Genomic DNA, 57,509 nt, shown 5'->3' with positions numbered 1-57,509 from the left:
CTGACAGCAATCCTTTTTCTTCATAATACTTAACTGCACGCTTTGTCATTCCAACCTCATTTATAATTTCATTCAATAACATCAGATGCACCTCCTTATGATTTATGTTGATAGTATAAGCGTATACGCTGCGTGCAGGTCAAGAGTTTTTCGTCTTTTTTCTAAAAATGGGCAATCCCGATTTCAGGGCTGCCCATTCATTCTGCTAATTATGCAATTTTTTCTTGCTTGCACCGATTTCTGCATCAATTGATGTAAGTTTGATGTAAATCGCTGTTTTTTTAGTTTTTTATCAAATGAAGTATGTCCCGTCTATTTGGTAAAACGGTATATCTTTACTCTTGGACGTTTTTTGGACTTTTGTGCGTCCAAAAGATGTCATTCGCCTTCAACACATTTTTATATTGTACCTTGAAAATTTAACACTTAGATTTGACCCACCTCTCATGAATTAATAAAATACCTTTTTGGTCACTTTCCGAAGCTGACGGTTGAATCTTTCAATGGCATTTGTGGTATAAATCAAACGTCTTACAGCTTCTGGATACTTGAAATAAGTGGACAGTGTTGCCCAGTTATCATTCCAGGATTTATAGATTTTCGGGTACTTGGAATCCCATTTATCTTTGAACAATTCTAACTCATTTAAAGCTGTTTCTTCTGTTGGAGCTGCATATACAAGCTTCAGATCAGCCATCAGTTTTTTGATATCTTTGTAGGAGACAAACTTCGTTGAATTGCGGATCTGATGGATGATACACTGCTGAATCTCTGTTTTGGGATAAACAGCCTCGATTGCCTGTGGAAATCCATTCAAGCCATCAACACATGCAATCAGGATATCCTCGACTCCCCAGTTTTTTAATCCATTCATGATAGAAAGCCAAAACTTCGCACTTTCGTTTTCACCAACATACATGCCAAGGACGTTCTTTTTTCCATTCATGTCAATACCAAGAGCGATGTAGACTGCACGTTTTACAATACGTCCTTCGCTGCGGACATGATAGTGGATTGCATCCATAAATACTACAGCATACACTTCTTCCAGAGGGCGTTCCTGCCATTCTTTTACAATCGGCATGATTTTATCTGTGATCCTGCTGATTGTGCTGTCAGAAATATCAATATCGTATAATTCACGCATGTGAGATTCAATGTCTCCGGTGGTCATTCCTTTGGCATACATGGAAAGTATTTTTTCTTCCATGTCCTGAGTTACGGTATTTTGATATTTTTTAATCAGCTGTGGTTCGTAATCACCGTTACGATCCCTTGGGATCGCCACATCCATATCTCCATAACTGATGTGCATGGTTTTGCTGGAATGACCGTTTCTACTATTGTCTGTTTCTTTGTTACGATAATCATACTTGGAATATCCTAATTCCTCATCCAGTTCTTCATCCAAAGCACCTTCCAAAAGGACAGACATCATGTCACGCATGATGCCATTTACATCGGTGCCATCTTTGACGCTGATATCATTATTTTTCAGATAGTCACGCATCAATTCTCTCATTGCTGCTTTTTGTGGGCTGTCTTTTCTTCTTGCCATAAAAATAACCTCCAAACTGAGTAATTTTATCTTACATCAGTTTAGAGGTTTACACAAACTTTGGGATACTCCCTCCATAACCGTTACATCAATTTTATACTTTACTTCGATTTCAACTTTTTCTGGTGGATTGACTAAAAGCCTGTCAATATCATTTTCCTCAACACCAGCCATTTTTGCTATCGTTAGCTTGGATATGCCATAATAGGAAACAAGCACTTCCAACTAATGCATTGATTTGATATTTTTCTTTTATCAAACCCTCTTATGCCTTAATATCAAAACTTGATCTATCAGGTACAGAAATACTCACAGATCCTGCTACAAGACTTTGTGTCATACTTTTTACATCAGTACCAGTTACGGATAAGGTATAATCACCCGTTTCCTTTCTTTCTGCCGATTTTTCTGCACGTTTCTTTGCAGCTTTTTCTTCCTCTGCTTTTTTAGCAGCTCTTTTCTCTTTTACCTTTTCTTCTGTTTCTCTGTTCTCTTTTGCTTTTCGTTCAGCATTCTCTTTCGCTATTTTCCCATCTGGATCATTTGTACCAGATATTGCCACTGAAATATTTCCGTTTTCATCAACCTTATAACTCAGATTTGTCAAAGTGCCCAAACATCCATTAACCGCACTTTTTGCACAATCTGGAATGGCTGCTAAGTTTTCCTCCAGATACTTTGCTTTTTCCGGATCATTCATACACTTCTGTAAAAATGCACTTGAAACGGATACTGTTGTCGGAACCCCTTGCATTGAAGTCGTTCCCGTATTCATATAATGGTATTTTCCTTGCAAGTATTTTGAATAATCATTTACATTGCTATACCCCGTCTTAATCTGCTCTGTTTTTGTCACACCGGGACGTGATGTTTTTAATTCAACTGTACTTGTTGTCACGTTGCCGTCTTTTGTATTTGTACTATCCTTTTCACTATCTGTTTTTTTAACAGTATTCTTGTAATTTGAAGCATAATACGATGTGCAACTGCTGTTATTGATACCTGTAATTGCCATAATCCTACCTCCCTGTTATTGAAACTTAAAATAATTTCTATTATATTGAACGACTTGGATATTTAATTTCCGTTGATGTAAATTCATCTTCCGCCGAAACATTGATATGCCCACTGCTGTCAATAGCATACTCTTTACCATAAACGGAAAACGTATCTCCTTCTTTATATCCGATTTCTATCCAGTTTATATCATTTAACTGTTTTATCTTTGCGTCAACATTTATGGTCTTTCCTGATTCCTGCAATAAATAAGTGTATTTTCCTGCTCCCGCATCTATAGAAAAGAATCCCGGAGAAATCCCGACTTTCTCACAGACTGACAGTACTTCCTCATTACTGTAGAGATAACCCCACACACTCTTTCCCTGTGCCAGATCAGATAAAATATTACTTGCTTTGCACATTTCCCACTTATAATTTGTCCCTTTTTGATTTGTATTCTCTGCAAGCAACGATTCCGAGGCTGCCCAGCCTATCCTTCCATTGTTGACCGTCCATGTATATTTACCGCCACTTGATGTTGTCCATGAATAATAACTATTATTACTTAATACCAAAGAATTATTTGCAGCACAAATGCCTGACATGGTGCTTGTATTCATTTTCGGTACTGCATAATTAGGTACTACCTGTCTGCTCCCATTAAGGTCAAAGGAAATAACCCCGTACTCCTTAAAATCAGATTTATATCCACAGGAAACATGCTCCCCAAAATTGATTGCATCCAAAATAGCACTTGAATTATTATAGTTTGCAAAATAATAAGCCAATTCACTGTTAGAAATATTCGCATTTTTATCTATCAGTGCAGCTATTGATTGCTTTTTGGTGTATTCCTGCCTCTGCTTGCTTTGAATATGTCAATAGCTGGTTTACTGTGTTTACATCTGTTACTGTCTTCATAATTATTCTCCAAACCCTTTTTTAACATTAAATGCCAAACATATGTTGTAATTTACTCAACATATTATTTACTCTGCTTTCAACAGCTTCTGGCTGATTTCTTAATTCATACCTGCTTCCATAGTAATCATTTAAACGGTCTTTCATTTCATTACAAAATAATTTTTGATCTGTTTTGCTTCCAATTCCAACAACCATGTAATCTGGTGTCATTTTCTCCATGATAGAATTACGTGCCGAATCATTAAAATGAACATATTCGTCAATCATGTCTGAAAAACCTGCTTGTAATTGCTCTGGAACATACATTTCATTTACTTTCCTTAGTCCCGCTTCACTTGCACTTAACAAAAATACGGATTCATAGGAAGTTCCTCTATATCCCTCTTTGGCATTTAAAGAGTCCATATCTGCTGTCATTGTATTAATTTTCTCTTTTAAATCTTTCATTTCATCTTCTGTCAAATATTCAGAAGCATTTTCGTCCAGCCATTTTCCAAAAACCTCTGACTGATTTTCCAAACAGCCTTCAAACGCACTTTGTTCTCCAGAAATGGAAGCTGCTTTCAAATCTAATTTGAATAAATTTTCACATTTGTATTCTGCTGGTATTTCTTTTATCTCTCCATTGATTGACGAAAAATGCATTGCCTGAAAATCTGAGACTTTATCACGAGCAGTCTCAACTAACTTTCTTGCTGAATCACTGATTTTCACATCATCCTCCGAAATAATATTCTGAGAAACAGTTGTTTTCTTCTCAACCTTATTTTTTATCATCTCTGGATTATTAATATACCTATTTCCTTGAACTTTCATAGCAACCTCCTTAAGTTAGTCCACACTTTCTATACTTCTTTATCTATCTTGCTTGATGTCAAAGAAAAATCCGTCTTAGAGTATGTACCATTATTTGTATAGGTTGCACTCGCCCGGTTTGCAGCATTCGATATACCAGTTGCTTTCTGCGATATTTTGCTTACAAAAGAATTATATCCTGTAAAGACCGTTTTCAGCGAACTGATATCTGCCTGCTTTAAAGCATCCTCATCTAATTCCAACTTGTTTCCTTTTCCTATGGTAATACCTATTTTGGCAAGCATATTACTGTTTTTGTCTGTCATTCCAGTCATCCATGAAGCATTTCGCAATACATCCTTTGTATTAGATTCTCCGGCTTCCTTAACTACATCATTATAATCTTCAACAAAAGATTTTACTGCCTTGGTGATTTTATCCCAGTCATAATCCTCTACCTCAATCTCTTCCCCCGTTTTTTCATCTTTCTTTTTTATTTTCTTTTTTTCCCAAAGAGAAGAGTCATTCAAAGCATCTGCTGATTTTTTCAGAGAATCTGCACTTGTTTTCATCAAGGTAAGTTTTTGTGAAGTATCACCTTTTCCCGATAATTTTTCAGCATCCTGTTTTGCATAATATGCTTTCATAAGTTTTCCATAGCTTCCATTTTTGATTGCAGCATAATCAGAAAGCATATTTGTATTGCCTACTGATGAACTATCTGACGTTCCACTAAACAACGCTGAAAAATCTACATTGCTGTTATATTTACTTGTATAATCACTAAAACTTTTGATTTCTGACATAACACCAGCCTCCTTTCCGAACTATAAACGTATATCGATCGGTGTATATACTACCGACTGTCCACTTTCTGATGCTGGATTTTTTATTGTTTCTGCTGTTTCTGTTTTAACATCTGCATTCTCTGATGCATCTGTTGCCGTATCTGCATTTTCCTGTGTATTCTCTGCTTTCTGCGTTTGATCCTTCTTTGTTTCTGCTGCATCTGTACGGTTGTCTGCCTTTGCTGCTTCTTCCATAGATTTATTTGCATCTGAAAGTGAAGACATCTGTGATACTGTTGCAGACTGCACTTTTGCCTGCAAATCTGCCAGTTCTTCTTCTTTCTTTTCGGTATTGCCTTTTCCAGCATCCTGCTTGATTTCAGACTCAAGCACACCGGCTCTTCCTTCCATCTGTGTTGCCATACTACCCTGCACTTTTGCCTGCTTCATAGATGAATCTGCGGAAATCATTGCCCGCATACATGCCTGTGACAAGCCTGTTCCTTTTGCTTATGTGTGATAAAGAAGTAATAGAAGTGTAAAAAATTTTGCCTTTCCTATCCGGTACTTGTCTTTGGTATCGGATAGGGCAGGCGGTCATTCGGGCAAGTCCACCTTGCCGACGAAAGAATAGTAAATCTCAATATCCTGTCTGCGTGTGCCATTTTCATCGTAGCTGCACTCATGCACAACGATTTTCTCTACAAACTCACGTAAGAGGGTGTGGGTCAGTTCTTCAAAGTTCATGTGCTTGCGGACAATGTTCATAAACTTTTCTGCGTTTACGGTAGCTTCCTGTGCTTTGGAAAGCTCCGCCTGTATTCTGGCAACACGCTCTTTCAATTCCTGCTGTTCGGCTTCATAGTCTGCCGAAAGCTCCGTGAAACGCTCGTCAGAAATGCGACCGCTTACGCTGTCCTCATACAGCCGCTTGAAAATAGCGGAAAGTTCACCGATACGCTTTTCGGCAGCTTCCAGTTCCTTTTTCTTGGCGGCGTTCCGGCGTTTGCCGCCGTCCTCGTTCTGCTCGATCAGCAGCTTCATAAACCGGGCTTCATACTTTGCCGCATAGCTCGTCACTTTCCGTAGATTGGAGAGAACGCCCGCAGTCAAAAGGTCGGTGCGGATAAAATGTGCGGTGCAGTCATGGGTGCGCTTTTTGTAGTTCCCGCAGATATAGCAGTCCTGTTTCCGCTTATCGGTCTGGTAACGCTGCTGATACATGACGCTGCCGCAGTCCGCGCAAAAGAGCATACCAGAGAACAAGCCCACTTCATCATAGCGGTTCGGACGCTTGCGCTGTTTGCGTAATTCCTGCACACGCTCCCATGTCTGGGTGTCGATGATAGGCTCATGGTGGTTCTCGAAAATTGCCTGTTTCTCAATGGGATTTTCTATGCTGTGCTTGGTCTTGTAGGACGGTTTCTCCGTCTTGAAGTTCACCAAACAGCCCATGTACTCCCGGTTTTCAAGGATATGCACCACGGTATTTGTCGCCCATTTGCACTCATAGCAGGGGTGATAGCGGCGTGTGCTGCCCGTCCTGCGGTATTCCAGCGTTCCCGGCGTTGGGATTTCCTGCTCGGTCAGCATACGGGCTATCTTGGTCGGACCGTTCCCGGCAAGGCACAGACGGTATATCTGCTTGACCACGGGTGCGGCTTCCTCGTCAATGATGAAGTTTTCGTCCTCGTCCATGAGGTAGCCGTACACGGGTTTGCTCGTAACAGGCTTGCCGCTCATGCCTTTTGACCGTTTTACAGCTTTGATTTTCTTACTCGTATCTCTCACCAGCCATTCGTTGAAAATGTTCCGCAGAGGGGCAAAATCATTGTCGCCCTGTGCGCTGTCTACTCCATCGTTGATGGCGATAAAGCGGACTCCTTTTTGTGGGAAAATCATCTCGGTATACATTCCCACCTGCAGGTAGTTTCGCCCTAACCGTGACATATCCTTTACGATAACGGTAGCCACTTTCCCGGCTTCAATGTCCGCAAGCATGGATTGAAAGCCCGGTCTTTGGAATTTCGCACCAGAATAGCCATCGTCCGTGTACCAGCGCAGATTGGAAAAGCCGTTCTGCTTTGCGTAGGTTTCAAGGATACGCTTCTGGTTGGAAATGGAATTACTTTCGCCTTGCAGCTCGTCCTCATGGGATAGTCTTGGATAAAGGGCAGTGATTTTCTGGGTGGTCTGTCTTAACATAAAATCCTCCGTTTCCGACAGCCAGCCCCACTATTCCGTATTTCGATTATACCACATGGGGCGGCTGTCTGTATAGCGGCTTCTGCTTCTTTACCGCCCGGTAAAATGACGATTTTTCTGTGCGGCTTGTAGCGTTAGGGCGAAAGCTGGGCTTTGTGTCCTGCGGCGGCTTCCGCCTCCAGCACTTTCATCATCTTATCGGCTGCTGTGTCGGTGGTATCTTTTTTGAAAAAGCCGGAAACGACAAGGACGGTGTTGCCCATGCGGATCTCTGTCACGCAGTCCGGGCGGCGTTCCGGGGTGGTGTTCTGCTTGTTCTCTGCCATAGGCAACTCCTTTCATTTCATCAATTCTTTTAGTCTGTTCAGCTTGGCTTGCGCCGTTTCACGGCGGAAGTTCTCTCCCGTAAAGAGGATAGGGGCGCACATTTCCAAAAGGCGGTCATAAATCCGGGCATGGGCGGTGTCCAGCGGATTTTGCAGGCTGTCCAATGTCAGATTGGTGGTAACGATTAAGGGCTTGCGGCTGCGGTAGCGGCTGTCAATCACATTGTAGACCTGTTCTAAACCGTACTCTGTGCCGCGCTCCATTCCAAAATCATCAATGATAAGCAGAGGAAAACGGCAAAGACGCTCGATATACTCGTTGCGCCCCTCAAAGCTGGCGGTCAGGTCATTCAAAATCGCAGAGAAGTTCGTCATGCGGACAGCGACTTCCTGCTCCATGAGGGCATTAGCGATACACCCGGCAAAATAGCTTTTTCCTGTGCCGACCTTGCCCCATAGCAGATAGCCGATATTTTCCTCGCGCATGATTTCCCAATGCTCCACATAGAAGTGTGCAATCTCCATTTGCGGGCATTTCCCGTTGTCGTTGGCGAAAGTCCATTCCTGCATGGTAGGATTGGTAAATCCCCGGCGTTTCAAGTCCTCCACGGTGTCAAGGTGCTTTCTGCGCTGTTCGGCGGCTTCACGCTCCAAACGCTGGGCTTTCTGGCAGTCACATTCTGCCGGGTGGCGGTCACGCCCAAACAGGGCGGCTTGCTTTTCCGGGAAGTAGGCTTCTTTCGGAGTGTGACACTTGCCGCAGTAAAGCAGTCCGTCCTCGCCCGTGTAGTCCTCCGGCTGTGGGGTAACAGCCGCCATATTCAAAACTCGTTCTGTAAACAGATTACTCATAAGCTCTCGCCCTCCTTGCAGGCGTATTCGGGTATGCCCTGTTTCGGGGCAGCCTTTGCGGTATCGTCTGCCGCCCATCTGCGGATAGTGGCGGCGTGGTTTTTATATTTCTTGCCCGTGGACGCGATATAGCCGGAAAGCCGCTCAATGTAGTACGCCCATTTTTCGGGCAGCTCCGCTTGCAGTTCGGAAAGCTCCGTATCAGTCAGAAATACATTCTCATATCTGCCATAGCTGCGGGCGATGGCTTGTCCCTTTAACTCTCCCTCTTTTTCTAACTCTATATCTATCTCTTTCTTTATCTCTATCTCTGGTGGACGAATGTCGGACAAATGTCCGCCATTTGTCCGCGGCGGCAAAAGTGCCTTATTTTCAAGCCTTGCGGCGCGTTTCCGTTCCGCTTCGGTAGAGGATTGACCGATCATCAGCTCGATGTCGGTCATATAAAGCAGCCCGCAGTCAAGCTGCTCCACAAGCCCTAACTGCTGGAAGATGGCTAATGCCCGTTCCACCGTCCCGATTTGGTGACGGGTCAGCGTGGCTATCATCTGGGCGGTATAGGGGATATGCTCGTCAAGCTGCAATCTGCCGCCATTTTTCAGCGATTTTAAGTACAGCTTCAAGAGGATATTGGAATACAAAATCCCGTCTTTCATGTCCTCCAACAGCACAATGGAATCGCTGTCGAAGAAGTTTTCTTTCAGTTTGAGGTAGTAATATTTGCGGTTATCTGCCATTGGCGGTGTCCTCCCTGTGTTTCCATCTCTTAGAGAAATACCGGGGGCAGAGGACGATAATCGCCCGGAAGCTCTGCTTGCAGCCGTGTGTGCAGCCCCGGCAAAGGTCATTGTAGGTAATACGGTTTCGGTGGTTGAGGAAAAAGCTCCATTCCAACCGCCGCTTTTTGCTCATGCGTGGCATTTCTCGCTCCTTTCTGCCGTTTCCGCTGGTATAAGCGGATAGGTCGGTAAAAATGTAGTTTCTCGGTGTCATTTTCGGGGATTTCCTGCGCTGTGCACCCCGTTTCAAAGGTGGGCAGTATTGCGGATAGGGTGCAGGGCATATCCCCGTTTTGGTATCGTTTCGGGGCGGTTTTTAACGCTCATGTTCGTGCTTTTTCTCTCTGTCTTTCTCGCCTTGCAGGATTTGAGAAAGATTGCTTTTCACGGTATGCAGCTCCTTGACACGGGCTCTTTTCTCCCGGTATTCGTTGTAATGGGCGTTCTTTTCGGCGGTAAGCCGCTCGATTTCCGCTTGCAGGGCTTTATGGCTTGGCAGCTTGGAAACGCCATGCGCCCGAAAATAACGGGTGGCTGCGTCCGCTATGATAAAATCGCTTTCGTGCCGTTCCCGGTAGGCGCTGCGGGCTTTTTCCGTTTTCTGCGCTTTCAGACCGTCACGGGCAGGCTTGGTCTTGGCATAGGCAAGCACCTGTGTCTGAAGCTCCTTTTTCTCCCGGATAGCAGCGTCCAGGGCTTTCAGCTTGGCGGTGCTGTCCTGTAAATCCGCATTGGCGGATACAAGGGCTGCGTCCAGCTCCTCCGGCGAATAGCCGTACTGCCCGTAGGCGGCAACGGTAGCCGCCATTTGTTTCAGATTGTGGACTGCCGCCCAGCAATCATAGCCCGCGCCCTTTCCCTCCGCTCGCTTCGCTGCCCGGTCAACCATGCGCTGAATACCGTCCTTTTCCGGGGTGGTTTGGACAGCTTTTTTGCCCTGCAAACGCTCCCTTATGTTGCGGGGGTATTCGGGTACGGTTGCGGTCTGCTCGGCGGCTCTGTGGGCGTTCTGTTCCAAAAGGGCAAGAACGGCAGCGCGGTCAAAATCATCTCCCAGCTTGCGGGCGGTAATGGGCTTTGTCCTGTCCGGCGTGAGGTAGGATAGCCGCCCTCGGCTCTCCTTGACAGTCACGCCCTGTTGCAAGAGAACGGCGGCGAACTCGCCATAGCTTGCGGCAGAGGACAGCGCGGTGCGTATGGTCTGCCGCAATTTTTCCTTGTCTGTTTCAAACTTCGTGGGCTTGGCTGGCTGCTCCTCGGCTGGCAAGGCAGCAGCTTCCTTGTCCAGCTTTGCCTGCCCTTTCCGCTGCGCCCAATACTCACGCTCGGTAATGCGGTTTTTGCTGCCATGCAAAAGGTCGATTTGATAGAGATTTTCCCGGTGGCACAGCTCCATGACTTCGGCTTTGAAGTATTCCATCGCCGCGTCTGTGCAGCGGTGTTTGCACCCGGTGCGGGTGTCTGCCGGTCTGTCCATGTAAGGCAGGAACGGAACTTCCTCTATCCGCAGAGAATTGATAACGATATGCACATGGATATTGCCGCTGTGGTTGTGTCCGTCCGGGTGGGTGCAGACAATGGCTTGGTGTCCGGGAAACTGCTTCCGGCAAAATTCCTCGCCCAACGCCTGCGCCCGGTCTACGGTCAAACCGTTGTCCACCGCGTCCCGTGGGTCAAAGCTGATAATGTAGTGGTGGCTTTTTACATCTTCCCGCTTCTGGTTCTTCCCATAGCGGAGATTGGAGCGCATACAGGCAACGGCAAAATCCTCGTCGCCGCAGTTCAGCGTGGCTATTCGATAGTCCTCCCTGAGCATGAGCCGCCCGTTTTCATCAAGGGTGGGCTTCATGGTAAACTCGTCATGTTCAAAGGTGAGGTACTGCTCGGCTGCGCCATAATCCGCATTTTTAGAGCTGATATGTTTGAATGTTGCCAACAGCGTCACCTACCTTTCGCAGGACTTCAAACTTCAAGGCAGCAAGGTCAGAAATGGCGGCGCGGACTTCAACGGACAGGGCGTTGTATGGTGTGCCGTACTCGTTGAGGGCGCGGGCAATCTGATTGAGGTTGCCACCGATTTTTCCGTATTCGGCGGTCAGCCTGCCAACGGCGGACAACAGTTCATCATTGACCGGGGAAACGGTAACGATGGGGCGAATGGTCGCCCGTGTAATGGCTTGCCGGATAAATTCGGCTTGGCTCATGTCATAGTGTTTCAGCCGCTCGGTAAAGTCGGCGTATTCTTCCTCGGTCATGCGGGTTTTGACCACATGGCAGCGGTGGGGTGTGTTGTATTTTTTCTTCAAGCGTTGACCTCCTTTCTCGCCCGACAGGGCGCATGAGCAGGGTTTGGGGAAGGCACTCCCCAACAAGATTTACCAAAGGGGCAAAACCGCAGATATGCGGATTTTGGCACCGTGGTAGAATCTTGCTCTAAAAAACTACCGCTTTCCTCGGCGGCTCTGGTTTGCGGATATACTGGCTTGCTCCACCAATATAGCGATTGCGGCGGCGTGTTCTGCCCGCTGTTCACCACTACAACGGTGAAAAGGGGGCGTTTTGGCAAACGCAGCGAAAATTTTTTTATTTTCCCTGTCTGCTCCCTACAACAATCCGGCGGTGTGGTTTGCCAAAGATTTTTGAAAATGGGCGCAAAAAAAGCAGTAAACCTTTTCAAGATTTACTGCTTATCTGCCGCTGTGATGGGCGGCGGTATTAAATTGTCAGCCGTTTTTCAAATGGAATTTATCTGCAATCGCTTTCTTTCCGCTTTCCAATTCCTTTTCTGTAATCTTCCATAATCCTAACGCAATGATCTGCTATCTTTTGCATTCCGAGTTCTTCAAAAAAGGCAATTTGTATTTTCATCAGTTCTTCACAAACAGTCAACTTCTGCTCATCCATATTGCTAATAGCAAGCCATGGGAACGCTTTATATTTCTTAGTGTCCCCAATGAGAAAATTGTACCCTATCAACTCATTTTCACGGAAAACGAAATAGAATTGTGGGCCTGAACCTGGAACTGACTTTTCCATAATTTGCTGCATTGTTCTCACGCCGCCGTATGCCGGAAAAAAACCTATTCGCTCAAGAGCATTTAATATGTCAATCCTTTTATCTGTGGGTATGTCTCTATAATTGATAATCTGTTCCATTTGCTCTACCCTCATTGAAGTTTAATTTGTCAGGCTCTAATTATACAACTTTTCTGTTTAGCGGTCAAAGCGGAACTTCAACAGGCTTTCTATCAGTTGCCTGACGATATGCTCCTGCATATCCGTGTTAATCTGTCCGTCCATTTTCGCACAAGAGCGGACATATCCCGCATAATGGGATAGGACGGCGGCAACAGCTTCCGGGTCGCCCTCGCTTGCCTTAACGATTGTCTCATAGGGAAGTAGCTGGCTCATAGGACAAACCCTCCAACTCTGCCCGTAGCCGCCGTAAAATCATCTGAATACGCCGCCCGGTTGTGTTGCCAGCCCGTCCATATCTCCGTCCAATCTCCCTATGCGTCAATCGTTGGAAGTAGTACAAGAAAATGATTTCCTGTTCCATCTGTGATAGTGCGGACAGGGCTGCGGCAAGCTCTGGACTTTCCAAAAGCACCATCTGACCACAGACGAAAAGCGGATAGCTGGTCATGCCGGATTGCTCCGCAAAGTATTTATCTGTGGTACTGAATGGATAGTGTTTTTCTTCTATCAGATATTCAAGCGAGATTTCCCGCTTGCGGCGGCTCCGTATGCTCCGGGCTGCGTCTATGGCAGCGTGGCGAATAACAGTCTTGCAAAAGGCATCGTGTGTATGCCGGATATGTTCTTGATACTTTTCGTGTTCGGTCATGGAAAATCCCCCTTTCTGAATAATGGCAGAGGGCGGCAGCATCTTGTGCTGTCGCCCTCTTGATTACCGAACAGCAAAGACGGGCGGGGCTGTCAACGGCGGCGCATTTGCGCCGTTCATCTTGACCGTTGACAGGCTCGGCTGGGTTTGCTATCTGCTCACGGCAATTCACTCTCATTGATAGGAATTGCCTCAAGTTCCGTATTCAAATTGTTCCAATAAGAGCCGATATCCGCACTTGTGAAATACTTAAAACCGCCTGCTGCTGACTTCAATTCGCCGTTTTTAACCCCATAGCAGGCGTAAATCAAATCGTAGCTTGTTCCATCTGAGAGGTTAAATCTAAAGCTGGTCACATCTGCTCCGGCAGTTTCCTCAGTCGTTTTGTCTTTTAGGGATAAGCCCTTGAACTTATCATACAGGGTCTTTATATCATTTTCAGCAACAACTACTTTCTTTTCTGCTGATGCAGGCACTCCGTCATAGTGGTACATTTCAACGTTTTCGACATCTTCAACCTCAAATGGGAAGTCGATTTTGACAGGCTCATAAGCAATGTTTATAGGTAACAGAAAGAGAGCTGTAAAAATTGCAATGATACAAAGAGCGATGGAAACGAGAACAGCAATCGTTATCTTTTTTCTGCCTCTCTGCTTTTCTTTTGCCTCATGGCGCATAATAACGCTTTCGCTTTCTTCGTGAAGAACATCTTCGCTCGTGTGAGAAAGCAATTTCTGATAAATTGCGTTACAGTCAGCACAGGCGTTCAAATGCTCTTTTACCATCTCTGCGCTTGCTTCGCTGCAAGCATCGTCAACATACAGCGGAAGAATATCTCGAACAATATCGCATTGTTTACTCATGCTTTTCATCCATCCTTTCTTGAATTTTTAGCTTTGCACGATGATAAGTAACTCTCGCCCATGATTCTGTTTTTCCAAAAATTGCAGCGATTTGTGAAAAAGATAGTTCCCCGAATACGCGAAGCTGAAAGACTTCTTTGTATGGTTCTTCCAAACGGTGAAGAACGAGGTGTATGCGGAACGCCATGTCAGAATCTGCAACTGAGTTCTCAACATTTTCATTTGATGGCAAGTCATTGATTTCACTCACATCAGCTACTCGCTGACGGCTTCGCATTTCATCATGGTAAAGATTTTTTGCTATGGAGCAGAGCCATGTCAATTCATCTGACTTACCTTTGAATTGTGATGTTGTAGAAACAGCCTTATAGAATGTGTTCTGCGTGATTTCCTCTGCTATCTCACGATTTTTGGCAAGAGAAATAGTATACGAGTATACCTGTAAATAGTAGGCTTTATAGAGTTTTTCATAGTCCATACTTGTCATCACCTCCTTCAGCTTCATAGGTTAGACGGAGAAATCGGAATTTCGTTACAAAGAAGTTTGAAATTTTTATACCTTTACGCTACTCTTGCTTTGTGCGGACTATTGGTAGACGCGCATTAACGGCAAGTAAAGAGATTGCTGTGTCAGCTTGATATGTTCAAATGCTAATTAAGTATAGCATACAGCTATGAATTTTTCTATTGCGTTCCCCTGACTTCGGAATAGTGGCAGGGCTGGCTATCCTTGTTTTGCTTTGTGCTTCTCTACCGTACATGAGCATTCTTTGCCGATGTATTTTTTGTACCAGCCACCATATCATCCATAGATGATTTTTTACTCTGCTGTTCCTTTCTCTGTTCAATCTGGTGCTGTCTTAACTGTTGATTGAGATTTGTAATTTCCTGTTGTATCTCCTGACGTTTCTTCATCTTATCCTCTAATGACAGTTCTTCATTTGATGATAAGTCCTGCAATTTCTGCTGTGCATTTGCAATCTGATTCTGAATATTTTTACTCACAGAATCATTCGCCTGTGCCATTCCCATTGCTCCTGTCTGCGTATTCGTTTCGTTAAATCCATTAATTTTCATCATTTTAATCCTCCTTGTTTTGCGAAGCAAAATGCGACTGTCCATACAGGAGCAGAGGATTTTACCTCCTTGAGCTAATACTCTGAAATCCGTTTCCTGAAAATCTGTATAACATGATTTCTCTTTATTTTTTCTTTCGGCATATCTTTCTTCACAATAAACTGTGATGTTGTGAACCGCCCTTTTTTCGTTGTGAAGCAGTCTGAAAATGCTTTTCAGACTGTCGCAGTGCTCCTCAAATATTGTTGCAAGCAACATATTTTCATCGCTACCTGCACAAAAAAAGCACTACATATTTCTGTAATTTACAAAATACATAGTGCCAATTTATTTCTTTATTCTACCTGCATCATAATGCTAAGGATTACTTCCTCATTTCCCTGCTCCAAAGATATATCTCCCATATACATCCTGGCAACCCGGCGAATGTTATTCAAACCCATTCCATGTTCCATCCCAGATTTGGTTGTTTCTGGCAAATCGCTATCACCAAAATTAAGCTGACCCCCAAAACTGTTTTTTATGGTTATCATAAAGATACTGTTTTTCCGAAAAGAAGAAATGCTGATATACGGATCATCTCCACTTACATTTTCCATGCAGTTATTCAAGGCATTATTCATGATCACACTCAAATCAAATGCATTTAACTTCGTATTCTGCGGATAATGAAAATCCGACAGAAACCGAATCTGCCTTTCTTTTGCTTCTCTCAGCTTTTCCATCAAAATGACATCAATTACCGGACTTCCTGTCTTTATCTCCGGAGATACCTTGTCCCATTCATTTTTCAGATGTTCCAAGTATTCTGTAGCATCATCCATATTATTATGTGCCACCAGATGTTCCAGTGTCTGTATATGATTTCCCATATCATGGCGCATGGAGCGGATATCCCGATACAACTTTTCGACTTCCTCGATATGCTTTTTCATGTCACTGATCTGATTTAATACCAGCTCTTGTCCCCGCTGTTCTTCCTGCATCTCTTTCCAGTTTTGAAACATTACAATCACAACAAGAATAGCAACTATGGAAATCAGATAGTGTAAAAAGCTTAAAGCTCCATAAAATCCATATGTATCAATCAAGTTCTTTCCAGTATCTCTTTCGTATACCATGAGATAATATTGTAAAATGCCATACCCAGTGACGCCTACAAGTGAAGGTATAATAAGCATTACCATCTCTTTGACGCTCATTTCATCTTTTTTGTATATATACGCTTTATTGATCAGTCCTATTGCAACCGCAATAAAAGCAATACAAAGTACAATATCCAAAACTCTGGTTCCAACATATAGTCCGTATTGCAACCACACTTTTTCTGCACTCATATTCCGAAATACAAGTGCTTTTGTAACAAGATCATCAAGTCTGGCTGCCATTGCAACCGTTAACCATCGGATAGAAAAGAACGTAATTGCAAGAAATATTTTCTGATATATATTTCTTCTGTCCTCTACATACATTGCAAGAAACGCTGCTATAACTCCAATCAGATATGCGGAAAAATTATCAATCTGTGGCGGAATCATATATAAAACAAGCATAATCGTAATATAAACAATACTGACTGCCACAGCCCCTTTTTTCTTTTTTATATAGGGACAAACAAATTTTCCAAAATAGATTCCTGTAATCATAAGGAGTGCAATAACAGAAATTTTCGATGTAACCATCCAGCATTTTTCTACCAAACTCATCCGATTTCTTTTCCTTTCCTCTGATTATATTTCAAATATTGTTTTACAAACTCAGAATAATTCTGTTTTGCAATCAATGCAGTTCCATTTTCCATCGTCACACAATTTGCATCATATTTCTGAACATATTTGAAATGTACGAGGTAGGCTCTGTGTGTACGAAAAAAATCTGCTCCCGCAATTTCACTCAGTTCCTGCAATTTTCCATAATATTCAATATTCGTATCCCGTGTATGGATAATGACTTTTCGATTATATACCTCAGCATACACAATATCCTTCAAAAACACTTTCATATGGCTTCCTCCGGACTGCACCATCATGTATTTTTCATCCGATTGATTTTCAGAATATTTTTCAATGCTTCTGACTGCACGTTTCACAACTTCCTCAAATTTTTCATCTGAAAATGGTTTCACCAGATAATGAAATGCTGCAACATCAAATGCCTGAAAAACATACTCCTCCACAGCAGTTACAAATATCAATACCATTCTTTCATTTTTCTGACGCAGAATCCTTGCCGTTTCCATTCCATCCATTCCTGGCATCTGAATATCTAAAAATAGAATATCCGGCTCACAACCACTTGCAATCAATTCATCACCAGATAAATATTTTTCTATTACTACATCCGGTAATAATTTCTTTATTTTTTCTTCTAATATCAATCCTATAGATTTTTCATCATCGCAGATTGCTATTTGCATCTTGTCACTTCCTTACTCACATACAATTATATTTATTATATCGGAAAAAGTCTTTTAATAGCTAGCCACCATGTTGTGAACCGACCTTTTTTTGTTGTGAAATAGAATATCACATATATCGCTTTATCTGCTTCCTGTTAATACGCAAAAGCACTGTATCTCAAACTCATTGAAATACCATGCTTCCCCACATTTTCTATATCGTCCTATTGATATTATTATTAGATAAATGCATGTAAAACTTCTTTTACATAGCTTAATTGCGGTCTATTTAGCTTGTTTCCTGACTACTCAGGAAAAATATTTCTACCCTCGCCCCACCTGTATTTTCAGAATTTGAAAGTTTAATACCTCCACCATATTTTTCAGCCACAGTTTTTGCAAAAAATAGTCCCATCCCATAATGGGCTTCGCCATTTCTACTTGTGTCATCCATAAAAAACTGCTCTGTGCCATGCAATAATGCTTCTTTTGTAAATCCTGATCCGCTATCCTCCACAATGAATGTCAGCCGGCCATCCTGCTCCTTTGCGTCAATATAAATGATTCCATTTTCTTTTGTATGCTCCACTGCATTCTGAATCATATTCATTACGGCCCGGAACATTGGATCATAAGCAATCGTTACCTTTTTATCACTTTGTCCCTCCTTCCAATCTATTTTCTGGTGATAGATTTCTACCAATCCGAGTGCCTGTTCCTTTATATCTGCGAAAAAATCTTCTAACCTCACCGTTGTATAGGTAACATCACTGCAATTCCATGATTTTGTGACATCTATCAACTGTTTTACATAACTTTGTATCTGTGTTGTGCCGTTCAAAACATAAGTGATATTATTCTTCTGTTCTGTGGTCAGTTCAGTCTCTGAAAGTAGTTCTGCATTTCCCCGTACAATCGTAAGAGGTGTTTTAATATCATGTGCCAAAGCAGACATCTGTTGTTTCTTTTCCTGCTCTGTTTTCCACTGCTTTTCTAAAGATTCTCGCAATGCATCTCGCATATCATCGATTGCCGATAAACAGTCATCAAACTCTTTGATACCGGAACAGGATGTCTCATATTCCAGATTTTGATCCTTTATTTGTCTGATTGCGTCTAATACAGGCTGCATCTGCTTTTTGATTCTTTTTCCAAAACGTATGGACGGAATGATGATAATCGCTACCGCTCCAATCACTGACATAATACTCATCACATTCTGTGGTCCTATAAAATGCTCCCTCAAAAAAGCTGAATGATATTGAGGTGTAAGGCGATATTGCAATACAACATATTCATTTTCCCTTACAATTACTTTATAAAAATATTTCCCGGATGCGTTTCCGTACTTTGCAACATTCCATGCTATCTGTTCGTATTGTTCTGACAGATCTCCACCTATTTTCTCTCCATTCTCTGAAAAGATTACATAATCACAAAGTGCAGGAATCATCTCAGCAGTTACTTTATCCGCACGTAAAATCGTATCATATGCTTCATTAATCTTTTGCTCTGCATAATTCGCCGGATAGATACAGCCCACACTAATCAAAAGGTACAGCAGCAGCCAAGCAACAATCACCAAACCTACTAATGATCCAAGCATGACCAGTACATATCTCATAAAAATCCAGCTGAGTGCATTGCTTCTCTTTACTCTTCCCATTTATATCCAATCCCCCAGACTGTTTTTATCGGTGTATAATCATAATCCGCAAATTTTGCTCTTATATTTTTGATATGCGTGATTATAGTACTGTCATTACTCTCATTGTCAAAGCCAAAGACCGCTTCCAATATCTGTTCCTTCGAGAAAACCTGTCCTCTGTTTTTAGCCAGGAATTCACAAATTTCGTACTCCGCTTTCGTAAGAGGAAGTTCCTTATCATCAACCAATAGTTTCTTTTGAGATATTTGAATACAGACCCTCCCCAAAACCATCCGGACAGAATGTTCCCTGTGCTCTCTTCTAAGATGTGCATTGATCCTTGCCCGAAGTTCCATCACTCCAAATGGCTTTGAAATATAATCATCTGCTCCTAAAGAAAGTCCGTTTACCAGACTGTTTTCCTCCGTTTTTGCCGTAAGAAACAAAATCGGACAATCCACAAGTGCCCTGATTCTTTTGCATAATTCGAAGCCATCAATTCCAGGCATCATAATGTCCAGTAAAATCAGGTCATAACGATGTAATTCTTCCATATTAATTTTTAGTGGATTACTTACTTTGGTAACCAGATGTCCATCCTTATTCAAAATGCTTTCTATCATTTCCAAAATTGCCGGTTCATCATCAACTGCCAGTATTTTTGCCATAGTTTCCCTCGATTCTATTCCGATATTCTGTTTCCTTCCCAGTGGTTTACCCACCAAAAATAGTATACCATACTAATCCCTGTAAATATTAAGCAACCTGGTATGAATGACAACCATTCACCTACACTAGTTTCTCCCAATACAGATTGCAGATAAGTATATGGTACTCTACCCGTCCAGCAGACAAATACATATTTCCACACATAATCTCCAAGTCCGGTAAGCATCAATGCACTAATTAGTCCTGATATAATCCCTGCTCCAATGGATACCCCTTTTCCAAACTGAAAAGCCAGAATCAGCTGCCACAGATAAAGTGGAACACTGCTTCCCCACAGCAGCAATGCTGCAAATATACATCCTTTCATGATTTCGATATCGCTTGATGCGATTCTTCCAAATCCAATTCCGAATATGATTGCTGTCAATAGGATAGAGCACAGACACAAAACCAGTAGCATCAACAGTTTCGATAAAAATGCTGTAAGTTTATCTGGTAAAGACAACAGGTTTTGAAAATTACCTGCATTTTGTTCTTGTTCCATCACACTTGCTGTAAAAATTCCAATAAGTACTGGAAGTCCTGCTCCTATTGCCTGATAAAATGCAATCACTTTCATATTTTCATTCCATGGTGAAAAAAAGTAATATATTAAAAATATAACGCTGGTTATAATCGGAATCAGTAAGTGTGCCAGAATCACAGATGTTCCTTTCATCTTTCGCAAGTCTGCATTAAGAGATCTTCCAATCATCTTATTTCACCTCTCTTCTCTCAAACCATTTCAAAAACAGAACCGTTGCAAGAACAAACCAGATGATTGAGAGGCAGATTCCCGGAACAATAACTCCCGTATCCAAAAGAGGATTTCCGGCTTCTGCTGCAAGACCATTCGGTAAAACATGAAGCAACGGGCACATGATTCGCATAGGGATTGCAGAAACAAGTACATACCAGATTCTGGTTTGTGATATTACCACACCGCTGACGGTAATAAATAGGCAGACGAACAGGTTTACAATCATTCCAAATCGTTCACTTAAAAATAAAGCTACCGGAATCTCCCATAACTCAGAAACCGTCAGAAACAATACTGCAATCAACGCTCCTCCAACTGGAACATGTGTCGTTAGAAGAAAGCCTCCAAGCGTTGCTCCTGCAAACACAATCACATTAGAAAACAAAATCATGTACCCAATATAAATAATTTTCCCCAGCAACAATTTTCTTCTGTCTGTGGGAATAGTCATTAAATGATAGTATTTTATCTTTTTCTCCTGTGCCACAGAAAGATAACAAAATAGAGCAATCATCCCCGGCAGCAAAAGTGTATACCACCAGTTCCAAACACTTTCTGCATAAGCATTTGTCATCCCAAGAGTAAATATAAATGCCATGACAAATGTAAGAAGAGGAAATCCCCAGATAAACTTTTTTCGCATGGTTCTTTTGGCTTTTTGATGTTCTGCTTTTATAATATTAACCATGGATTTCACCTGCTTTCTGGTTTTTTCTTACCACATTCATAAACAAATCTTCAAGATTATCTCCCTGCTTTAATGCTCCTTCGTATCCTAAGATTCCACCTGAAATAATCCCGACTTTATCTGCAAGTAACTGTACCTCTGAGAGAATATGACTGGAGAGAATTACAGTGATTCCCTGTTCCGGAAAAGACCGGATCAGCTCTCGTAATTCCTCGATGCCTATTGGATCTAATCCATTCGTAGGTTCATCCAATATCAAAAGTTCCGGTTCTCCAAGCAATGCCATTGCAATGCCTAGTCTTTGCTTCATCCCCAAAGAAAACTGTCCTGCTTTCTTCTTTCCGGTGTTTGTAAGTGATACAATCTGCAAGACCTCATCAATTCTGTTTTCATCTGTACCAAGCAATAATTGTCTTACCTTCAAATTCTCTCTGGCGGAAAGATTTTCATAAATAGGCGGATTTTCAATTAACGCTCCTATTTTTGATAAATCTTTCCTATCTAAAAGTTTTCCATCAAAGTAAATCTTTCCTGCAGTTGGTTTCATCATACCAGTCAACATTTTCAATGTGGTAGATTTTCCCGCACCATTCGGTCCAAGCAGTCCATAAATCTGTTCCTTTTCGATATTAAGTGAAACATTATTTACCGCTTTCTGCTTTCTAAAATATTTACACAAATTTTGTGTCTGCAACATCATTTCCATCTTTACTATCCTTCCTTCCATATTTCATTTCTTACTGAAATATAACCTAACAGAAAAAAATAAAGATTTGATGAAGATTGCTAAATAATTCGTCTACTCTATTTTTATTCTCGTATGGAATAAACCATCAATTGAATATCATTATCAGAACTCAGCTTTCCACTGAAATCAGCAAAGCTGTTACAAATACGAAGTCCTAATTTACCGAATATCTCCGTGATTTCATCCAAACTATATAACCTTATAGGATTTCCTGCTTTCATTTCAGGCTTATAAAGTGCTTCTCCATACATATAGTCTACCTGCCCATATATCAGCGTTTTTCTATCCTTCTCCCATTCAAAAGCAGATAATGTAACTATTGTATTACCGGAAATAAGCTCTGTCACTGACACCGATAATGCATTGGCAATGGATTCTAATAGTGTGATATCCGGATATCCTTTCGCTGTTTCCCATTTGGAAATTGTCTTTGCACTGACTGACAACTTATCTGCCAGTTGCTGTTGTGTCATGTTTTTTTCCTCACGCAGTCTCTTTATAACTGCACCTGTTACATACTGATTCATGTTCGTTACCTCCATGACACCATTCTATTTCAGCGTATGAATATCCTCAACCTACGGAGAGTAGAGTTTGAATTTGCTCATTTATTTTTCCATCCCATCCAGAAGCTTTATAAATCTTTTATCATTCATCTGCTCATTCGTGACATATTCTCCGTTATAAAACAATGCATAGGTTGTAACCGGTGTCGGAGCATTCTGTGCTTCTTCTTTCGTTTCCAGTCTGATTGCCTGAAACGGAACCTCTCTTTCCTTGGCAACTTCAAGAAGCATCGGAACATATTTTGCATTAAACGGACATTGATTGGTATAGTACAATACATAGCCTGCCTGCTCAATGTGTGGATGCTTCGCACACTCCTTAAATTCAGGCTTAGCCGCATCCAAAGAAAAAGGCAGATACCAAAGCTGAATACCATTATCTGCTTCATCACAGACTGTAAAGTCCTTATATTTCAGGAACTCCGGGTCTGCCAGAAAAGGCTTTTTCTTGGCGGCTGACAGGATACAGATTCCCTTTTTCCCCTTTGCTTTGCTGTCTTCTATACAGGCATTCAGTAAATCAGTCGAATAACCATTGCCTTTGAAAGAACCAGCCACCCACAAACAGTCAATATACATATAACCCTCTGCCATGATTGGATTCCATGCATTTTCTGCCGGAATATACTCGATAAAGCATTTTCCACGCTCTATACTCTTGAGAAATACCAATCCATCATCAAATCGCTCTTTCAGCCAGTTTTTCTTTGATATTACCTGTATATCCCTGTTCCTTGAAATCGCACAGCAGATATGCTCTTTTTCAATATTTTCTTTCGTCACTCTTATATATTTCATGAATTTTCTCCTTATTCTTAAAGTTTAAATCGTCTGACGCTGATTCCGATACGGATTCATCATGTAATGTGCTCACAGATGTATCCAATTCGTCTGCTAGTACAATATCTATTTCCCCCTTTTCTGTTTTGATGCTGGTAACTCCGCATACATAGCATCAAACAATCCGGTCAGGAATTTCTTATTATTCACTTCCTCTACCAACAGCATCCTCTTTGCTCCATCATATGGCAATTCATACGGAGCTGCCGGCATATACCGGACAGCTGATTTTACTGGTTTCACGAGTAATCTATCATCATAGATGCCACCTACGATTTTGCCTCGATAATAAAGAATAAATTCTCCCATCATGGTGCGATATATGATTTCTTCCAATTCAGATAACTGTCCTAAAATATACTCTAAGTATTCATTGTTTGAAGCCATAATTTCTCCTTAAACAGGAATTGATCGTGCTCTGTCTTTCGCTAATGCAACTCCATTTTACTGTGCAAACATAAGTTATGCCCGTCTCAAGATTCGCTTTATATCATCCAGATTTTCAACAAAAAAGATTCCCTCCTGTCGCTCGTTAGAAGATAATCCTTTTTCAATCATATGATTTAGAAGTGCTTTCAAATCATCGTAGTAACCGTTCAGGTTGTAGAGAATGCAGGGTGCCTCCAGATGTTTCAAAGACACATTCGACATTACCTCTGCAATTTCCTCCAATGTTCCCGTGCCGCCCGGGAAGGCAATAAAGGCTTCTCCTAACTCAATCATTTTGTTTTTTCTCTCAGACATATCCTTAGTCACAATCAGTTTTGTCAGTCCATCATGTTGAAACTCATTTTCAATAAAAAAATTCGGCTCAACACCCGTAACATCACCGCCTGCCTTCAATACACTGTCTGCCAATGCTCCCATTAAACCACCTTTAGAACCACCGTAAACAAGTGCATTTCCACTGTTTCCAATCCATGCCCCCAATTCCTCAACTGCTTTTCGTAAGCATGGGTCATTTCCTTCGTTTGCCCCAAGATAAACTGTTATATTCATTAAAAATTTCCTCCTACAACTTTCGATTGAGATTTCACCTGTTTTAAGAGATTTAATAACTGTTATATTTTGTTATCAAATTCTCTGGAAGCCATTGAAAACACTGGATTTTTCGCAGGTGAACTTCCCCTTATTGTTTCCCTTGTGTTATATCGTTCCATCAGTGTTTACGGACTCTGGTAAGGGAAAAAGCAAGGGAAACAAAATCATATAACACAGTATAACACAGAATGAAACTGACATGGTGAACTGATTGAAATGCTTCTGAATTTCTTATTTTGATTAATTGATTTGAAGGAGACACGATATGAATATTATTTACGCAGAATACAATATGTACCGGAATAGCATAGATATTTACACCTGTGCCAGATATATGCTCCGTATTGACTACCACAAGGCAGAAGATGGTATTAAAACTACACCATGCTCTCAGTGTGCATTAAATGCTCTTGCTATTGATTAACCTCTTGAATATGCAAAACTATATCTGGATGGAACTATGCAGATATGGGTAGACGCAGAAGACTCTATTGAACTTTAAGTACACTAAGGGACTGCTACTCTAACAATTAAAAAAGTGCAAGAGCAACAGCCCCTTTGTATTTTTACAAGTTTCGACCTAAAAAACAATTATTTCACATTCGCATTATACAAGTCCATAAAATAAGAATCTGTATGTAGTAGTTCTTCAAAAGTACCTTGTCCAACAATCCTCCCTTCTTTAAAGAGAATAATTCTGTCAAAACCTGCAATGGAATTTAATCTATGTGCAATGGCAATGACAGTTTTATCTTTCATTTTTTGCATAACTGATTTCATTACATTTTCTTCTGTTAAATTATCCATTGCAGATGTTGCTTCATCCAAAATGACAAGTTCGGAGTCTTCAAACCACAAGCGAGCTAATGCAAGTCTTTGTTTTTCTCCACCCGATAAACAAGTACCTTTCTCACCAATTTCAGTATTTAAACCTTCCGCAAGATTTTCAACTAAATGAGATAGTTGCACTTCACTCAATGCCTCCAGCATTTGTTCTTCTGACACTTGTTTCTCAAATACCAGATTTTCTTTTATTGTTCCGTCAAAAACAGGGGCATCCTGTGATAGATAACTAACTCTATCATACAGATTATTAAGACAAATTTCTTTTAACTCCATGTCTCCTAAGCGGACTTCTCCCTGATTATATTTTAGCAACCCTAATAAAATCTTAATCAAGGTCGATTTTCCGGAACCACTTTCTCCTACAAAAGCTATTTTTTCTCCCTTTTGTATTGACAGGCTCAAGCCATCAATAATTTTTCGTTCCTCGTATTGGAATGATAAATTTCTTATTGCAATTTTTCCAACATTTGTATTTATTGCGTTACCGTTTCTTAATTGAATATCGTCTTTTAAGCCTAAAAATTCCTCAAATCTCTTATACGACGCCTTGTCCAATTTATATTGGACATAAAGTACATTAAAAATGGCAATTGGCGTATAAGCATTTTCAATCAGTGCAATTAGTGCAACCACAGAACCTACTGTAAGGTTTTTCGTTTTCCATGCATAAAAAAGAATACCAATATCTAACATTGCCACAAGTAGTGCAAATATTGTGAAGAATGCTTCATGAATCATATTCATTTTTACTTTTGATGAAACAATATCCTCTTTTGCATTACAAGTCTTCTTTATTTCACTCGGGAACTGTTTACTCATACGAAATACCAACATTTCCATATAGCCTCTGACCAAATAGTGATTTAATAGTTCTTCACTATTCAAAATCTTTTCTTTTATTTTGTAAAGAAACTTTAATAGAATGTTGGTTATTATAAAAATAAACGTATAGCCTACAAACAGTACATAAGTGACTTTTTCATCTATTTTCCAAATAAAGTATATACTAAAACCAATGGTAGGAAGTAAGTCTCGAATCAAACGCAACCAGAAATTGAATAATACATTTCTTCCTGCTGTTGAACCATTCTCAATCCTTTGAACAAGTTTGCCTGTACCTATTTTCTGGTATTCTGTATAATCAATTGTGCTTATTTTTCTAAGGGACAAAAGCTTAAAATCCAGATAAATACCATGTTCCAATTTCTTTTCAGGATAATTATCCAAATAATTCATACAATAATTTACCAGCAAAATAAAACCATATGTTGCAACTCCTGCAAATGCAAGTGTTCTATCAGCCAATCCATCAATGACCTTTTGGAAATAGTCAGCCTTGTAATTAGCCATAAATGCATTAAATATACCTAGCCCAATGTAGACTAATACCCATATTCTGTTTTTCTTTAATATTTCTTTTATATAACGCATAACTGTACTCCTTTATAGATTGTATTTCAAGCATCATGGCAGTACAGTCAACGACTACTGGCAAGTTTCTTTTAACCTCAGCACAATCTGCCAACAGTTTACATCAACTGTACTGAGTAGTTATCTCGGATAATTTTCATATCGTTCTCACCTCTTCCTAAAAATTTTCTATTATTATATCATGCTAAGTTCCAATATTCTATCGTAAGTGTCTTTAAATTCTCAAGCGGCTGTGTTACTGCGGAAGTACCTGTACCTGCTGCAAAACAAGTAGTGCTCATAAGCATTACTCCCATAAGTGCCCCAGATAATGCCGGAACGAATCTCTTCTTAAAGTGAATGAATCTGTTCTTCATGCCTTTCTCCTCCATCTGATTATTGTTTGTCGTAATAATCTGTTCTTTTCTCATGTCGTTTATCTCCTTTTCGATAAAAAAATAAGCCAGCAGGGATAATCCATAACCGGCTGTTAAAAGTTACTCTATATGATCAGGCAATGCCTGTTGTAATGATTAAATCGGGCTTTTCTCGATGTGATATGCTTCAACCACCTCCTTTCAAGGTGCAAAAAAGCACCTTAACCTTTACTGGCTAAAGTGCTTGTATTAGTTTAATATTAAATTGTTGTGAGTCAGACAAACTTGAATTTATTGGGTTCTTTACATAGATTAAATATCAATTTATAAATCAAACTCGTCTTCTATCTTTTCCTGTTCGTCTATAATATTCCTACTTTGAAAAATAAAATAAGCCGCTAGGGAGCAAAAATTACTCCTTAACGGCTATGTAAAATCATTCAATATTCAATTATTAAAAGCAACATGAAACTGAAAGTTTCACTTTCTCCACATAACTAAAAATCATTTGTCAATTTCCTTATCATACACCTTTTTCGAATATATAACTGCTACAACCGCTGCTAATAATAAATAAATCAACATAAATATTGTCCCAGTCATTCCACTTGTATATATAGATGTAATGATAGTCAATAGACCGGTAACCATAATACATATTGCACCAAAGCGATTACTCTTTCTCCACGTATCGTCATTATGCATACTCCAAACGGTTCGAAGTCCTACTACCGCATTTCGTTTTGCTTTTGTCATAAAATTTCCTAATACAATAAACAGAATGCCACATAAAATACAGGAAACTTTTGCAATATCAATAGTAGCCTGAGAACTACCCGTATTTGCTTGTATCCATGAAGAGTAAAGAATAAAACAGTGCATAATACCGAACATTATAGCCTGCGAAAGTCCTACAACACACAATACTTTTGCAGAAGATTTTGCTTCCATTTGTTCCTTTTCAGTTTTTGCTGTTATTGATTTTTTTTCAAATACATTGATTAGCAAATACCAAAATAGTGTAATAAACAAAATTATTATCGGAAAAATAAGACTTTCTGTTTTACTTCCCCATCTGTCAGTATTTCCCTCCAAATCATGATGCATAGGTATAACATCCGGCATAAACTGTAGTACCACACTTGTGACTACAACTGGAATCATTGCTACTATCCACATTATTTTTTTCATCTCTTTTTTCCTCCAAACTGATTAACCCATATAATTAATTCATCAAAAACTGTAGTATTGATTTCATAATAAACAAAGTTTTTTTCTTTATATTCAGATACTAAATCGGCACTCTTTAATAGTTTCAAATGATAAGAAAGTGCCGCTGGTGTAATTTGCAATTCTTCCGCAATCTCTCCAGCATTTAATCGTCCATTCTTTAGCATAGTAAGAATATCTCTTCTTTGACTGTCTGCTAACACTTTAAAAATATTTGTTTCTCCCATATCTCTTACCTATTTAAAATTTTCTTTAAATAGATATTAACACGCCTTTCTTTAATTTACAAGAAGTATTTAAAAATATTTTTAAATAGAAAAAACACGCTGAAAAACCAACGTGTCCATTCTATCGATATAAAAAGCAAATAATTAACCAGCTGTTAATTTCAAATTTTCTTAACCTTATTTGGCTAAAGTGCTTGTATTAGTTTGATATTAAATTGTCGTGAGTCAGACAAACTGAAATTTGGAACGTGCTTTATAAATTTTTTCCGATCCCCTCAAGTTCGTTCATGGAATCCTTGTTTTTTTCAAGTTCACCTCTGGCTGTTGCGTAATATGATTTTTTGAAAAGCATATCCCATGAAAGATATTTTGCCATACAGTCAAACTGCTTGTCAATCAGCTCATACTGGATACTGTCTACGGGAGAACCGCCTACAACAATCGTGCCAACTTTTTTATTTTTTAACTGCAATCCACGGCAGTAGCACTTATCAATGATAAGTTTCAATTGTGCTGACATTCCCCACCAATAAACTGGTGTAGCAAAAAGAATCATATCTGCGGCAGCAATTTTATCAATTGTAGGATTTGTATCATCCTTATCGACGCATCCCTTAGAGCATTGACAGACACCACATCCCTTGCATGGTGCAATGTTGAGTTTGTCAGGTTCAATGATTTCAATTTCATTCTTTTCTGATGCTCCTTTTATAAATGCATTGATTGCTGTCAGCGTGTTTCCTTTTCTGGCACTTCCATTAATGATTACAATTTTCATGCTTGTATCCTCCAACTTCCAATTGTTTTAATTCTTCTCAGTTCCACCTTCTTGCCCTTCGGACAAGAAGTATCCTCCGCTCAAAGAGCTCGGTCAATTCAAATCTTCTATTGCTTTCAGCCTCTGCTGAAGACTGAAAGTTACCTTCGCTTTACTATTTCTAATAGTTTTCTCACATAATCATCTGCGTGGTTTATTGAAAACTCTCCATGATACATATTAGGAAGAACTTGTATAAAACTATCCTGCAATTTTTCATGAATGATTTTAGCAGATTTTTTCATTGATTGCTTTTCTTTTTCTCCAACATAAATTTGAACGGTTGCTTCACACTCTCCAATGCCATCTTTTAGTGAATATACTGAGTTTTCCTGTAAAAAGGCAATCATATCACTCTTTCTAATAGCACAAGTATCTTTGTAATATTCATCAAACAAATTCGACTTTATTCGTAGTGATTTGAATTGCAATTTTGAAAACCACTTATACTTTATTAAGCCATAGCAACTTCCAAACGCCGGTTTAATCATAGAATATGTAAATTTTGAAGGTATCACAAGTACACTTTCCACTATTGCATACTTACATATATCTTTGCGTTGAGATAAAATTTCAAGCAAAATCTGCCCTCCAAGCGATAGTCCTCCCATCATTAAAACAGAACCGCCCAATTTGCTATTTACAAATTCTATAATATCCAAAGCATTATTCTCTATCGTTGTAAACTGCTTATCACATCCTGCATGACCATCTAATATAGGCAAAACCACATGATAATCTGTTTGAAGTCTTTCAGCAACCTCTTTGTAATTCCACCATGATAAACCGCCTCCGTGTAAGAGGATAATTACATCGCTGTTTTCTTTTCCATATTCTACATAATTCAACCTCTTTCACCTCGCTGTAAACTTCCGATTTATCTTTTTCTTTCTGAAAATGGGCAATTCCGAACCGGAACTGCCCATATATTTTGAAAATTATGCGATTTTTAAGGCTCTGCACCGTTTCAAGCACCATTTGGTGTAAATTTGGTGTATTTGTGTATTTTCAGAGCTTTTTCACAAATGAAATACATCCCGTTTTGTAGGGTAAAACGGTACTTCTTAATAGAGCTTTGCACCTGCCGGTATATGGTCATCAACCATGAGAAGATGAAGTTCTTCATCCTCTGAATCTTTAAGGTTGTTTACTGCTGAAAGTAACATACCACAAGATTCAATTCCCATCATTGCTCTTGGCGGAAGGTTTGTAATAGCAATCAATGTCTTTCCAACAAGTTCTTCCGGCTCATAGAAAGCATGGATTCCGCTAAGAATTGTACGGTCTGTGCCTGTTCCATCATCAAGTGTGAACTGTAACAGCTTCTTAGACTTAGGTACTGCAACACACTCTTTTACCTTAACAGCTCTGAAATCAGATTTTGAGAATGTATCAAAATCAACTGTTTCCTCAAACAATGGCTCAATCTTCACATTGGAGAAATCAATCTTCTCAGCAGCTTTTTCTGCAACTGCAGGAGCTGCTTCGGAAGTCTTATTTGCCTTCTTGTCAGCGTCTAATGACTTCATCGTCGGGAGCTTTTTCGCTCCTGCTGTAAAGAGCTGTAAGATGATTTACATTTCTTTAAATCATTACAATATTTTCTTTAGCAAGCTGTACTAAAATAACCAAATTTGCAGTCTTTTTTGGTCATATATTAGTCATATTAAATTTTTTTGGTCAATTGCCTAGTCCTCAAATCAGAGGACTCTTTTCTATATTATATCGTTGTTTCTAAAATACATCCATGTTCTTGGCAAGTTTCTCCAAAGCCTCTCTAGTAACCTCTGGATTTGCCTCCGCATAAATGTTCATGGTTGTGCTGACATCAGCATGTCCCATTACTTCTTGAATAACTTTTACATTGGTTTCGTTCTCACAAAACCTCGAAGCAAATGTGTGTCTAAAAATGTGACATGAAAACCTGGGCAACATTATAGGTTCTCTCTTCTTTTTCTTTGCCTCTACCTCTTCTTCGGCATTGTGAGTATCAACGATTCTCTTGATTGCACGATTTACTGCCTGCGGATTATGTGGATTTCCAAACCGATTAGTAAATATAAAGTTTGTCATTCCATCAACCTCTGCAACACAAAAACCTTCTTCCTGCTGACGCTGATATTCAGACTTGAGCACTTCATACACCGGTCCCATCATTGGAATTGTCCTTATTCCTGCTTCTGTTTTAGGTTCTGAAACCCGAAACTCACACTTAAATGAATTGTCAGATCTTGTGTAATAAGTAAGACTATGGTTAATATTGATTGTTCGTTTCTTCATATCAACATCGTCCCATCTGATGCCTATTGCCTCACCGATTCTGCATCCAGTTCCAAGCAGAAATACAAAAAACGGATACCAATGGAAGAAAAACGGATTCTTTGCAACATAATCAATAAATTCTCTCTGTTGCTCTACTGTCAGTGCTCTTCGACTCTTTCTAGCACCACCGTTTCTTTTTTTCACCTCGGCATAAGCTCCATTTACAGGATTTCTTCTTATAATATCATCTCGTACTGCCAGCTCAAATGTAGGTCGCAATACAGTATTGATACTCTCCAAAGTATTTACCTGCAATCCCTTGTTCGTAATCAAATCCGTATAGAAAAATAAGACATCAGAATACTTCACATCCTTAATCTTTTTCTTTCCGAACGTATCCCTGATAAAATGATCCCATGTATATAAGTAATTTGCTTTTGTAGTGCTTCGCAACTCCGTCTTGGTAGAAATATATCTATCAAACAAAAAATTTACATCTGCACTTCCAGCAACATATACATTTAACCCGTCCATCTGGTCACGAACAAGTTCGTCTTCTTTCTGCCTAAGTGTTACAAGAGATTTCGCATATATCGTCCTTTTTTTCCCTAATGGATCAGTATAAATATATGAATACCTGCCATCAGTTTTACGATAATGCTCTCCTTTTCGTAATACTCTTCCTTTACCATCTTTTCTACAAGCCATCTTTTCTCCTTTCTCAAAAAGAAAAGAGCCTGCATTACTTCTGGTCAGCCATTAGTTTCTCTAACACTGCCATTTTAACTACTTGCGTCATAGTCATGTTATGATTTTTGGTGTATTCAAGCAGCAATTCATGTTCTTCACCATTCAGTCTGATTGTAATCCTCTTATCAGCAGGATTTTCAGCTTTTGGTCGTCCCATCTTTGCCAATATATCACCTCCATCTGAACATAGTATACTTTATGTCAGACATAAAGTCAAGTATATTAATGCAAACTCTTTCATATTCTTTTCAATTTATTTGTAGAATTCCTCGTCTTCTATATGAAATGTCTCCAGATATTCATTAAGAATATCAACGTTCACAAGCACCAGTCTATTCATCTTATAACATGCTTTCGCATCCTTACAGGAAATAGTTTTCGGAAAAGTTCAATACCAAGAAGCGATGTGAGCTTATCAAAAACATGAAGTACACTTTGATGAGACTTATCCGGCAAAAGAAAAATCAACATGAAATTGGTGTCTCTAAATAGAATAGTCAGAAGTACCTTTCCACTATTTCGGGCACCGATTACGGTATCCATTTCAACAATCGGGAGTTTCGGATTTTGTTCCATGAAGGAAGTGAAATCAGTGTAAGTACGTCCTTTTCGATACTGATAATCGAACTTCATAAGAACCTCATGAGAATGTCGCTGCTTATAACGAACCTTTTTGGGAAGATCAATATTCCTTACCCGGAAAGCACTCTGGTCGATGTAGTTGTAGATAGTCTTTTTGGAAAGCCTGATTTCATCGGAATGAGTGGCAAATATGTGGTTGATGGATTGTCCTTTATTAACCAGCGGCATTAGTAAATCATTTAGTTCCAATAACCGTTCAGGACTGGTACGAATGCCTTTCCTTGATGAACTTAATTCTTTGACGTATTCAGCGTGCGCCCGATGAGCAGTGTAGTAGGCATGGTTTCTTTTGCATGTCTTCTCATTTGGACAACGAGTGCAAACATAAGGCGGTTTATCCAGCAAAGGACAATGTGCAGAAATGTACTGTGAACATAAGCTTTTACAGTCGAATTCCGTACATGTTTTGCAGCGATGGGAACAAGTGTAAATTGATTCCTGATCGCATATGTTTCTGCGTAAGCAAGAACGATAATTAATGCAGTCATTCGATGTATACCGGAAACCGTTAACAAAGCAACGGTGGTTCTTAATCTCGCGAGAGATTGTGGTTGCTGAGCGGTTCAGTCTTTTAGCAATAAAAGAGAAAGACATATCCTGGGCGAGATATTTTTCAATAATTGCCCGGTCAGTTAAAGTGAGATGTTTACTCATAGGTCTGCTCCTTTCTGGTCAGACAGCATATGAGTATTATCCTATAAAAAACAAGATTTGTAAAAGTAAACGCACGATTGTAAGAGTAAAAGTAGGCAATTTCTGGCGTTAAATTTTACAATTAAAGCATTGCCGATAAAATTGCAAGTCCTTTTTATCGGACACATTATTTTGCATAATGACAATAAGAAAATATCTATAGAACTGAAAGAAGGGATTTTTATGGCGGTTACCAATAATATCAGAGAAATCCGGGAGCAGCGTGGCATTTACCAGAACGACCTTGCCGCTGCTATCGGATACAGCACCAAAACTGTCGGCAGGATAGAGCGTGGGGACAGTACCCCATCTGCCGAATTTATGCTGCAGATATCAAAGTACTTTAATATGCTGGTGGAAGATGTATTCCATGTGGAAGATTGAGTCGGAGCAGCAATTTTTTTGATTCTCCTCGTATGCCTTGTAATTCTTTTTGCGTGTTTCTGCTACTCTCATTCTGACACAGATAGAAGATGCCATATCCAAGAAGCCCCGCCACAGAAAAAACAAATATCACCGCTAATAAAAGTTGCAGAGTCAGGCATTTCCATTTCCATTCCCATACACGCCTTCTGCTTTGATTCCGTCTGTGTCTTTTCTTTCGCCTCTTCCGCAGCGTACACTCCCTGTTGTGTTTTCTTTGAAGAAAAGGCGGACATACATGCCCGCCTTCTCCATGGTTATTTTCTCGTTTTATTTTTTAACTATCGTTTCTATGAATTCAAATTTTCTCTGCGTTTCTTTACGGTAATAATCAATCCCGTTCCGGAAAGAATTGATAGTATAAACAGCCATACACTCGGTGTGTTGTCTCCGGTTTTAGGTGCAGTCACATCCTTCTTATCAGTTCCACTCGATGGCTTGTCATCAGAGGAATTGCTATTGTTATTATCATTCTGGTTGTTATTACTGTTATCAGAGATATTTGCTTTGGTGGTAAATGTGGTGCTTGCAGAACCATCCGTCCAAAGGATTTCAACTGTATGGTTTCCTGCCGAAAGTGTATTCAGGTAGGAAGCTTTCAGTGTGATAATGGTAGAGCCTTCCTTTGCAGTGTAGTTGCTCTTGTCTATCAAATTTCCGTCCACCTTAACTCCGGTAAACTTGGAGAAGTCTCCGTTACCCCGGATGGTGATATTATCATCACTGTCATGCGTCCAACTACTGTTTGCTCCATCAATAATCTGATAGGTGTTATTCGGTATGTCAGGATTATCGGAACCGCCCGCATCCTGTACGGTCAATGTTGCAGAATTACTCTCTACGTTTCCTGCGCTGTTTGAAACAACACACTTATACTTAAATCCGTTGCAGCTTATATTGACTGTGGATGTGGTATAGCTCGTTGCCGTTGCACCGTCAATGTTTACCCATCCTTTCCCATCATTTCTGTCTATCTGCCACTGATAGGTAAGATCTGTACCGCTTGCTGCTATGGTAAAGGACGCAGTCTCACCTACCTTCACTGTCGCATTTCCAGGCTGTGTGGTTATGCTTGGTGCAATCACATCCGGCACATCCGGTGTCTGGCTTTCCTGTTTAAAGGTAACTTCTATGGTGTGATCAGTATTCACATCACTAAAGGTGTAGCTTGTGGTTGCTGTCACTTCCGAACCATCCACCTTTACGTCCGCAATATAATATCCTTCGTTCGCCTTGATTGTATATGTAAGCTGACCTGCGGCAGATACCGTTGTCGTGCCACCGGGAGAGATTGTTCCACCGATACCTGCCGTTGCGGTAATCTTGTAGCTTGCTGTACCGCTCGGAGGCGTTATCGGCGCTGTATCCGCCGTAAAACTCCAACTTCCACGGAATACCACGGTTGTGCCGTTTAGGTTGCCGGCATCCCAGCCCGAAAAAGCCCATGTGCCGTTTTTACCATCCTTTTGTGCCTGAATGCGTGTTGTGGAGGTATATTTCTTATCCACAGCCGCCTTCGCCTGTTGCACACTCGAATAGGAGCTGCTATTTAGCGGCAGCGTTGCGCCTGTCGGGAATACAGAGCCCCAATTGTATTGCACCGTATAATTTTTTGTCACCGGCGGCTCGGGGCGTTCCTCAGACCTTTTATAAATATAACGAATCGTCATACCACTGTTCGGGACAGCATTTTCCATCCCCTCCGCTTTAACAAAAGTGTAGCCGTGCAGTTCCTGCGGCGGCTGCCAATCAACCTTTTTGCCTACCGGAACAGTAAAGGTAGTCGGCATGGTGTTTGGAACATCTGTGCCATCCTCCAGCTGATATTGGATGGTGACATTGACATAGTGCTGCTGCTCCGTATCATCATCAGCCAATACCTCGCCTGTCGCATGATCTACAATCTCAAAGCCGATGGTATCGCCGGATTGCAGAATGGCATTCTCCGGAATCGTGTAAACCAGAGAGCAGTTGACAAGGCCGGAATTAAAGTCGCTGCCCTCGTAATCCAACGCACCCTTTGTCCAGAATTTGCTTTTCTCTTTCCAAACAGGGATGTCAAACTCCTGCGTAGTGAAAACCTGCTCCCCATCTGTCGTGACCGCTTTTTCGCCGTTGGAATGTTCCACCCACAGGCGCAGGGTCACAGTCTTCGCTTGGGTATTCGAAAGATTTTGTATAATGGTGCGCAGCTCAACCTGCTGCCCCTTCATGCTGCTATAATCAAAGCTGTTTTTACTGCCGCCGCTTAATAGACGGCTATTCCTGTCATTTTGATAGCTCGCATATGCGGAGGAATTCGCTGCCTCAAAGGCAGAAGGATCTTTTGTGGGATTTCTGTAACCGCCGATATACTTTTTCACCTCAGGAACAGCCACATAAAGCGCAGGGGGATTTGTAATGAGCTGACTCATGACCTTTATGCCCTGTAGCTTGCACACATCGCAAAAATCATTCTGAAAGGTCTCTCGCATCAGACAATCCCTGCTGGAATTATAGGTATAAGGATAGTAGTCAAGATGCGGGCAGGTATAGGTATTACGGAAGCCAAGCAGCTGCTTCCACTTCACTTTCGTGGGATCTTTTGTTGCAGTCATATTCAGTGATGTAGTGTAATTCCACTCATCTACAGGAACAGTGCTATAATTATATTCATCTCCCAGATGGAACAGACCGTGTCCCAGTTCATGCCGCTGGGTAAACGCAGAATATGCGTTTCTCGCTGACGCAACAATATAGTGAATACCATATTGTTTATTATCATGAGAGCCACCGAAATACTCACCGCTATTCGCCAACACAACGAATTGGTTGATATTTTCATACACATAATCATACTGTCTATAATTATGATCCATCGTGTTTTCGTTTGGATGCGTTTCATTAGGAATATGTGCGTCATGAATCTTCTCGATAAACGCAGGGCCTATGATGCGCTCCAAAACATGGTTGCGCCAGTTCCCTTTGTTAGTAGAAATTCCTCCTTTGGCGGTCGCAGCAAAAAATGTGCTGGTACCGCCATAGCCATCCACCGATGCCGTGCAGAGTGCATAGACATTAAAGCGATCCGCCATGCTGCGATATGGCTCTATCTGCAATACCTCCCCCCACAGCTTTTTTACATCCTCGACAAACTGCTTTTGCTGGCTTTTGGTGTAGCCCTCGGCGCAGTACACAATCACCATGTTCTCCTTATCGCTGCGAGGCTTCTGGATTGTATACACCGGTACGGTTACATTTGCATATGCAGGATCCTCAGTGTAGAGGGTACTCATCTCCAGCTGTAGATACTCATCCGTGTTCACATTCCAGTCACCATTCACATCCTCTCGCACAGCGCCGGATATGCCAATGCTGTCATCCGGCGCATCCGGTGCGGAAACAACATAGGGGTCCTGTGCGCTCTGTCCTGTGCCGGATGATACGGTGTAATTTTCCGTATTCAGATAGAAGGCAGGACGAACGCCGTAATATCCCTTATAGGGTGCGTCACGCAAAATATTCCCTTGAGGGGTCACAAATCGCATATCATGGTTACAGGTTGTAATCGGTGTACGCAGCCAATAGTTCCATGCTACACCGCTTCTGTTTTTTGCGATATGGTAGCCGTTCAGGTTATCATTAACCGTTTTGAGCTGCTGAACATCCAGCAGAAAAACTCTATCCCAAATATATTCATAATGGGCACTGTCATACCCATCCGCTACCGTATCAATTGTGGTGTTATAGGGAAGATCAACACCGGCTGCGTCGATATAACCTGCCGTATACTCCGGATGGGAAACGATAGAACGCTGCTTCACCGTTCGAATCGCTCCCAGCTCATCCGAACGAAAGCTGCGAAGGAAGCCCTCCTTTTGGTCATATGCTGCCGTTTTAGGATAGACAGAATCCTCTGTTGGCGGATTTCCGCAAAGCCATTTCACTTTTCCTGCTTCAGCGTTGGAATTGAGCCAAGAACGTATGTTGCTGTCTCTCCAGTGGTTAGAACCAAAATTATCTCTCCAGCTATTGCGCCGGTGCGAGCCTGTTTCGGCATTTTTGTTGGTTTTTGCATCATAGGGCATGTAATCACACAATACTCTATCCGAAAGCATCAATGGCCCATTGCTATCCTTCGCTACACAACGCCACACAATTGGCACTCCCCCATAAGTACCCATCTGAATGTAGTCACCAATTTCGATGGTTGGCTTGTTATCTGCCGCCCTAACCTGCAAAGGGCATAGCACCAAAATTACCGCAAGCAGCAGAGATACCGTTCGTTTGCCATATTTATGTTTGATAATATTCATAAAGTCCTCCTTTTGTCATTCTCTCCTGAGCGTCATTCACGGTCAGTAGGCTTCTACCCCCCCCCATTTTTGACATATGTCAATTTATACAATTGCTGCATCATCGATATTCACCTCATTTCTACTTGAGTTATTGCAAAAAATAGGTCTTTCTGCGATAACCCCTTGTGCCAAATGCTGAAACACCTTCATAAAGATGTAATAGCTTATTTATTTTAGAAAAGTATCCGACAAAAAACTCTACACTTCCGACAAAAAATATATATATTTCTCAAACCATATCATGGCGATGTACATTTGTCAATGATGTGACACCTCAAGATCACCACAGTCCTGATACTTCTTATACATGTCATTGATATAAATCGTAGGCGAAATATTCCTGCCTTCCTCTCGTAAGATGATGCCATCAAGAGTCACATTCACCTTTTCCACGGGTTCTGCCACAAGCTCCATTCCTTTGAACTTCTCAGGCATATAATCCATAAACTTTTCTTTTACTACTTCCTTAAAAATCTCGTAATTCATCATATTACGGTTCCTCCTTAATCTAAATTGTCATACAAAATCCCTTCATCCTCGGGATTTTTGTGTTCTCTGTAACTGTTGTCTTCTTCGATTCCCATATCAAAAGTGGTATGAGATTTTCTTTTCTTTCTGTAATAATTCTTGAGAAACATGCACTTTCTACAGTCCTCACAGAATAATTCTTCCGGCGGAATGCCAAGTGCCTTTGCAATCCTGTTCAACGTTCCCGTCCTTGGAACTCTTGAACCATTTTCGTATTGGGCAATTCTTACATCACCTCTATTTTCAAAACCACTTTTCTCGCCCAGTTCCCTGAGTGTCATTTTTTGTCGTTTTCTGTAATATCTGATTCTTTCTCCTACCACTGTTTGTCCTCCAAATCAAAAAAAGCAGGGAACATAAGTCACTGGCTTACATTCCCCGCAAGGTTAATTGTTACTGTTTATTCTTTTTCTTTCTTCCACGAAGTCCTACTCCAACACCTGTAATAAGTGCAAGTGCACCAATTCCAAGATAAAGAAGCGGATTTGCATTGTCGCCTGTCTGTGGAAGCTTAGGCTCTGTCGGTACATTGATAAGCTTAAGAGTTGTTACAACAACATCCGGTGCATTGTCATCGTATCGAAGAGTTACATCGTGAGCTGTCTCATCGAGGATATATCCGTCAGCTGCTTTTGTCTCAACTACTGTATAATGGATATCTTCCTTGAATGATTCATCCTCGTTGTAAGTACAGATAGGAAGCTCCTTGCTCTCTGCATGACCATTCTTGTCAGTAGTGAGTGTGTCAAGCACCTTTCCGTCCTTATCTCTTACTTCAAATACAACACCATCGATCGGCTTTCCGGTTACTTTGTCAGTTTTCTCAATGACAATCTTTCCGACTGCCTGCTCGTCCTTCATGGATACCTTCTGGATTTCTGCTGTCTCCTTTAGCTATATATTCAGTTTCCTCAACACTAAATCCATATGCATGAGCCACCTCTTCGACCCTTATGTATCTTTTTATTACCTCCCCACCATGAAGATAAGCCCTAATATCCGGCTGTAATTGTGTTACCATCCTTTTCACCTACTTATAAAATTCATCATCAACTATATGGAATGTCTCAATGTACTCATCAAATATTTTTAAATTCACAAGTACTAACTGTCCTAACTTATAGATTGCTTTGGCATCCTTAGCCATTTGCATAAACTTTGATACGCTCATATGATACATTTCTGCTCCTTCGCTATATCTTACAAACTTTGTATTACCATTCTTCTTAAATTCCTGATATGCCTTTGTGTGTTCCATGCTATTCTCCTTTCGGTATTTCAATTGTTCCTATAACGCAAAAAGAGGACATCTTCTAAATTTCTTTAGAAAATGTCCTCTAAGTAATACAATCTTTAATTTTTCAGACTAAGCAATCTGTACTAACATGTATTGTCGTTTATTTGACTATAAATTTTAGAGTCAAAACTTGGTCAAATGACCTTAACCATGACCAATCATATTTATATAAACTTTATTCTCTTAGTACAGCTTTGCACCTGCCGGAATATGGTTATCCACCATAAGAAGATGAAGTTCTTCATCCTCTGAATCTTTAAGGTTGTTTACTGCTGAAAGTAACATACCACAAGATTCAATTCCCATCATCTTTCTTGGTGGAAGGTTTGTGATAGCGATAAGTGTCTTTCCAACAAGTTCTTCTGGCTCATAGAAAGCATGGATTCCGCTAAGGATTGTACGGTCTGTGCCTGTTCCATCATCAAGTGTAAACTGTAACAGCTTCTTAGACTTAGGTACTGCAACACACTCTTTTACCTTAACAGCTCTGAAATCAGACTTGCTGAATGTATCGAAATCAACTTCTTCCTCGAATAATGGCTCAATCTTTACATTTGAAAAATCAATCTTCTCTTGCTCTGCTTTTACCTCTTCTGAAGTCTTAGAACTTACGCCATTTTCAGACTTTACGCCACCGATGCTCTTCATAGTCGGGAAGAGCAATACATCCCTGATAGCAGGCGAATCTGTAAGAAGCATTACAAGTCTGTCAATACCGTAACCGATACCACCTGTAGGAGGCATACCTACAGCAAGTGCATTGAGGAAGTCTTCATCTGTGTGCTGGGCTTCTTCGTCACCGTTTTCGGCATTCTTATCCTGCTGTGCAAAACGCTCTCTCTGGTCGATTGGGTCGTTAAGTTCTGAATATGCGTTACACATTTCCCATGTATTGATGAAAAGCTCGAAACGCTCAACCTTTTCAGGGTCAGATGGCTTTTTCTTTGTAAGAGGTGAAATTGCAAGAGGATGATCCATAATAAATGTAGGCTGGATTAAGTTCTCTTCACAGTATTCCTCGAAGAAAAGATTGATGATATCGCCCTTTGTATGACGCTCCTCGAATTCAATTCCTCTTTCCTTTGCGAGTGCCTTAGCCTCTTCATCTGTCTTAATTGTATCAAAATCAACGCCTGCATATTCCTTGATTGCATCATTCATAGTAAGTCTTCTGAATGGCTTTCCGAGGTCAATCTCTGTTCCGTTGTAAGTAATCTTGGTTGTACCACATACAGTCTGGGCAAGGTGTCTGAACATACTCTCAGTAAGTTCCATCATGCCTTCATAATCTGTATATGCCTGATAGAGTTCCATAAGTGTAAACTCAGGATTGTGTCTTGTATCAACACCTTCGTTACGATATACTCGTCCAATTTCATAAACTCTCTCAAGACCACCAACAATAAGTCTTTTAAGGTACAGCTCCAATGAAATACGAAGCTTAACATCCTCATTAAGTGCATTGTAATGAGTCTCAAATGGTCTTGCAGCAGCACCGCCGGCATTAGACACAAGTGTAGGTGTCTCAACTTCCATAAAGTTTCTGCCGTCAAGGAAATTTCTGATTTCCTTGATAATCTTTGAACGCTTAACAAATGTATCCTTAACTTCAGGATTCATAATCAAATCAACATATCTCTGACGGTATCTCATATCAGTGTCAGTAATACCGTGGAACTTCTCAGGAAGTACCTGAAGGCTCTTTGAAAGAAGCGTAAGTTCTTCAACATGAACAGAAATCTCGCCTGTCTTAGTTCTGAAAATAAATCCCTTAACACCGAAAATATCACCAATATCAGACTTCTTGAAGTCTGCATATGCTTCTTCGCCGATTGCATCCTTTGAAATATAAGCCTGCATTTTACCCTTGAGGTCTGCAATGTTACAGAAAGATGCCTTACCCATTACTCTCTTGAACATCATACGTCCGGCGAAGCTTACTTCTATAGGAGAAGCATCCATAATAGCTCTTCTCTCATTATAATCAGCATTAACTGCTTCTCTTGCCTGCTGCTCGTCTAATCCTTCAGTATTTACCGCTGGTCTGTCACCAAGAAGTTCCTTCTCATGAGCTTCGTAGATAGCTCTGATTTCATCTGTATGGTGTGTTACATCATACTTTGTAATCTGAAATGGATCCTTGCCGGCATCCTGAAGAGCCTTTAATTTATCCATACGAATCTTAATCTGTTCGTTAACATCCGCTGCCTGTGTATTCTTATTATCTGCCAACTTTGTGTCTCTCCTTAAAATAAATTCGATTAATTAGTCATTGTCTACCGAAATAATCTTATATTCAATCTCACCTACAGGTGCTTCAATCTTAACTGTATCTCCAACTTTCTTGCCAATTAAAGCTGCTCCAAGTGGTGACTCGTTAGAAATCTTATTATTTAAGCTGTCTGCTTCTGAAGAACCTACGATTGTATACTCAATATCCTCATCATATTCTACATCATGAAGCTTTACAACACTTTCCATCTTAATCTTGTCTTTGCTCTTATCGTTATCCTGAATAATCTCTGCATTCTTTAAAATGTTTTCAAGTTCAACAATCTGTGCCTCGATATCACGCTGCTCGTCCTTTGCTGCATCATACTCGGCATTCTCTGATAAGTCGCCCTGCTCTCTTGCTTCCTTGAGCTTCTGTGCAACTTCCTTTCTTCTGACTACCTTGAGATTCTCAAGTAATGCTACTCTTTCCTCATAACCTTTTTTTGTAAGAAACTGCTTCTCTGCCATAATTCCTTCACCTTTCCCATTTATATACTAAAATTTTATTTGTTTATTAAAACCAGTCACAATATTATACACTACACTTTTTCTTCTGTCAATAATGTAAAACCAGACGTTCACACAGGCTTTCAAGCTCCTTAAAGTGTTCCACCTGATTCACTTCATTTCTTAATACTGCCGCATGCTTCATTCCTGCCGTATACCATGCAAAATGCTTTCTCATCTCACGGATTCCTGTATATTCGCCCTTTGCCTCTATAAGCATTGAAGCATGTCTTAAAATCATATCATGAATTTCGTTAATTGCCGGTGGCTTTATTGTTGTCCCATTATTAAGATATTCATTTATCTGATTAAATATCCACGGATTTCCTCTTGCTCCGCGGCCAATCATAACCGCATCACAGCCGGTCTCTTTAAACATGCGTATCGCATCTTCACCTGTAAGTATGTCACCATTGCCTATTACGGGAATTGATACAGTATCTTTTACTTTTTTGATTATATTCCAGTCAGCATGCCCAGAATAATACTGCTCTCTCGTTCTGCCATGAACAGCAACCGCCGCACCACCTGATTCTTCAATAACATGTGCAATCTCTGGTGCATTAAGGCTCTTATCATTAAATCCCGCACGAATCTTTACTGTAACAGGCTTTTTTACTGCCTTTGCCATAGCCTCAACAATCTGGCCGACAAGCACAGGATTTTTCATAAGTGCCGAACCTTCTCCGTTATTTACAACCTTTGGAACCGGACATCCCATATTGACATCTATTACATCAAATGGTCTTTCTTCAAGTCTTTTTGCCATATCTGCCATAATCTGCGGGTCTGAACCAAAAAGCTGTACTGCTATCGGATTTTCCGCTTCAGTCACACGAAGAAGTGCGTCTGTATTTTTATTATTGTACAAAATAGCTTTTGCACTAACCATTTCTGTATACAAAAGCCCACAGCCCATCTCGCGGCATAAAAGCCTGAACGGCAAATCTGTAACACCCGCCATAGGTGCAAGAAATACTTTATTTTCTATATTGACATTTCCTATTTTCATTGTCCGTCCTCGCCGAGGAAAAATACTCTGTAAAACATTTCGAGTGATTCAAGCAGCTCTCTTTTTTCGTACTGCATCTTCTTTATAAGCATTCCGCATGCAATATCATCATATAGCAAATCATTTTCATCTGCATCTGTTCTGAATAAAAGATTACCTTCCTCGTCAAATACAAGTTCAAGTATTCCTCCCACTTCTTCTGTAAAAAGAACACACATTATTTTAAGTTCATTTTTTATATCTTCAGGAAGTCTCGAAAATTCTTCGTTCAGATAAAATTTCTTTTCATATGCACTTGAAGCACATAATACAACTTCTTCATCAAACATATCCATATAATCCTCTCACCGATACTTCACCGGCTATTATTTTCTTTTCCTCACCTGTATCATCCACCTTTACAATAAGCCTGCCTTCATTGTCTATTCCATACGCCTCGGCAGTATATGCATCTCCTCTCTCCTCAATACGCACAGTCTTTCCTGCATTAATAAGCATTTTATTATAATCATCAACGAGCAGGCTCAAATCCTGTGTCTTTATAAATCTATTAAAATATTCCGTAAAATCATGTGCAAACTGTGCAACAACATGGCTTCTTTTTATTCTTACACCTGTCTGTACAAATATTGACGATGCCATATCTTTTATCTCGTCGGCAAATTCAGTCGTATTGACATTTATGCCTATGCCTGTAACAACATAATTGACATGCTCGGGTTCGGCACTCATCTCCGTTAAAATACCGCATATTTTCTTTTTATCAAGAACTATATCATTAGGCCATTTTATTTTGCATTGCTCTATCTTGTTATCCGCAAACGAAATGTCCTTCTCATCAGACAAAATTGCTTTGGCATCATATTTTGTAACCTTTGTTATTGCAGACGAAACAGCCATAGCTGCAACTATCGTAAGCATTGATGCCTCATCCGGTCTTATATCCGGGCGTATAAGAAGTGTCATCCAGATTCCGCTTCCCGGTGGAGAAACCCAGTTTCTTCCTCTTCTTCCACGTCCACCTGTCTGACATTCAGTTATAAAGAGAGTTCCCGATTCTTCGCCTTCTTCCGCAGCCTTTTTTGCACGGTTGTTAGTTGAATCTGTCTCATCAAAAAACACTATTTTTTTTATAATATCATTTTTATCCAGCTGGCTTTCTATTTCTGATTTCGTCAAAATATCAGGATAGTTTACAATACGGTATCCTTTATTGGACACCGCATCAAATTCATAACCTTCTTCTTTCAGCTGATTAATAACTTTCCATACAGCAGTTCTTGATACTCCGAGGCTTTCACATATTGCCTGTCCCGAAACAAAACCGTCTGCATTTCTTAATATTTTTAAAATTTTTGTTTTCATGTGAAGCCACCTTACTATTTCAATACTGCTGCAAAACACATTGCTGACAAAACCAATAATACTACCGCTGTAATTGCCAGAATAACACCTGCCACTTTATTTTTTTCCATAAAACGTTTGGCAGATGTCAATGCATTAACAAGACAGCCTGCAAGAAATATCAATGGAAATATTATTCCGCTGCTGCTTCTGAAAAATAATATCAGGATAAACATTACGCCAACACACACTGTCAGAGCTATATTGGCATAATCTATAATCATTTTTGATTTTCTGTATGCACCACTGGTTGTATAATACATATCAATTCTGCCTCCGCATTATTTTTTATAGTATATTTTATTTGTATGCACCAAGCGTAGCTGCCATAACAGCTTTGATTGTATGCATTCTGTTCTCTGCTTCGTCAAATACCACAGACTGTGATGATTCAAATACTTCATCTGTAACTTCCATCTCATCAAGTCCGAATTTATCATGAATCTGAGCACCGATTGTTGTCTTTAAATCATGAAATGCAGGAAGACAATGCATGAAAATGGCATTTTTTGATGCATTTTCCATAACTGCACGATTAACCTGATATGGTAAAAGTGCTTTGATTCTTTCTTCCCATACTTCGTCAGGTTCACCCATTGAAACCCATACATCTGTATATATTACATCTGCATCCTTAGTTGCTTCCTTCACATCTTCACATAATGTAACTGAACCACCACTTGCCTTTGCCCATTCCTTACACTGTGCAACAAGCTCATCATTTGGAAAATATTCTTTTGTTGTGCATGCAGTGAAATGAAGACCAAGCTTTGCACATACTATCATAAGTGAATTACCCATGTTGTAACGTGCATCACCCATGTATACAAACTTAACACCTTTTAAATGTCCAAGTTTCTCACGAATTGTAAGCATATCTGCAAGCATCTGTGTAGGATGATATTCATTAGTAAGACCATTCCAGACAGGTACTTTTGAATGTTTTGCAAGCTCCTCAACAATTTCCTGACCGAATCCACGATATTCTATTCCATCATACATTCCTGCAAGAACTCTTGCTGTATCGGCAATACTCTCTTTCTTGCCAATCTGGGAACCTTTAGGGTCAAGATATGTAGTGCCCATTCCAAGGTCATGTGCTGCCACTTCAAATGAACAACGTGTTCTTGTACTTGTCTTTTCAAATATAAGTGCAACATTCTTGCCGATTAACGGCTGCTCAACTACACCCTTCTTTTTCTTTTCTTTAAGTTCTCCTGCCAGATTAATAAGAAATTCAATCTCATCCGGTGTATAGTCTTTTAAAGTTAAAAAATCGCGTCCTGTCAAATCCATAGCTATCTTTATCTCCATTCCAAATATACATATTTGTGGTATAGTGTATCATAAATCATGTCTGTGTGCAATATAGAAAGAAAATCCGGGACAGCCTAGCAAATACTCAGTCTGTCCCGGATTAAATATATATAATAATTCAATTTTTATCTTACATCAGCCATATTTATTAAGATGCCGTTAATTATCTTAATAAAAAACATGACCTCCTATTATTGTAAAGCTTGAATATGCATCATAGTTTGCAATTGAAACTGATCTGAATGATGTATATGAGCCTATATTGTTCACACCTGACAATGCTTCCATTGCTGCTTCCAGACACTCCTGTGTTCTTGGACCTGCATCGAGTCTTGCCTGAAATGTTGAACTTGCATTGCCATATCCGTCAGATACACCTGAAAACTGGCTTCTTGCATAAATAACACCTGTGATTGTATTGTCATATCTTGAGTTTCTTACTCTGTTTAATACAACATTGGCTACAGCAAGTTTGCCTTCATATGGTTCCCAGCCTGATTCCCAGTCAATGACACATGCAAGAAGCCATACTTCTTCTGCACTTGCTTCCATTGTCGGATTATATGAAACACCTACATCTGTCATAGCTGCTTCAATTCTGGCAGTTCTTTCTTCTTCGGCTTTTCTTGCAGCTTCACGTTCAGCCTCTTCTGCCTGACGTCTCTGCTCCTCTTCCTCAGCCTTTATATTCTCTATCTCTTCGTTGGTATATCCGGTTCCTGCTGCATATTCTATGCTTACCTGGTCAGCATACACATATGCCTTTGACTCACCGTACTCTACCGCAATCATGCTTCCTTTTTTGCCGACTGCCTTGAATTGTGTTCCGTTGGCTGCAAAATCTGCTGCCTGTGACTTGTCAGCTGTTAAATACAATGCCGCACTGTCAGCCACAACTGTAGCACTCACATCTCCTAAGCTGCTTCCAAGTGCCTGTGCTTCCTCATTAAAACATAATTCACTTGTCTTAACAAATCCTGTAAGATTACCGGATACAATCTTTGTCCATTCTCCGACAATCTCTTCTGCAGATGCAATGCTGTTTTGTCCCATCTGACCTACAACCTCTGAATTCTCATCGGCCATTGCATACACCTGAGTATAAGGATCAGCTATGGCTATTGCCATACCTGCATACATCCCCGTTTCTTTTTCCTCCACATAACCTGTCGCAACGATGTCTGACACATTAACAGTGTAAGACGCCTGTCTCAGTTCTGTATCGAATTGTACTGTACTTTCTGGTTGCTCATAGGTAGTTTTTGCGACTGCCACTTCCGGTACAACCGGCATAAGGAACATAACTACGGCTGCCCCCGTGCAAATTGCCGCTTTGCTACTTCTAAGTTTCATAAAGCTTTCCCTTTCCGGCATTTGTTATGCCTAAACAAAATGTTACGGAATTGTTACATTTTGTTACAGATGTATTGTAGCAAAGTTACGCTTCTTTGTCAAATCTGTTAAAAAATGGCATAAAACAAGGGCTTCCACGTGTTTTGGAAGCCCTTATCTTAAAAATTTATTATTTTTTTATATTTCTAAAATATTTACAAATTAATGTCATTAACTCCGTCTCTGACGCATAGCTTCATATGTAAGCACTGTACAGGCTATTGCAGCATTTAACGATTCAACCTTACCTTCCATATGGATTTTTATAAGATTATCTGCAGCCTTAGAAGCCGCATCAGTAAGTCCATTGCCTTCATTTCCAATAAGAAATGCACTTGACTTTGTATAATCAGCCTCCGTATACTCACAACTTCCGTCAAGATGAGCCGCATAAACATTAATTCCGTTCTTTTTCATCAGTTCAATTGCACCTATAAAATCAGCAGCATAAACAAACGGAACTCTGTATATTGACCCCATAGTTGAACGTATCGTCTTTGGATTATATATATCAACGGCATTAGAACTTATCACAATGCCAGTGACACCGGCTCCCTCAGCCATTCTTACTATAGTTCCGAGATTGCCGGGATCCTGAAGATTTTCTATTGCTATTATAAGAGGTTTTCTGTCAGAACCGGCTTTGATAATATCATCAACACTGTATTCTTTCATATTAATAACAGCCATAACGCCTTGCGGAGTCTGTGTATCAGACATATGTGCAAATACGTTATCTGCAACTGTCTCAACTTTGTCATCACTCATTCCAAGTTTCTTGACAAAATCCTCATTGTCAGTTGCAAATCTTTCTGACATATATATTTTTTCAATACGGTCAAATGGTGCTTCACACACCATCTTGACACCCTCGACAACAAACTGCCTGTTTTCTTTTCTTATTTTTGACTTCTTCTGAAGCTGGATTACACGTTTAACCTGTGAACTTCCTGTACTTGTTATCATATATTTTTCCTGTTTACTTTTTATATTAAAGTCTTAAAACCACTGCTGCACATATTATGCATTATTATTTGACAAATCTGCACAATTTTACTTTGAAAGCAGTGCACTTATATTAAATTCGTACTCATTAATATCTTTCTTCATTGCAAGTGCTTCGTCTATATCAAAATCAACGAATTTGCCATTCTTGTATGCAACAAGACGGTTGCTCTTGCCTTCAACAAGCAGATCAACTGCATATGAGCCCATTACAGATGCATACATTCTGTCCTTACATGTCGGAGAACCACCTCTTTGCATGTAACCAAGTATAGTAGCTCTTGTCTCAATGCCTGTTGCTGCCTCAATACGTCTTGCCATACCTGTTGAGTGGCCTATACCTTCAGCATTAATAATAAGATGATGTTTCTTGCCTTTCTTACGTCCTTCAATAATATGATTAATAATAGCCTGCTCGTCATTATCATATCTTTCCGGAAGAAGAATATCTTCTGCACCATTGGCAATACCACACCAGAGTGCTATATAACCTGCATTTCTACCCATTACTTCAATAATACTACATCTTTCATGTGATGTAGATGTATCACGAATTTTATCAATAGCTTCCATGGCAGTATTTACAGCTGTATCAAATCCTATTGTGTAATCAGTACATGCTATATCCAGGTCAATTGTTCCCGGAAGTCCAATCGTGTTGACACCATTCTCAGCAAGCTTCTGTGCACCTCGAAATGAGCCGTCACCGCCAATTACAACTATGCCATCAATGCCGTGTTTTTTGCATACTTCTGCTGCCTTTTTCTGTCCATCTGCAGTCATAAACTCAAGACATCTTGCTGTGTAAAGAATAGTTCCGCCTCTCTGGATAATATCAGAAACGCTCTTCTTATCCATGTCTATAACTTCATCATTAATAAGACCATTATATCCTTTTTGTATGCCTTTAACTTTAAGCCCTTTGTTCAGTGCAGTTCTGACAACAGCTCTTATCGCTGCATTCATTCCCGGTGCATCACCACCGCTTGTTAAAACACCAATTGTTTTTATTTCCTTTGCCATAACTACTCCTTCCTTTCTGCTCTTCCTATGAATATCTTAAAATAATATTACCGCAATCGCGTCCGTATTTCAACTATGTTGTTTCAACATTTTTAATACCGTACTGTGCCCTGAGTGATGCCAGAATATCAGGTGTAATCCTGATGTTTCTGCTCTGCGGAAGTGCAATCCTCTTATTTTCTTTTGTGCAGTAAATTATAATCGAATCTTTTCCGTCTGAATATTTTAATTCTTCCGCTAAATCCGCCGCTTTTTTTAGATATTCTTCCTCGCTTGCAAATCTTATCCATAATTTTCGCGGAACATCTTCAAAAGGGACTACGCTTTCGCATATAAGCTTCGCATTTTCATCTGCATTAGCATTAACTCTGCCTGTTATGAATAATTTATCAGTTCCTTCTATTATATTCCTATATGTCGAAAATGTCCTCGGAAATACAATTACTTCAACAGTTCCCACCAAATCCTCTATTGTAAGATATGCCATAAGCTGCCCTGTTTTCGTAGGTTTCACCGATTTTGCCATAATCATTCCGCCGATTGTTGCCTTTGAATCCACTTTGACTTTCGGCTCACCTGTCTCATCATCAATCTCAAAATCTGTGGACATTGCTGAAATATGTTTTTTCCACATAGCAGCATATTCATCAAGCGGATGTCCGCTTACATAGACTCCCAGCACTTCTTTTTCAAATGCAAGAATATCTTCCTTTGTATACTCACTTACATCCGGCATTTTTATCTCAAATTGTGATTTTTCACTCTCATCAACAAGGTCAAAAAGCGACATCTGTCCCGAAATCGCATCTTTTCCCTGCTTTGCCTCATTATCAAGCATGCGTGCATACACGCTCATCATCTGGCGTCTGTTATTTCCAAATGTGTCAAACGCCCCCGATTTTATAAGATTTTCGAGCGTACGCTTGTTTAAGTCAGTATACAATCTGCTTATAAAATCCTGCATACTTGTAAAACGGCTTTTATTTCTTTCATCAATTATAGCTTTTATCGTCGGTCTTCCAAGCGATTTTACAGCTGAAAGACCAAATCTTATCGCATTGTCTTCAACCGAAAATTCCATATCCGAAGTATTTACGTCAGGAGGAAGCATCTGTATATTCATCTGACGGCATGCATAGATATAACCCGCCACCTTATCAGTATTATCGACAACCGACGTCATAAGAGCCGCCATAAATTCCACGGGGTAATATGTCTTTAAATATGCTGTCTGATACGCAACAACCGCATAACATGCCGCATGTGACTTATTAAATGCGTACTTTGCAAAGTCAATCATATCATCGTAAATCTTATTAGCCGTTTTTTCATCTATTCCATTACTTATACAACCCGGTACATTTTCCTCCGGATTGCCATATATGAAATTCTGCCTTTCTTTTTCCATGACAGACGTCTTTTTCTTAGACATTGCACGACGGACAAGGTCACTTCGTCCAAGCGAATATCCGGCGAGGTCACGCACTATCTGCATTACCTGCTCCTGATATACAATACAGCCGTATGTCGGCTTTAATATCGGTTCAAGCATAGGACAGTCATACGTAATATCTTCTGGATTATTCTTTCCTTTTATATACTGTGGAATGAAATCCATAGGTCCCGGTCTGTAAAGCGATATTCCGGCTATCAGGTCTTCTATGCTCTGCGGCTTTAATTCTTTCATGAAGTTCTTCATTCCCGCACTTTCAAGCTGGAATATACCTTCACATTTACCGGTGCTTATCATGTCATAGACATTTTTATCTTCATAATTAATATTATCTATTGAAAATTCCGGATTTTTCTTTCTCGCCAGCTTTTCGGCATCCTGAATTACTGTAAGTGTTCTAAGCCCCAGAAAATCCATCTTTAAAAGGCCAAGTTCTTCAAGCGTTGTCATAACAAACTGTGCCACTACAGCACCGTCTGCCCCTGTCGCCACAGGAACATACTCATCTACGGCTTTCTGGCTTATAAGCACGCCAGCCGCATGCATTGACGCATGACGAGGTAATCCTTCAAGTCGTTTACTCTTATCAATTAAATCATGGACCTGTGCATCATTTTCATATGCATTACGCAAATCCGGATTTTCCTGTATTGCTTTATCTATTGTTATTCCTATTTCTCTAGGTACCATTTTTGCAATATTATCAACCATTGCATAAGGAAGATCAAGCACTCGTCCAACATCCTTTATTACAGCTCTTGCCGCCATCGTTCCGAATGTTACAATCTGAACAACACAATCCTTTCCATATTTTTCCACTACATAATCTATAACTTCCTGTCTTCTCTCATAGCAGAAATCCACGTCAATATCGGGCATTGATACTCGCTCCGGATTAAGGAAACGTTCAAAAATAAGACTATACTTTATCGGGTCAATGTCTGTTATTCCAAGGCAATATGATACAATGCTTCCCGCTGCTGAACCTCTTCCCGGTCCTACAGCTATCCCATGTGTCTTTGCATAATTAATATAGTCCCATACTATAAGGAAATAATCTACATAACCCATCTTGTGAATAACCGACAATTCGTACTCAAGACGCTTCTTTTTTTCTTCATCTGCATCCGGATATCTTCGTTTCATGCCCTCATTACAAAGATGATTGAGATATGTCCATGAATCAAACCCCTGCGGTACCTCAAAGTGCGGTACTTTTGTTACGCCAAATTCAATCTCAACATTACATCTTTCAGCTATTTTGCATGTATTTTCAAGAGCCTGTGGTGCATACGGAAACAGTTCTGCCATTTCTTCCGGCGATTTAAGATAATACTGTCCACCGTCATATCTCATTCTGTTTTCATCTGTAACTTTTTTACCTGTCTGTATACAAAGAAGAATATCATGTGCATCAGCATCCTGTGCATATGTATAATGCACATCATTGGTACATACTAAATCAATCCCCAATTCCTGCGACATGCGGATTAACTGGGGATTGACATACTTTTGTTCAGGGATTCCATGATCCTGCAGTTCAAGAAAGAAATTACCTTTACCAAAAATACCTTCATACCGCTTTGCTGCCTCACAACCTGCCTCGTACATGCCTCTTGCAAGATATCTTTGTACTTCACCTGCAAGACACGCACTTAATGCGATAATACCCTCATGAAACTGCTCCAGCACTTCATAATCAACACGCGGCTTATAATAAAATCCTTCCGTGAATCCTCTTGAAACAATTTTCATAAGATTTTTGTATCCGGTATTATTTTCAGCAAGGAGGACCAGATGATAATATCTGCTCTCTGATTCTCCCGGCTGCTTATCAAATCTTGAACCCGGGGCAACATATACCTCACATCCAAGAATCGGCTTTATGCCAACTTCTTTTGCTGCTTTGTAGAAATCTATCACACCGTACATTACTCCGTGGTCAGTTATTGCAAGACTCTTCATTCCAAGCTCTTTTGCTCTTGATGTAATCTCTTTTATCTTGCTTGAACCATCAAGAAGCGAATACTCCGTATGGACATGTAAATGTGTAAATTCCATTATTACCCCTTTTTCTGAAACATATTTTAATTATTTGTACTGTTTTTTGTGTTTTCTGTATCTTGAGAATCTTCCTGTTTTCCAGAATTATTCTCGTAGCTGTTCGATTTATTTTTTCCAACATTATCCCAGAAATCATCTACAGGACCGCTTACAGTTGACGAATAACTTCCGTCTTCTGCAAATGTTACGCTCTCTGCAACTTTTTCTGACTTAGACATTGCACTTGTGTCCACCGGTTCCGGAATTCCTTTTACTTCTCTGTAAATCTTCATAAATTCCTTACCTGTAATTGTCTCTTTCTCATAAAGGAACTTGGCAATTTCATCAAGGACATCCCTGTTTTCTGAAAGAAGCTGTTTAGCTTCTTCAAAACATCTCTTCAATAAATCTTTTACTTCTTCATCAATTATGGCTGCTGTCTCATCTGAACAGTTAAGTCTTGCATTACCGTCGAGATACTTGTTTTCAACTGTCTCAAGACTCATAAGACCAAATTTTTCTGACATGCCATACTGTGTAATCATGGCTCTTGCCATCTGTGTAGCCTTTTCAATATCATTTGATGCACCGGTTGTAACAGTATCAAATACAATCTCTTCTGCAGCACGTCCGCCAAGAAGTGTGACAAGCCTTGCCATAAGCTCATCTTTTGTCATAAGATACTTCTCTTCCTCAGGCACCTGCATTACATAACCAAGTGAACCCATTGTTCTTGGAACAATAGTAATCTTCTGGACCGGTTCAGCATCTTTCTTTAATGCTGTAATAAGTGCATGACCCACTTCATGGTATGCGACAGTTCTCTTTTCCTCACGGCTAAGAATCCTGTCTTTCTTCTCTTTACCTGCAATTACAACTTCGACAGCCTCAAAAAGGTCTTTCTGTGAAACTACATTTCTGCCATCCTTGACAGCTGCAATAGCCGCCTCATTAATCATATTTGCAAGGTCTGAACCAACAGCACCACTTGTCGCAAGTCCGATTGCTTCCAAATCAACAGTATCATCCATAAGAACATCTTTTGAATGAACCTTAAGTGTATCTATTCTTCCCTTTAAATCCGGTTTATCTACAATAATTCTTCTGTCAAGACGCCCCGGTCTTAAAAGTGCCTTATCAAGTACTTCCGGTCTGTTAGTCGCAGCAAGAATAAAAAGTCCCTTAGATGAATCAAAACCATCCATCTCAGCAAGGAGCTGGTTCAATGTCTGTTCACGCTCGTCATTTCCACTGCCATATCTCGAATCACGACTCTTACCGATTGCATCAATCTCATCAATGAAAATAATACATGGTGCAAGCTTCTGTGCTTCTTTAAATAAATCTCTTACTCTTGACGCACCCACACCGACAAACATCTCTACGAAATCTGAACCTGCAAGAGAGAAAAACGGCACATTAGCTTCACCAGCTACCGCTTTTGCAAGGAGTGTCTTACCTGTACCCGGAGGTCCTACAAGAAGTGCACCCTTTGGAAGCTTAGCACCTATTCTTGCATATTTATCAGGATTATGAAGGAAATCAACAATCTCTGTAAGTGATTCTTTTGCCTCATCCTGACCGGCAACATCTTTAAATGTAACACCTGTCTTCTTCTGTACATATACCTTTGCAGTATTTTTGCCGACACCCATGCCGCCCATCATACCGCTTCCTTTTGCAATCTTTCTGTATATGAATGAGAAAAGGAATATCATAAGCAGCAATGGAAGTACATATACAAGAAGGAAATCTATAACAGATGAACTTGAGTCAGGAATATAACCTGTTATTGTAATATCTGAATGTTCCTTCAATGTCTGCACAAGTTCATCATCATTAATATATGCTGTGTAATATGTGTACTTAATCTTTCCCATTGCGGTATCTTCAATCGTATCATCTGAAGGAGTTATTATAATTCTATCCTGTTCAAACTTAACTTTTGAAATCTTGTTCTCATCAATCATATTAAGAAATTCAGAATATGAAATCTCTTTATATGTTGCATTCTTTAACATTCCATTAAGAAATGTGATACCGATAAATGTAACAACACATGCTATCGTAAGCAGTATTATTGTATTCCAGTTCTTTGGCTTCTTCTCGTTATTATTATTTCTTCCGCCGCCTCTGTTGCCATTATTATTGCGGTTATTGCCCGGTCCATTATTGTAATTATTATAGTTGTTATAATTACCCGGTCCATACCCATTAGGTCCTCCCTGCGGTCCGTTAGGCATTCCGTTGTAACCTCTGTTACCGCTGTTATAGCCATTACCGCCATTATTGCCATATCCGCCGTTATAACCATTACCGCCGGCGTTACCCTGTGGATTATATCCGCCATACCCCTGTCCGTTACGGTTATTATTATTATCCGGTGACGGATTACTGCCATTGCCGTTATTAAGTGGTCTGCCATTTACATTATCGCCGGAATTTCTGTTATCATTTTCCCAGTTTCCCATATATTCTCCATTTCTAATTTTATAATAAAACAGCACTTATGTATATTGCTGAGTTTATTATCAAAAAATAATATGATTGTCTTCTTAATTATATAGATTAATATTTTATAAATCAATCAAAAACAACTAATTTTACTTATTTTATACTAACTTTATAATTTTATCATGCCCCTCTGTAATATATTTATCTATTTATTTTGAAAAAATATGTGGAAATTAATAACGACTCGTTGTATAATGGTTTTAAATATTAAATGATTTGTCCCGGTAGTGTTTTATTTTGTGCTGCCGGATATTTATTTTTAATGTATTTTTAATAACAATTTTTTACAGCCGCAACCCGGCAGAATGGAGGAAATAATGCCCGTAAAATATGTATTCGTCACCGGTGGTGTCGTTTCAGGACTTGGAAAAGGAATAACTGCTGCGTCATTAGGACGTTTATTGAAAGCCCGCGGTTTTTCAGTAACTATGCAGAAGTTTGATCCATATATCAATATCGACCCAGGCACCATGAATCCTATTCAGCATGGTGAAGTATTTGTTACCGATGATGGAGCCGAGACTGACCTTGACCTCGGACATTATGAAAGATTCATTGACGAAAGTCTTAATAAAAATTCTAACGTAACTACAGGTAAGGTTTATTGGTCAGTTCTTCAGAAAGAACGCCGCGGTGATTTTGGTGGAGGCACTGTTCAGGTTATTCCTCATATCACTAACGAAATCAAAAGCAGATTTTACCGCGACTACTCAGATGATAAAACTAAGATTGCCATCATCGAAGTCGGTGGTACTGTAGGTGATATCGAAAGCCAGCCTTTCCTTGAAGCAATCCGTCAGTTCCAGCACGAAGTAGGACGTGAGAATGCTATCCTTTGTCACGTTACTCTCATACCTTACCTCAAGGCTTCAGGTGAGATGAAGACAAAGCCGACACAGGCAAGTGTAAAAGAACTTCAGGGAATGGGTATCCAGCCGGATATTCTTGTATGCCGTACTGAGCATCCTCTTGAACCTGGAATTAAGGATAAGATTGCTTTATTCTGTAACGTACCTAAGTCACACGTACTTCAGAATCTTGATGTTGAAATTCTTTATGATGCACCACTTGCAATGGAAGATGAACACCTTGCACAGGTTGCATGTGAATGTCTCCAGCTTGACTGTCCAGAACCGGATCTTGACGAATGGCGTGCAATGTGTAAAGCATGGAAAAATCCTACAAAGAAAGTTACTGTTGCCCTTGTTGGTAAATATATACAGCTTCACGATGCTTACATCAGTGTAGTCGAAGCATTAAAGCACGGCGGTGTATACAATTCAGCTGATGTAACTATCAAATGGGTTGATTCAGAA

The 57,509-nt window shown here is 40.1% G+C and carries 60 protein-coding genes and 5 pseudogenes (2 of these 65 cut by a window edge); 3 read left to right on the top strand and 62 right to left on the bottom strand.

Features of this window, described 5'->3' with window-relative positions:
* The 32 genes and pseudogenes from H8S01_RS05420 to H8S01_RS05270 all read right to left on the bottom strand — a co-directional run.
* Positions 1-82, bottom strand: the beginning of a protein-coding gene (locus H8S01_RS05420; RefSeq protein ID WP_186836453.1) for a MerR family transcriptional regulator. The gene continues 803 nt to the left of window position 1, outside the view; 82 of the gene's 885 nt are visible here — the first part of the coding sequence; the start codon lies at positions 80-82; its stop codon lies beyond the left edge, outside the window.
* Positions 83-466: 384 nt separating this feature from the next.
* Positions 467-1,522: pseudogene (locus H8S01_RS05415) on the bottom strand (IS256 family transposase); the annotation flags it as partial.
* A 72-nt stretch (positions 1,523-1,594) separates the two neighbouring features.
* Positions 1,595-1,777 (bottom strand): HTH domain-containing protein, encoded by a 183-nt coding sequence (locus H8S01_RS05410; RefSeq protein ID WP_330605512.1) that lies wholly within the window; start codon positions 1,775-1,777, stop codon positions 1,595-1,597.
* Positions 1,778-1,823: 46 nt separating this feature from the next.
* Positions 1,824-2,573: a DUF6033 family protein gene (locus tag H8S01_RS05405; RefSeq protein ID WP_186836450.1), complete on the bottom strand. Its 750-nt coding sequence runs from the start codon at positions 2,571-2,573 to the stop codon at positions 1,824-1,826.
* Between the two features lie 40 nt (positions 2,574-2,613).
* Positions 2,614-3,303 carry a hypothetical protein gene (locus H8S01_RS05400; protein ID WP_243204222.1) on the bottom strand — a complete coding sequence of 230 codons (690 nt, stop codon included), beginning with the start codon at positions 3,301-3,303 and terminating at the stop codon, positions 2,614-2,616.
* A gap of 202 nt (positions 3,304-3,505) precedes the next feature.
* On the bottom strand, positions 3,506-4,297 hold the full coding sequence (locus H8S01_RS05395) for a hypothetical protein (protein ID WP_186836449.1): 792 nt from the start codon (positions 4,295-4,297) through the stop codon (positions 3,506-3,508).
* 29 nt (positions 4,298-4,326) lie between these two features.
* Entirely contained in the window at positions 4,327-5,082 is a 756-nt protein-coding gene (gene fliD, locus H8S01_RS05390) for a flagellar filament capping protein FliD (protein WP_186836448.1), read from the bottom strand.
* Between the two features lie 21 nt (positions 5,083-5,103).
* Positions 5,104-5,514 carry a hypothetical protein gene (locus tag H8S01_RS05385; protein WP_186836447.1) on the bottom strand — a complete coding sequence of 137 codons (411 nt, stop codon included), beginning with the start codon at positions 5,512-5,514 and terminating at the stop codon, positions 5,104-5,106.
* Between the two features lie 147 nt (positions 5,515-5,661).
* Positions 5,662-7,269 carry a recombinase family protein gene (locus H8S01_RS05380; RefSeq protein ID WP_186836446.1) on the bottom strand — a complete coding sequence of 536 codons (1,608 nt, stop codon included), beginning with the start codon at positions 7,267-7,269 and terminating at the stop codon, positions 5,662-5,664.
* Positions 7,270-7,403: 134 nt separating this feature from the next.
* Positions 7,404-7,595: a transposon-encoded TnpW family protein gene (locus H8S01_RS05375; RefSeq protein ID WP_005946147.1), complete on the bottom strand. Its 192-nt coding sequence runs from the start codon at positions 7,593-7,595 to the stop codon at positions 7,404-7,406.
* A 12-nt stretch (positions 7,596-7,607) separates the two neighbouring features.
* Complete coding sequence (locus H8S01_RS05370; protein WP_008402238.1) at positions 7,608-8,447, bottom strand: ATP-binding protein; 840 nt, start codon at positions 8,445-8,447, stop codon at positions 7,608-7,610.
* Positions 8,444-9,184, bottom strand: coding sequence for a phage replisome organizer N-terminal domain-containing protein (locus tag H8S01_RS05365; RefSeq protein ID WP_044945867.1), 741 nt, complete (start codon positions 9,182-9,184; stop codon positions 8,444-8,446). The genes H8S01_RS05370 and H8S01_RS05365 overlap by 4 nt, the downstream gene beginning before the upstream one ends.
* Positions 9,174-9,368, bottom strand: coding sequence for a hypothetical protein (locus H8S01_RS14020; RefSeq protein ID WP_006573562.1), 195 nt, complete (start codon positions 9,366-9,368; stop codon positions 9,174-9,176). The genes H8S01_RS05365 and H8S01_RS14020 overlap by 11 nt, the downstream gene beginning before the upstream one ends.
* Before the next feature lie 174 nt (positions 9,369-9,542).
* Positions 9,543-11,162: a relaxase/mobilization nuclease domain-containing protein gene (locus H8S01_RS05360; RefSeq protein ID WP_044945864.1), complete on the bottom strand. Its 1,620-nt coding sequence runs from the start codon at positions 11,160-11,162 to the stop codon at positions 9,543-9,545.
* Positions 11,134-11,532 (bottom strand): plasmid mobilization protein, encoded by a 399-nt coding sequence (locus H8S01_RS05355; protein ID WP_040647222.1) that lies wholly within the window; start codon positions 11,530-11,532, stop codon positions 11,134-11,136. Before H8S01_RS05355 ends, H8S01_RS05360 begins: the two co-directional genes overlap by 29 nt.
* A gap of 439 nt (positions 11,533-11,971) precedes the next feature.
* A complete protein-coding gene (locus H8S01_RS05350; protein WP_005921288.1) occupies positions 11,972-12,397 on the bottom strand; it encodes a hypothetical protein in 426 nt (141 codons plus the stop codon).
* 42 nt (positions 12,398-12,439) lie between these two features.
* A complete protein-coding gene (locus H8S01_RS05345) occupies positions 12,440-12,637 on the bottom strand; it encodes a helix-turn-helix domain-containing protein (RefSeq protein WP_005921293.1) in 198 nt (65 codons plus the stop codon).
* Positions 12,615-13,115 carry an RNA polymerase sigma factor gene (locus H8S01_RS05340; RefSeq protein ID WP_004853592.1) on the bottom strand — a complete coding sequence of 167 codons (501 nt, stop codon included), beginning with the start codon at positions 13,113-13,115 and terminating at the stop codon, positions 12,615-12,617. Before H8S01_RS05340 ends, H8S01_RS05345 begins: the two co-directional genes overlap by 23 nt.
* A gap of 116 nt (positions 13,116-13,231) precedes the next feature.
* Complete coding sequence (locus H8S01_RS05335; RefSeq protein WP_015527904.1) at positions 13,232-13,936, bottom strand: zf-HC2 domain-containing protein; 705 nt, start codon at positions 13,934-13,936, stop codon at positions 13,232-13,234.
* On the bottom strand, positions 13,929-14,441 hold the full coding sequence (locus H8S01_RS05330) for an RNA polymerase sigma factor (RefSeq protein ID WP_003533443.1): 513 nt from the start codon (positions 14,439-14,441) through the stop codon (positions 13,929-13,931). Before H8S01_RS05330 ends, H8S01_RS05335 begins: the two co-directional genes overlap by 8 nt.
* Before the next feature lie 263 nt (positions 14,442-14,704).
* Positions 14,705-15,013: pseudogene (locus tag H8S01_RS05325) on the bottom strand (FlxA-like family protein); the annotation flags it as partial.
* Between the two features lie 335 nt (positions 15,014-15,348).
* Positions 15,349-16,719: a sensor histidine kinase gene (locus H8S01_RS05320; RefSeq protein ID WP_186836445.1), complete on the bottom strand. Its 1,371-nt coding sequence runs from the start codon at positions 16,717-16,719 to the stop codon at positions 15,349-15,351.
* Positions 16,716-17,429, bottom strand: coding sequence for a LytR/AlgR family response regulator transcription factor (locus H8S01_RS05315; protein ID WP_186836444.1), 714 nt, complete (start codon positions 17,427-17,429; stop codon positions 16,716-16,718). Before H8S01_RS05315 ends, H8S01_RS05320 begins: the two co-directional genes overlap by 4 nt.
* A 271-nt stretch (positions 17,430-17,700) precedes the next feature.
* Positions 17,701-19,077, bottom strand: coding sequence for a sensor histidine kinase (locus tag H8S01_RS05310; protein ID WP_186836443.1), 1,377 nt, complete (start codon positions 19,075-19,077; stop codon positions 17,701-17,703).
* Complete coding sequence (locus tag H8S01_RS05305) at positions 19,065-19,727, bottom strand: response regulator transcription factor (protein WP_006858444.1); 663 nt, start codon at positions 19,725-19,727, stop codon at positions 19,065-19,067. Before H8S01_RS05305 ends, H8S01_RS05310 begins: the two co-directional genes overlap by 13 nt.
* Positions 19,728-19,741: 14 nt before the next feature.
* Positions 19,742-20,482, bottom strand: coding sequence for a lantibiotic immunity ABC transporter MutG family permease subunit (locus tag H8S01_RS05300; RefSeq protein ID WP_021737750.1), 741 nt, complete (start codon positions 20,480-20,482; stop codon positions 19,742-19,744).
* Between the two features lies 1 nt (position 20,483).
* Positions 20,484-21,215, bottom strand: coding sequence for a lantibiotic immunity ABC transporter MutE/EpiE family permease subunit (locus H8S01_RS05295; protein ID WP_186836442.1), 732 nt, complete (start codon positions 21,213-21,215; stop codon positions 20,484-20,486).
* The gene (locus H8S01_RS05290) at positions 21,208-21,921 is read right to left on the bottom strand and encodes a lantibiotic protection ABC transporter ATP-binding protein (RefSeq protein ID WP_117854318.1); all 714 of its coding nucleotides are present in this window, start codon (positions 21,919-21,921) and stop codon (positions 21,208-21,210) included. The genes H8S01_RS05295 and H8S01_RS05290 overlap by 8 nt, the downstream gene beginning before the upstream one ends.
* 104 nt (positions 21,922-22,025) lie before the next feature.
* A complete protein-coding gene (locus tag H8S01_RS05285) occupies positions 22,026-22,490 on the bottom strand; it encodes a helix-turn-helix domain-containing protein (RefSeq protein WP_186836441.1) in 465 nt (154 codons plus the stop codon).
* A gap of 81 nt (positions 22,491-22,571) precedes the next feature.
* Positions 22,572-23,327 carry an N-acetyltransferase gene (locus H8S01_RS05280; protein WP_186836440.1) on the bottom strand — a complete coding sequence of 252 codons (756 nt, stop codon included), beginning with the start codon at positions 23,325-23,327 and terminating at the stop codon, positions 22,572-22,574.
* A 108-nt stretch (positions 23,328-23,435) separates the two neighbouring features.
* A complete protein-coding gene (locus H8S01_RS05275) occupies positions 23,436-23,756 on the bottom strand; it encodes a TfoX/Sxy family protein (RefSeq protein WP_186836439.1) in 321 nt (106 codons plus the stop codon).
* A 75-nt stretch (positions 23,757-23,831) separates the two neighbouring features.
* Entirely contained in the window at positions 23,832-24,368 is a 537-nt protein-coding gene (locus tag H8S01_RS05270) for a TIGR00730 family Rossman fold protein (protein WP_118544327.1), read from the bottom strand.
* A gap of 307 nt (positions 24,369-24,675) precedes the next feature.
* Here H8S01_RS05270 and H8S01_RS05265 point away from each other — a divergent pair.
* A pseudogene (locus H8S01_RS05265) lies at positions 24,676-24,912 on the top strand (DUF6061 family protein).
* Positions 24,913-25,001: 89 nt separating this feature from the next.
* On the opposite strand, the gene H8S01_RS05260 reads toward H8S01_RS05265, so the two are convergent.
* The 11 genes and pseudogenes from H8S01_RS05260 to H8S01_RS05215 all read right to left on the bottom strand — a co-directional run bounded on the left by H8S01_RS05260 (position 25,002) and on the right by H8S01_RS05215 (position 33,625).
* Positions 25,002-26,687: an ABC transporter ATP-binding protein gene (locus H8S01_RS05260; RefSeq protein ID WP_186836437.1), complete on the bottom strand. Its 1,686-nt coding sequence runs from the start codon at positions 26,685-26,687 to the stop codon at positions 25,002-25,004.
* 200 nt (positions 26,688-26,887) lie between these two features.
* Positions 26,888-27,097 (bottom strand): annotated as a pseudogene (locus H8S01_RS05255) (electron transporter RnfA); the annotation flags it as partial.
* Positions 27,098-27,547: 450 nt separating this feature from the next.
* Positions 27,548-28,234: an SdpI family protein gene (locus H8S01_RS05250; RefSeq protein ID WP_186836436.1), complete on the bottom strand. Its 687-nt coding sequence runs from the start codon at positions 28,232-28,234 to the stop codon at positions 27,548-27,550.
* On the bottom strand, positions 28,231-28,500 hold the full coding sequence (locus H8S01_RS05245; RefSeq protein WP_186836435.1) for an autorepressor SdpR family transcription factor: 270 nt from the start codon (positions 28,498-28,500) through the stop codon (positions 28,231-28,233). The genes H8S01_RS05250 and H8S01_RS05245 overlap by 4 nt, the downstream gene beginning before the upstream one ends.
* Before the next feature lie 253 nt (positions 28,501-28,753).
* Positions 28,754-29,278, bottom strand: a complete 525-nt coding sequence (locus H8S01_RS05240) for a flavodoxin family protein (RefSeq protein ID WP_118009480.1) — start codon at positions 29,276-29,278, stop codon at positions 28,754-28,756.
* A 140-nt stretch (positions 29,279-29,418) separates the two neighbouring features.
* Entirely contained in the window at positions 29,419-30,165 is a 747-nt protein-coding gene (locus tag H8S01_RS05235; protein WP_005342006.1) for an alpha/beta hydrolase, read from the bottom strand.
* 216 nt (positions 30,166-30,381) lie between these two features.
* On the bottom strand, positions 30,382-30,846 hold the full coding sequence (locus H8S01_RS05230) for a methionine--tRNA ligase subunit beta (protein ID WP_186836434.1): 465 nt from the start codon (positions 30,844-30,846) through the stop codon (positions 30,382-30,384).
* A gap of 205 nt (positions 30,847-31,051) precedes the next feature.
* On the bottom strand, positions 31,052-32,287 hold the full coding sequence (locus H8S01_RS05225; protein WP_118257480.1) for a site-specific integrase: 1,236 nt from the start codon (positions 32,285-32,287) through the stop codon (positions 31,052-31,054).
* Between the two features lie 34 nt (positions 32,288-32,321).
* Positions 32,322-32,486: a DUF6290 family protein gene (locus H8S01_RS05220; protein ID WP_227081569.1), complete on the bottom strand. Its 165-nt coding sequence runs from the start codon at positions 32,484-32,486 to the stop codon at positions 32,322-32,324.
* A 96-nt stretch (positions 32,487-32,582) separates the two neighbouring features.
* The gene (locus H8S01_RS14015) at positions 32,583-32,669 is read right to left on the bottom strand and encodes a hypothetical protein (protein ID WP_420323499.1); all 87 of its coding nucleotides are present in this window, start codon (positions 32,667-32,669) and stop codon (positions 32,583-32,585) included.
* On the bottom strand, positions 32,666-33,625 hold the full coding sequence (locus H8S01_RS05215; protein ID WP_119211510.1) for a helix-turn-helix domain-containing protein: 960 nt from the start codon (positions 33,623-33,625) through the stop codon (positions 32,666-32,668). The genes H8S01_RS14015 and H8S01_RS05215 overlap by 4 nt, the downstream gene beginning before the upstream one ends.
* A gap of 222 nt (positions 33,626-33,847) precedes the next feature.
* Here H8S01_RS05215 and H8S01_RS05210 point away from each other — a divergent pair, with 222 nt between their 5' ends.
* Positions 33,848-34,048 (top strand): helix-turn-helix transcriptional regulator, encoded by a 201-nt coding sequence (locus tag H8S01_RS05210; RefSeq protein ID WP_055286837.1) that lies wholly within the window; start codon positions 33,848-33,850, stop codon positions 34,046-34,048.
* A 153-nt stretch (positions 34,049-34,201) separates the two neighbouring features.
* On the opposite strand, the gene H8S01_RS05205 is transcribed toward H8S01_RS05210, so the two are convergent.
* From H8S01_RS05205 to ftsH, 19 genes and pseudogenes are all read right to left on the bottom strand, one after another.
* Entirely contained in the window at positions 34,202-34,342 is a 141-nt protein-coding gene (locus tag H8S01_RS05205) for a hypothetical protein (RefSeq protein ID WP_156327317.1), read from the bottom strand.
* Between the two features lie 35 nt (positions 34,343-34,377).
* Positions 34,378-38,382: a M64 family metallopeptidase gene (locus tag H8S01_RS05200; RefSeq protein WP_186836433.1), complete on the bottom strand. Its 4,005-nt coding sequence runs from the start codon at positions 38,380-38,382 to the stop codon at positions 34,378-34,380.
* 315 nt (positions 38,383-38,697) lie between these two features.
* A pseudogene (locus tag H8S01_RS05195) lies at positions 38,698-38,913 on the bottom strand (DUF5688 family protein); the annotation flags it as partial.
* Positions 38,914-38,927: 14 nt separating this feature from the next.
* The gene (locus H8S01_RS05190; RefSeq protein ID WP_055306798.1) at positions 38,928-39,275 is read right to left on the bottom strand and encodes a helix-turn-helix domain-containing protein; all 348 of its coding nucleotides are present in this window, start codon (positions 39,273-39,275) and stop codon (positions 38,928-38,930) included.
* Between the two features lie 70 nt (positions 39,276-39,345).
* Positions 39,346-39,813, bottom strand: coding sequence for a SpaA isopeptide-forming pilin-related protein (locus H8S01_RS05185; RefSeq protein WP_243204219.1), 468 nt, complete (start codon positions 39,811-39,813; stop codon positions 39,346-39,348).
* Positions 39,776-39,973: a hypothetical protein gene (locus H8S01_RS05180; protein ID WP_186836432.1), complete on the bottom strand. Its 198-nt coding sequence runs from the start codon at positions 39,971-39,973 to the stop codon at positions 39,776-39,778. Before H8S01_RS05180 ends, H8S01_RS05185 begins: the two co-directional genes overlap by 38 nt.
* A 9-nt stretch (positions 39,974-39,982) precedes the next feature.
* Complete coding sequence (locus tag H8S01_RS05175; protein ID WP_022377868.1) at positions 39,983-40,210, bottom strand: DUF6462 family protein; 228 nt, start codon at positions 40,208-40,210, stop codon at positions 39,983-39,985.
* A gap of 222 nt (positions 40,211-40,432) precedes the next feature.
* Positions 40,433-42,424 (bottom strand): lysine--tRNA ligase, encoded by a 1,992-nt coding sequence (gene lysS / locus H8S01_RS05170; protein WP_243204230.1) that lies wholly within the window; start codon positions 42,422-42,424, stop codon positions 40,433-40,435.
* Positions 42,425-42,514: 90 nt separating this feature from the next.
* On the bottom strand, positions 42,515-42,991 hold the full coding sequence (gene greA / locus H8S01_RS05165) for a transcription elongation factor GreA (RefSeq protein WP_021865266.1): 477 nt from the start codon (positions 42,989-42,991) through the stop codon (positions 42,515-42,517).
* Between the two features lie 88 nt (positions 42,992-43,079).
* Positions 43,080-44,042 (bottom strand): tRNA dihydrouridine synthase DusB, encoded by a 963-nt coding sequence (dusB, locus tag H8S01_RS05160; RefSeq protein WP_021865267.1) that lies wholly within the window; start codon positions 44,040-44,042, stop codon positions 43,080-43,082.
* Positions 44,039-44,371 carry a DUF6145 family protein gene (locus tag H8S01_RS05155; RefSeq protein WP_186836550.1) on the bottom strand — a complete coding sequence of 111 codons (333 nt, stop codon included), beginning with the start codon at positions 44,369-44,371 and terminating at the stop codon, positions 44,039-44,041. Before H8S01_RS05155 ends, dusB begins: the two co-directional genes overlap by 4 nt.
* Complete coding sequence (locus tag H8S01_RS05150; RefSeq protein ID WP_186836430.1) at positions 44,364-45,407, bottom strand: biotin--[acetyl-CoA-carboxylase] ligase; 1,044 nt, start codon at positions 45,405-45,407, stop codon at positions 44,364-44,366. Before H8S01_RS05150 ends, H8S01_RS05155 begins: the two co-directional genes overlap by 8 nt.
* A 14-nt stretch (positions 45,408-45,421) precedes the next feature.
* Complete coding sequence (locus H8S01_RS05145) at positions 45,422-45,709, bottom strand: hypothetical protein (RefSeq protein WP_021865270.1); 288 nt, start codon at positions 45,707-45,709, stop codon at positions 45,422-45,424.
* A 37-nt stretch (positions 45,710-45,746) separates the two neighbouring features.
* Positions 45,747-46,742: an ornithine carbamoyltransferase gene (argF, locus tag H8S01_RS05140; protein WP_186836429.1), complete on the bottom strand. Its 996-nt coding sequence runs from the start codon at positions 46,740-46,742 to the stop codon at positions 45,747-45,749.
* A gap of 189 nt (positions 46,743-46,931) precedes the next feature.
* Positions 46,932-48,116 (bottom strand): cell wall hydrolase, encoded by a 1,185-nt coding sequence (locus H8S01_RS05135; protein ID WP_186836428.1) that lies wholly within the window; start codon positions 48,114-48,116, stop codon positions 46,932-46,934.
* Positions 48,117-48,326: 210 nt separating this feature from the next.
* Positions 48,327-49,121, bottom strand: a complete 795-nt coding sequence (locus H8S01_RS05130) for a TrmH family RNA methyltransferase (protein WP_186836427.1) — start codon at positions 49,119-49,121, stop codon at positions 48,327-48,329.
* 87 nt (positions 49,122-49,208) lie between these two features.
* A complete protein-coding gene (pfkA, locus tag H8S01_RS05125) occupies positions 49,209-50,183 on the bottom strand; it encodes a 6-phosphofructokinase (protein ID WP_021865274.1) in 975 nt (324 codons plus the stop codon).
* A gap of 73 nt (positions 50,184-50,256) precedes the next feature.
* Entirely contained in the window at positions 50,257-53,697 is a 3,441-nt protein-coding gene (locus H8S01_RS05120; RefSeq protein WP_186836426.1) for a DNA polymerase III subunit alpha, read from the bottom strand.
* Positions 53,698-53,723: 26 nt separating this feature from the next.
* Positions 53,724-55,922 (bottom strand): ATP-dependent zinc metalloprotease FtsH, encoded by a 2,199-nt coding sequence (gene ftsH, locus H8S01_RS05115; protein ID WP_186836549.1) that lies wholly within the window; start codon positions 55,920-55,922, stop codon positions 53,724-53,726.
* 588 nt (positions 55,923-56,510) lie between these two features.
* Here ftsH and H8S01_RS05110 point away from each other — a divergent pair.
* On the top strand, positions 56,511-57,509 hold the 5' portion of the coding sequence (locus tag H8S01_RS05110; protein ID WP_021865277.1) for a CTP synthase. 612 nt of this gene lie beyond the right edge of the window; the window shows 999 of its 1,611 coding nt (coding positions 1-999); it begins with the start codon at positions 56,511-56,513; the stop codon falls past the right edge of the window.

Origin of the sequence: Lachnospira hominis (ex Liu et al. 2021) (assembly GCF_014287955.1) — a bacterium.
GTDB classification, from domain to species: Bacteria; Bacillota; Clostridia; order Lachnospirales; family Lachnospiraceae; genus Lachnospira; species Lachnospira hominis.
Note: the sequence above shows the minus strand (reverse complement) of the source record. Positions and strands in the feature narration are given on the sequence as shown.

What these genes read in the sequence shown, in the direction of transcription:
- H8S01_RS05405 (WP_186836450.1), bottom strand. Translation starts at nt 2,573, where the DNA reads ATGGCAATTACAGGTATCAATAACAGCAGTTGCACATCGTATTATGCT.
- H8S01_RS05395 (WP_186836449.1), bottom strand. Translation starts at nt 4,297, where the DNA reads ATGAAAGTTCAAGGAAATAGGTATATTAATAATCCAGAGATGATAAAA.
- fliD (WP_186836448.1), bottom strand. Translation starts at nt 5,082, where the DNA reads ATGTCAGAAATCAAAAGTTTTAGTGATTATACAAGTAAATATAACAGC.
- H8S01_RS05385 (WP_186836447.1), bottom strand. Translation starts at nt 5,514, where the DNA reads ATGAAGCAGGCAAAAGTGCAGGGTAGTATGGCAACACAGATGGAAGGA.
- H8S01_RS05380 (WP_186836446.1), bottom strand. Translation starts at nt 7,269, where the DNA reads ATGTTAAGACAGACCACCCAGAAAATCACTGCCCTTTATCCAAGACTA.
- H8S01_RS05375 (WP_005946147.1), bottom strand. Translation starts at nt 7,595, where the DNA reads ATGGCAGAGAACAAGCAGAACACCACCCCGGAACGCCGCCCGGACTGC.
- H8S01_RS05370 (WP_008402238.1), bottom strand. Translation starts at nt 8,447, where the DNA reads ATGAGTAATCTGTTTACAGAACGAGTTTTGAATATGGCGGCTGTTACC.
- H8S01_RS05365 (WP_044945867.1), bottom strand. Translation starts at nt 9,184, where the DNA reads ATGGCAGATAACCGCAAATATTACTACCTCAAACTGAAAGAAAACTTC.
- H8S01_RS14020 (WP_006573562.1), bottom strand. Translation starts at nt 9,368, where the DNA reads ATGCCACGCATGAGCAAAAAGCGGCGGTTGGAATGGAGCTTTTTCCTC.
- H8S01_RS05350 (WP_005921288.1), bottom strand. Translation starts at nt 12,397, where the DNA reads ATGAGGGTAGAGCAAATGGAACAGATTATCAATTATAGAGACATACCC.
- H8S01_RS05345 (WP_005921293.1), bottom strand. Translation starts at nt 12,637, where the DNA reads ATGAGCCAGCTACTTCCCTATGAGACAATCGTTAAGGCAAGCGAGGGC.
- H8S01_RS05340 (WP_004853592.1), bottom strand. Translation starts at nt 13,115, where the DNA reads ATGCTGCCGCCCTCTGCCATTATTCAGAAAGGGGGATTTTCCATGACC.
- H8S01_RS05335 (WP_015527904.1), bottom strand. Translation starts at nt 13,936, where the DNA reads ATGAGTAAACAATGCGATATTGTTCGAGATATTCTTCCGCTGTATGTT.
- H8S01_RS05330 (WP_003533443.1), bottom strand. Translation starts at nt 14,441, where the DNA reads ATGAAGCTGAAGGAGGTGATGACAAGTATGGACTATGAAAAACTCTAT.
- H8S01_RS05320 (WP_186836445.1), bottom strand. Translation starts at nt 16,719, where the DNA reads ATGAGTTTGGTAGAAAAATGCTGGATGGTTACATCGAAAATTTCTGTT.
- H8S01_RS05315 (WP_186836444.1), bottom strand. Translation starts at nt 17,429, where the DNA reads ATGCAAATAGCAATCTGCGATGATGAAAAATCTATAGGATTGATATTA.
- H8S01_RS05310 (WP_186836443.1), bottom strand. Translation starts at nt 19,077, where the DNA reads ATGGGAAGAGTAAAGAGAAGCAATGCACTCAGCTGGATTTTTATGAGA.
- H8S01_RS05305 (WP_006858444.1), bottom strand. Translation starts at nt 19,727, where the DNA reads ATGGCAAAAATACTGGCAGTTGATGATGAACCGGCAATTTTGGAAATG.
- H8S01_RS05300 (WP_021737750.1), bottom strand. Translation starts at nt 20,482, where the DNA reads ATGATTGGAAGATCTCTTAATGCAGACTTGCGAAAGATGAAAGGAACA.
- H8S01_RS05295 (WP_186836442.1), bottom strand. Translation starts at nt 21,215, where the DNA reads ATGGTTAATATTATAAAAGCAGAACATCAAAAAGCCAAAAGAACCATG.
- H8S01_RS05290 (WP_117854318.1), bottom strand. Translation starts at nt 21,921, where the DNA reads ATGGAAATGATGTTGCAGACACAAAATTTGTGTAAATATTTTAGAAAG.
- H8S01_RS05285 (WP_186836441.1), bottom strand. Translation starts at nt 22,490, where the DNA reads ATGAATCAGTATGTAACAGGTGCAGTTATAAAGAGACTGCGTGAGGAA.
- H8S01_RS05280 (WP_186836440.1), bottom strand. Translation starts at nt 23,327, where the DNA reads ATGAAATATATAAGAGTGACGAAAGAAAATATTGAAAAAGAGCATATC.
- H8S01_RS05275 (WP_186836439.1), bottom strand. Translation starts at nt 23,756, where the DNA reads ATGGCTTCAAACAATGAATACTTAGAGTATATTTTAGGACAGTTATCT.
- H8S01_RS05270 (WP_118544327.1), bottom strand. Translation starts at nt 24,368, where the DNA reads ATGAATATAACAGTTTATCTTGGGGCAAACGAAGGAAATGACCCATGC.
- H8S01_RS05260 (WP_186836437.1), bottom strand. Translation starts at nt 26,687, where the DNA reads ATGCGTTATATAAAAGAAATATTAAAGAAAAACAGAATATGGGTATTA.
- H8S01_RS05250 (WP_186836436.1), bottom strand. Translation starts at nt 28,234, where the DNA reads ATGAAAAAAATAATGTGGATAGTAGCAATGATTCCAGTTGTAGTCACA.
- H8S01_RS05245 (WP_186836435.1), bottom strand. Translation starts at nt 28,500, where the DNA reads ATGGGAGAAACAAATATTTTTAAAGTGTTAGCAGACAGTCAAAGAAGA.
- H8S01_RS05240 (WP_118009480.1), bottom strand. Translation starts at nt 29,278, where the DNA reads ATGAAAATTGTAATCATTAATGGAAGTGCCAGAAAAGGAAACACGCTG.
- H8S01_RS05230 (WP_186836434.1), bottom strand. Translation starts at nt 30,846, where the DNA reads ATGAAGTCATTAGACGCTGACAAGAAGGCAAATAAGACTTCCGAAGCA.
- H8S01_RS05225 (WP_118257480.1), bottom strand. Translation starts at nt 32,287, where the DNA reads ATGGCTTGTAGAAAAGATGGTAAAGGAAGAGTATTACGAAAAGGAGAG.
- H8S01_RS05220 (WP_227081569.1), bottom strand. Translation starts at nt 32,486, where the DNA reads ATGGGACGACCAAAAGCTGAAAATCCTGCTGATAAGAGGATTACAATC.
- H8S01_RS14015 (WP_420323499.1), bottom strand. Translation starts at nt 32,669, where the DNA reads ATGAATAGACTGGTGCTTGTGAACGTTGATATTCTTAATGAATATCTG.
- H8S01_RS05215 (WP_119211510.1), bottom strand. Translation starts at nt 33,625, where the DNA reads ATGAGTAAACATCTCACTTTAACTGACCGGGCAATTATTGAAAAATAT.
- H8S01_RS05210 (WP_055286837.1), top strand. Translation starts at nt 33,848, where the DNA reads ATGGCGGTTACCAATAATATCAGAGAAATCCGGGAGCAGCGTGGCATT.
- H8S01_RS05205 (WP_156327317.1), bottom strand. Translation starts at nt 34,342, where the DNA reads ATGGAGAAGGCGGGCATGTATGTCCGCCTTTTCTTCAAAGAAAACACA.
- H8S01_RS05200 (WP_186836433.1), bottom strand. Translation starts at nt 38,382, where the DNA reads ATGAATATTATCAAACATAAATATGGCAAACGAACGGTATCTCTGCTG.
- H8S01_RS05185 (WP_243204219.1), bottom strand. Translation starts at nt 39,813, where the DNA reads ATGAAGGACGAGCAGGCAGTCGGAAAGATTGTCATTGAGAAAACTGAC.
- H8S01_RS05180 (WP_186836432.1), bottom strand. Translation starts at nt 39,973, where the DNA reads ATGGTAACACAATTACAGCCGGATATTAGGGCTTATCTTCATGGTGGG.
- H8S01_RS05175 (WP_022377868.1), bottom strand. Translation starts at nt 40,210, where the DNA reads ATGGAACACACAAAGGCATATCAGGAATTTAAGAAGAATGGTAATACA.
- lysS (WP_243204230.1), bottom strand. Translation starts at nt 42,424, where the DNA reads ATGGATAAATTAAAGGCTCTTCAGGATGCCGGCAAGGATCCATTTCAG.
- greA (WP_021865266.1), bottom strand. Translation starts at nt 42,991, where the DNA reads ATGGCAGAGAAGCAGTTTCTTACAAAAAAAGGTTATGAGGAAAGAGTA.
- dusB (WP_021865267.1), bottom strand. Translation starts at nt 44,042, where the DNA reads ATGAAAATAGGAAATGTCAATATAGAAAATAAAGTATTTCTTGCACCT.
- H8S01_RS05155 (WP_186836550.1), bottom strand. Translation starts at nt 44,371, where the DNA reads ATGTTTGATGAAGAAGTTGTATTATGTGCTTCAAGTGCATATGAAAAG.
- H8S01_RS05150 (WP_186836430.1), bottom strand. Translation starts at nt 45,407, where the DNA reads ATGAAAACAAAAATTTTAAAAATATTAAGAAATGCAGACGGTTTTGTT.
- H8S01_RS05145 (WP_021865270.1), bottom strand. Translation starts at nt 45,709, where the DNA reads ATGTATTATACAACCAGTGGTGCATACAGAAAATCAAAAATGATTATA.
- argF (WP_186836429.1), bottom strand. Translation starts at nt 46,742, where the DNA reads ATGGATTTGACAGGACGCGATTTTTTAACTTTAAAAGACTATACACCG.
- H8S01_RS05135 (WP_186836428.1), bottom strand. Translation starts at nt 48,116, where the DNA reads ATGAAACTTAGAAGTAGCAAAGCGGCAATTTGCACGGGGGCAGCCGTA.
- H8S01_RS05130 (WP_186836427.1), bottom strand. Translation starts at nt 49,121, where the DNA reads ATGATAACAAGTACAGGAAGTTCACAGGTTAAACGTGTAATCCAGCTT.
- pfkA (WP_021865274.1), bottom strand. Translation starts at nt 50,183, where the DNA reads ATGGCAAAGGAAATAAAAACAATTGGTGTTTTAACAAGCGGTGGTGAT.
- H8S01_RS05120 (WP_186836426.1), bottom strand. Translation starts at nt 53,697, where the DNA reads ATGGAATTTACACATTTACATGTCCATACGGAGTATTCGCTTCTTGAT.
- ftsH (WP_186836549.1), bottom strand. Translation starts at nt 55,922, where the DNA reads ATGCCTAACGGACCGCAGGGAGGACCTAATGGGTATGGACCGGGTAAT.